Annotated in this window: 37 protein-coding genes and 1 tRNA gene (1 of these 38 only partly in view); 23 read left to right on the forward strand and 15 right to left on the reverse strand. The window is 65.1% G+C overall.

What is annotated here, in order from left to right; genetic code table 11:
• Window positions 1-761, reverse strand: partial view of a cytochrome d ubiquinol oxidase subunit II gene (gene cydB, locus CLG96_RS16235; RefSeq protein WP_107969474.1) — the 5' portion only. 385 nt of this gene lie to the left of the window's left edge; the window shows 761 of its 1,146 coding nt (coding positions 1-761); its start codon is at window positions 759-761; the stop codon falls past the left edge of the window.
• 18 nt (window positions 762-779) lie between these two features.
• Window positions 780-2,342, reverse strand: coding sequence for a cytochrome ubiquinol oxidase subunit I (locus CLG96_RS16240; RefSeq protein ID WP_107969476.1), 1,563 nt, complete (start codon window positions 2,340-2,342; stop codon window positions 780-782).
• A 119-nt stretch (window positions 2,343-2,461) separates the two neighbouring features.
• On the opposite strand from CLG96_RS16240, the gene cydD reads away from it, so the two are divergent.
• Complete coding sequence (cydD, locus tag CLG96_RS16245; protein WP_107969579.1) at window positions 2,462-4,132, forward strand: thiol reductant ABC exporter subunit CydD; 1,671 nt, start codon at window positions 2,462-2,464, stop codon at window positions 4,130-4,132.
• Window positions 4,129-5,763 carry an amino acid ABC transporter ATP-binding/permease protein gene (locus tag CLG96_RS16250; protein ID WP_107969478.1) on the forward strand — a complete coding sequence of 545 codons (1,635 nt, stop codon included), beginning with the start codon at window positions 4,129-4,131 and terminating at the stop codon, window positions 5,761-5,763. Before cydD ends, CLG96_RS16250 begins: the two co-directional genes overlap by 4 nt.
• A 106-nt stretch (window positions 5,764-5,869) precedes the next feature.
• Here CLG96_RS16250 and CLG96_RS16255 read toward each other — a convergent pair whose 3' ends face one another.
• Window positions 5,870-8,353 carry a TonB-dependent receptor gene (locus CLG96_RS16255; RefSeq protein ID WP_165799679.1) on the reverse strand — a complete coding sequence of 828 codons (2,484 nt, stop codon included), beginning with the start codon at window positions 8,351-8,353 and terminating at the stop codon, window positions 5,870-5,872.
• A 337-nt stretch (window positions 8,354-8,690) separates the two neighbouring features.
• Here CLG96_RS16255 and CLG96_RS16260 point away from each other — a divergent pair, with 337 nt between their 5' ends.
• Both CLG96_RS16260 and CLG96_RS16265 read left to right on the forward strand, forming a co-directional pair.
• On the forward strand, window positions 8,691-9,137 hold the full coding sequence (locus tag CLG96_RS16260; protein ID WP_279330720.1) for an RNA polymerase sigma factor: 447 nt from the start codon (window positions 8,691-8,693) through the stop codon (window positions 9,135-9,137).
• Complete coding sequence (locus CLG96_RS16265; RefSeq protein WP_107969482.1) at window positions 9,134-10,117, forward strand: FecR family protein; 984 nt, start codon at window positions 9,134-9,136, stop codon at window positions 10,115-10,117. The genes CLG96_RS16260 and CLG96_RS16265 overlap by 4 nt, the downstream gene beginning before the upstream one ends.
• A 48-nt stretch (window positions 10,118-10,165) precedes the next feature.
• Here the strand turns inward: CLG96_RS16265 and CLG96_RS16270 are convergent, their stop codons facing one another.
• From CLG96_RS16270 to CLG96_RS16295, 6 genes are all read right to left on the reverse strand, one after another.
• Window positions 10,166-11,626, reverse strand: coding sequence for an amidohydrolase (locus tag CLG96_RS16270; RefSeq protein WP_107969583.1), 1,461 nt, complete (start codon window positions 11,624-11,626; stop codon window positions 10,166-10,168).
• Between the two features lie 23 nt (window positions 11,627-11,649).
• Window positions 11,650-14,673: a TonB-dependent receptor domain-containing protein gene (locus CLG96_RS16275; protein ID WP_165799680.1), complete on the reverse strand. Its 3,024-nt coding sequence runs from the start codon at window positions 14,671-14,673 to the stop codon at window positions 11,650-11,652.
• Between the two features lie 148 nt (window positions 14,674-14,821).
• Window positions 14,822-17,638, reverse strand: coding sequence for a M14 family metallopeptidase (locus CLG96_RS16280; RefSeq protein ID WP_207796722.1), 2,817 nt, complete (start codon window positions 17,636-17,638; stop codon window positions 14,822-14,824).
• A gap of 112 nt (window positions 17,639-17,750) precedes the next feature.
• The gene (locus CLG96_RS16285) at window positions 17,751-19,133 is read right to left on the reverse strand and encodes a putative 2OG-Fe(II) oxygenase (RefSeq protein ID WP_165799681.1); all 1,383 of its coding nucleotides are present in this window, start codon (window positions 19,131-19,133) and stop codon (window positions 17,751-17,753) included.
• Between the two features lie 392 nt (window positions 19,134-19,525).
• A tRNA-Gln gene (locus CLG96_RS16290) sits at window positions 19,526-19,600 on the reverse strand.
• A gap of 127 nt (window positions 19,601-19,727) precedes the next feature.
• Window positions 19,728-20,609, reverse strand: coding sequence for a branched-chain amino acid aminotransferase (locus CLG96_RS16295; protein WP_107969488.1), 882 nt, complete (start codon window positions 20,607-20,609; stop codon window positions 19,728-19,730).
• A gap of 99 nt (window positions 20,610-20,708) precedes the next feature.
• Here CLG96_RS16295 and CLG96_RS16300 point away from each other — a divergent pair, with 99 nt between their 5' ends.
• Window positions 20,709-21,197 (forward strand): MarR family winged helix-turn-helix transcriptional regulator, encoded by a 489-nt coding sequence (locus tag CLG96_RS16300; protein ID WP_107969490.1) that lies wholly within the window; start codon window positions 20,709-20,711, stop codon window positions 21,195-21,197.
• A 189-nt stretch (window positions 21,198-21,386) separates the two neighbouring features.
• Window positions 21,387-21,965 (forward strand): CC0125/CC1285 family lipoprotein, encoded by a 579-nt coding sequence (locus CLG96_RS16305; protein WP_107969492.1) that lies wholly within the window; start codon window positions 21,387-21,389, stop codon window positions 21,963-21,965.
• A 227-nt stretch (window positions 21,966-22,192) separates the two neighbouring features.
• Here the strand turns inward: CLG96_RS16305 and CLG96_RS16310 are convergent, their stop codons facing one another.
• Window positions 22,193-23,194, reverse strand: a complete 1,002-nt coding sequence (locus CLG96_RS16310; RefSeq protein WP_107969494.1) for a LacI family DNA-binding transcriptional regulator — start codon at window positions 23,192-23,194, stop codon at window positions 22,193-22,195.
• A 293-nt stretch (window positions 23,195-23,487) separates the two neighbouring features.
• Here CLG96_RS16310 and CLG96_RS16315 point away from each other — a divergent pair, with 293 nt between their 5' ends.
• The 9 genes from CLG96_RS16315 (at window position 23,488) to CLG96_RS16355 (ending at window position 33,605) form a co-directional block, all read left to right on the forward strand.
• Window positions 23,488-24,834, forward strand: coding sequence for an amidohydrolase family protein (locus tag CLG96_RS16315; RefSeq protein WP_107969496.1), 1,347 nt, complete (start codon window positions 23,488-23,490; stop codon window positions 24,832-24,834).
• Window positions 24,835-24,836: 2 nt separating this feature from the next.
• Window positions 24,837-25,940, forward strand: coding sequence for an aldo/keto reductase (locus tag CLG96_RS16320; RefSeq protein WP_107969498.1), 1,104 nt, complete (start codon window positions 24,837-24,839; stop codon window positions 25,938-25,940).
• Window positions 25,941-25,947: 7 nt separating this feature from the next.
• Window positions 25,948-27,150, forward strand: coding sequence for an MFS transporter (locus CLG96_RS16325; RefSeq protein ID WP_107969501.1), 1,203 nt, complete (start codon window positions 25,948-25,950; stop codon window positions 27,148-27,150).
• Window positions 27,151-27,262: 112 nt separating this feature from the next.
• Window positions 27,263-28,300: a D-alanine--D-alanine ligase family protein gene (locus CLG96_RS16330; RefSeq protein WP_107969503.1), complete on the forward strand. Its 1,038-nt coding sequence runs from the start codon at window positions 27,263-27,265 to the stop codon at window positions 28,298-28,300.
• Entirely contained in the window at window positions 28,297-29,121 is an 825-nt protein-coding gene (locus CLG96_RS16335) for an NTP transferase domain-containing protein (RefSeq protein WP_107969505.1), read from the forward strand. Before CLG96_RS16330 ends, CLG96_RS16335 begins: the two co-directional genes overlap by 4 nt.
• 11 nt (window positions 29,122-29,132) lie before the next feature.
• Window positions 29,133-30,335 (forward strand): sugar-transfer associated ATP-grasp domain-containing protein, encoded by a 1,203-nt coding sequence (locus CLG96_RS16340; RefSeq protein ID WP_107969507.1) that lies wholly within the window; start codon window positions 29,133-29,135, stop codon window positions 30,333-30,335.
• Window positions 30,325-31,668, forward strand: a complete 1,344-nt coding sequence (locus CLG96_RS16345) for a lipopolysaccharide biosynthesis protein (RefSeq protein ID WP_107969509.1) — start codon at window positions 30,325-30,327, stop codon at window positions 31,666-31,668. Before CLG96_RS16340 ends, CLG96_RS16345 begins: the two co-directional genes overlap by 11 nt.
• Before the next feature lie 175 nt (window positions 31,669-31,843).
• The gene (locus CLG96_RS16350; protein ID WP_207796723.1) at window positions 31,844-32,608 is read left to right on the forward strand and encodes an alpha/beta hydrolase; all 765 of its coding nucleotides are present in this window, start codon (window positions 31,844-31,846) and stop codon (window positions 32,606-32,608) included.
• A gap of 100 nt (window positions 32,609-32,708) precedes the next feature.
• Window positions 32,709-33,605: a helix-turn-helix domain-containing protein gene (locus CLG96_RS16355; RefSeq protein ID WP_107969513.1), complete on the forward strand. Its 897-nt coding sequence runs from the start codon at window positions 32,709-32,711 to the stop codon at window positions 33,603-33,605.
• A gap of 127 nt (window positions 33,606-33,732) precedes the next feature.
• Here CLG96_RS16355 and CLG96_RS16360 read toward each other — a convergent pair whose 3' ends face one another.
• Window positions 33,733-34,710 (reverse strand): GlxA family transcriptional regulator, encoded by a 978-nt coding sequence (locus CLG96_RS16360; protein ID WP_243395832.1) that lies wholly within the window; start codon window positions 34,708-34,710, stop codon window positions 33,733-33,735.
• A 151-nt stretch (window positions 34,711-34,861) separates the two neighbouring features.
• On the opposite strand from CLG96_RS16360, the gene CLG96_RS16365 reads away from it, so the two are divergent.
• Window positions 34,862-35,428: a cysteine hydrolase family protein gene (locus CLG96_RS16365; protein ID WP_107969517.1), complete on the forward strand. Its 567-nt coding sequence runs from the start codon at window positions 34,862-34,864 to the stop codon at window positions 35,426-35,428.
• Between the two features lie 410 nt (window positions 35,429-35,838).
• Window positions 35,839-36,972, forward strand: coding sequence for an acyltransferase family protein (locus CLG96_RS16370; protein ID WP_107969587.1), 1,134 nt, complete (start codon window positions 35,839-35,841; stop codon window positions 36,970-36,972).
• Between the two features lie 313 nt (window positions 36,973-37,285).
• Here CLG96_RS16370 and CLG96_RS16380 read toward each other — a convergent pair whose 3' ends face one another.
• The 3 genes from CLG96_RS16380 to CLG96_RS16390 form a co-directional block, all read right to left on the reverse strand.
• Entirely contained in the window at window positions 37,286-38,119 is an 834-nt protein-coding gene (locus CLG96_RS16380) for a TIGR00266 family protein (protein ID WP_107969521.1), read from the reverse strand.
• Window positions 38,120-38,376: 257 nt separating this feature from the next.
• Window positions 38,377-39,036, reverse strand: coding sequence for a methyltransferase family protein (locus CLG96_RS16385; RefSeq protein ID WP_107969524.1), 660 nt, complete (start codon window positions 39,034-39,036; stop codon window positions 38,377-38,379).
• Between the two features lie 212 nt (window positions 39,037-39,248).
• Window positions 39,249-39,716, reverse strand: a complete 468-nt coding sequence (locus CLG96_RS16390; protein WP_107969526.1) for a GNAT family N-acetyltransferase — start codon at window positions 39,714-39,716, stop codon at window positions 39,249-39,251.
• Window positions 39,717-39,940: 224 nt separating this feature from the next.
• Here CLG96_RS16390 and CLG96_RS16395 point away from each other — a divergent pair, with 224 nt between their 5' ends.
• The 4 genes from CLG96_RS16395 to CLG96_RS16410 all read left to right on the forward strand — a co-directional run bounded on the left by CLG96_RS16395 (window position 39,941) and on the right by CLG96_RS16410 (window position 42,987).
• Window positions 39,941-40,717, forward strand: coding sequence for a LuxR family transcriptional regulator (locus CLG96_RS16395; RefSeq protein ID WP_165799682.1), 777 nt, complete (start codon window positions 39,941-39,943; stop codon window positions 40,715-40,717).
• A gap of 82 nt (window positions 40,718-40,799) precedes the next feature.
• Window positions 40,800-41,429 carry an acyl-homoserine-lactone synthase gene (locus CLG96_RS16400; RefSeq protein WP_107969530.1) on the forward strand — a complete coding sequence of 210 codons (630 nt, stop codon included), beginning with the start codon at window positions 40,800-40,802 and terminating at the stop codon, window positions 41,427-41,429.
• A gap of 32 nt (window positions 41,430-41,461) precedes the next feature.
• Window positions 41,462-42,370 (forward strand): phytanoyl-CoA dioxygenase family protein, encoded by a 909-nt coding sequence (locus tag CLG96_RS16405; protein WP_107969532.1) that lies wholly within the window; start codon window positions 41,462-41,464, stop codon window positions 42,368-42,370.
• Window positions 42,371-42,639: 269 nt separating this feature from the next.
• Window positions 42,640-42,987, forward strand: a complete 348-nt coding sequence (locus tag CLG96_RS16410; RefSeq protein ID WP_107969534.1) for a helix-turn-helix domain-containing protein — start codon at window positions 42,640-42,642, stop codon at window positions 42,985-42,987.
• A gap of 383 nt (window positions 42,988-43,370) precedes the next feature.
• Here the strand turns inward: CLG96_RS16410 and CLG96_RS16415 are convergent, their stop codons facing one another.
• The gene (locus CLG96_RS16415) at window positions 43,371-43,742 is read right to left on the reverse strand and encodes a c-type cytochrome (protein WP_207796724.1); all 372 of its coding nucleotides are present in this window, start codon (window positions 43,740-43,742) and stop codon (window positions 43,371-43,373) included.
• Between the two features lie 869 nt (window positions 43,743-44,611).
• Between CLG96_RS16415 and CLG96_RS16420 the strand changes: the two genes are divergently transcribed.
• Both CLG96_RS16420 and CLG96_RS16425 read left to right on the forward strand, forming a co-directional pair.
• Window positions 44,612-47,089 carry a TonB-dependent receptor plug domain-containing protein gene (locus tag CLG96_RS16420; RefSeq protein WP_107969538.1) on the forward strand — a complete coding sequence of 826 codons (2,478 nt, stop codon included), beginning with the start codon at window positions 44,612-44,614 and terminating at the stop codon, window positions 47,087-47,089.
• A 96-nt stretch (window positions 47,090-47,185) separates the two neighbouring features.
• On the forward strand, window positions 47,186-47,677 hold the full coding sequence (locus CLG96_RS16425; protein WP_107969540.1) for a RidA family protein: 492 nt from the start codon (window positions 47,186-47,188) through the stop codon (window positions 47,675-47,677).
• Window positions 47,678-47,818: the final 141 nt, after the last annotated feature.

Raw genomic sequence — 47,818 nt, forward strand, 5'->3', positions numbered from 1 at the left:
GCGGCGACGCTCGTCGTGCGGAGCGGATTGGACGGCCCGAACGGATCGACCGCGCCGACGATGCGGAAGCCGATCGTCCCGAAGGCGACATAGGCCCAGCCGAGCGCGAACAGCAGGATCGAGGCGAGCGCCGCGACGGTGCCATAGGCGCGTGCCCGATCATGCACCGGCCCATGCTCCACCTTGAGCGCGAGCCAGGCCGATCCGTGCAGCACGAGCATCGCCACCGAAAGCAGTCCGCACAGCAGCGTGAACGGCGTGAACAGGCCGAGGAAGCTGCCCTCGTAGAAAGCGCGCATGTCGCTGTCGATGCGGAAGGGCGCACCCTCGAGCACATTGCCTACCGCCACGCCGAAGACGAGCGCCGGTACGAGACCGCCGACGAACAGCGCCCAGTCCCATCGCGTCCGCCATGCCGGATCGGGCCGCTTGGAGCGATATTTGAAGCCTACCGGCCGCAGGATCAGCGCCGCCAGCACCACGAACATGGCAAGATAGAAGCCAGAGAAGCTGACCGCATAGACATGGGGCCAGGCCGCGAAGATCGCCCCGCCGCCAAGGATGAACCACACCTGGTTGCCCTCCCAGGTGGGGCCGACCGAGTTGATCACCATCCGCCGCTCGGCATCCGTCCGGGCGACGAAGGGCAGCAGCGCAGCGACGCCCAGGTCGAAGCCGTCGGTGAGCGCGAAGCCGATGAGCAGCACACCCATCAGGCCCCACCAGATGAGGCGCAGCATCTCATAGTCGAAGAAGGACATGATCTTGTCTCCGGGAAATCAGGCGGCGACGGCGGGGATCGGCGCGGCGGCCGGCTGATCCTCCTTCTGCTCGTCCGGCCCGTGGCGGATGGTGGCGAGGATCAGGCGGATCTCGATCACGGCCAGCGTGCCGTAGAGCACGGTGAAACCGAGGATCGTCGTCCACAGCGCCCCCCGGCCGAGCGACGAGCTTGCCAGGAAGGTCGGCAGCACGCCTTCGATCGCCCAGGGCTGGCGCCCCATCTCGGCAACGATCCAGCCAAGCTCGGCCGCGATCCAGGGCAGCGGGATCGCAGCCACCGCAAGCTTCAGGAACCAGCGCGTCCGGAGATGGAGCCGGAGCGAACAGAGCAGGAAGGCGGTCGCGAACAGCGCGATCATCGCAAAGCCGATCAAGGCCATGGCGCGGAAGCTCCAGAACATCAGCGGCACGTTGGGCACGCTGTCCCAGGCGGTCGATGCGATCAGCGCCGGGCTCGCCGTCCGCGGATCGGCGACATGGCGCTTGAGCAGCAGCGCATAACCCAGGTCGCGCTTATGCGCCTCGAACCGCGCCCGCTCCGCGGCATTGGCGGGATCGATCTTCAGTCTCTCGACCGCGTCATAGGCGATGACGCCCGAGGCGATCCGCTCCTCGGCCCTCAGCACCAGTTCCGACATGCCGGCGACCTCATGGTCCAGGCTGCGGGTGGCGATCAGGCCCAGTAGCCAGGGAACCTCGACCGAATAGCGCGTCGTGCGCGCCGCCATATCGGGCATGCCGAAGAGGGTGAGGCCGGCCGGCGCGGGCGCGGTGTGCCAGGCTGCCTCGATCGCGGCGAGCTTCATCTTCTGATTGTCGGTCAGCGCATAGCCGCTCTCGTCGCCCAGCACGACGGCGGACAGCGAGGAGGCGAGGCCGAACGCCGCCGCCACCGTCATCGAACGCCGCGCGACCGCGATCCATTTGCCCTTGAGCAGCCAATAGGCCGAAACGCCGAGCACGAGGACGGAAGCGATGACATAGCCCGCGCTCACCGTATGGACGAATTTCGCCTGCGCGATCGGATTGAACAGCACCGCGCCGAAATCGGTGACCTCCATGCGCATCGTGTCCGGGTTGAACTCGGCACCGACCGGATTCTGCATCCAGCCATTGGCGATCAGGATCCACAGCGCGGAAAGATTGGTGCCGAGCGCCACCATGAAGGTGACGATGAGGTGGCCGAGCTTCGACAGCCGATCCCAGCCGAAGAACATCAGCCCGACGAAGGTCGCCTCCAGAAAGAAGGCCATAAGCCCCTCGATCGCGAGCGGCGCGCCGAAAATATCGCCGACATAATGCGAGAAATAGGACCAGTTGGTCCCGAACTGGAATTCCATGGTGAGGCCGGTGGCGACGCCCAGCACGAAGTTGATGCCGAAAATCTTGCCCCAGAAGCGCGTCACCTGCCGCCAGACCGGCCGGCCCGTCATCACATAGATGGATTCCATGATGACGAGGATGAAGGACAGGCCGAGCGTCAGCGGCACGAACAGGAAATGGTAGAGCGCGGTCAGTGCGAATTGCAGCCGCGACAGATCGATGACCCCGAGGTCCATGCGCAATCTCCTCGCAGGCCGATTCTCCGGCCTCGCGCCGCCGGCTAGGCGCAAAGGCCGAAGCCGACATTGACTCCGGTCAAAGACATGCACGTGGCCTCCGGGCGATGACGGGGCGCATGAACGCGATCGCGACGAACAAGGAGATGGCGCAGGCGCGCCGGCGCTATCTCAAGGCGGCCGTGGCCGATGGCGGCCGCACCCGCCAGTCGACCGCGCTGCTGCTGCTCGACAGCATCGCCGCGATCGGCTTCGCGGGTGGCCTCGCCGGGGCAGTCGTCGCGCTGCCGTCGGGCGTGGCGGCGATGCTGCCTTATGCCGCGCTCGCCGCGCTGTCGGGCGGCGTGCGAGGCCTGTTCGCGATGCTGTCCGCGCGCATGGGCGCGGAGGGCGCGCATCAGGCGAAGCTCAGATTGCGTCACCGGATCGTCGATGCCGCGCTCCACCGCGCGGTAGGCGGGACGGGCACCAGCGGCACGCTGATGAGCGCCGTCGTCGACGAGGTCGATGCGATCGACGGCCATGTCGCGCGCTTCCTGCCCGCACGGCAGGCTGCCGCGCTCGCGCCCCTGATCGTGCTCGCCGCGACTGCGTTCGCGAGTCCCGTCGCGGCCGGCATATTGGCCGCGACGCTGCTTCCCTTCATCCTCGCGCTGGCGCTCGCAGGCGGAGCCGCAGCCGATGAATCGCGGCGGCAGTTCATCGCGCTCGCCCGCCTCTCCGGTCTTTTCGCCGATCGGCTGCGCGCGCTCCCCATCGTCCTCGCCTTCCGCGCCGAGGAGCGCGAGGCGCAGGCGCTGGGCACGGCCGCCGACGAGCTTGCCCGCCGGACGATACGCGTGCTGCGCATGGCCTTTCTCTCCTCGGGCGCGCTCGAATTTTTCGCGGCGCTGTCGGTGGCGCTGGTCGCGGTCTATGCCGGCTTCAACCTGCTCGGCCTCCTGCCCTTCCCGGTACCGGAGCGGCTGAGCCTCGGCCAGGCATTCTTCGTGCTGGCGCTGGCGCCGGAATTTTATGGCCCGATGCGCCGCCTCGCCGCCGCCTATCATGACAGGCAGGCAGCCGAGACCGCAGCCGAGCGGCTGTCGGCGATCGAGGCGGCGCGCGCGCCGGCCGCCCCGCCAACGCCCGCTCTCTCCGAACGCCTGCCCGGCATCCGCTTCGAGCATGTCACGATCCGCTATCCGGGCGAGGATCGCGCGGCACTTTCCGACGTCTCGCTCGATGTCGCGCCGGGAAAGATTGTGGCGCTCATCGGTCCGTCGGGCAGCGGCAAGAGCAGCCTGCTCCACCTCCTCCTCGGCCTCGCCCCGCTGAGCGGCGGGCGCGTCCGGATCGGAGATATGGATCTTGGCGAACTCGGCAGCATCGCGCCCTTCGCCGCCTGGGCCGGGCAGGCGCCGCTGATCATCGCCGGCACGATCCGGGACAATCTCCTCCTCGCACGCCCCGATGCCTCCCCCCAAGAGATTGCCGAGGCCGTGCGCGCCGCCGGGCTCGGCCCGCTGCTGCTCAAGCGGCGGTGCGGGATCGACAGCCCGATCGATGCGCGTGGCGGCGGGCTCTCGGGCGGCGAGCGGCGGCGCATCGCGCTTGCCCGCGCGCTGCTCAAGCCGGCGCCCTTCCTGCTTCTCGACGAGCCCACCGCGCATCTCGACGCCGCCTCCGAAGCGGATCTGATCGCGACCATCACCCACGCCTGCGCCGGCCGCACCACCCTCATCGCCACGCACAGCGCGCGGCTCGCGGCCATCGCCGATATCGTCGTCCGGCTGGGAGAGGCGGAATGACCCCTTTCCTCGCCTCCCTGCTCGCCGCCGAGCGCGCCCGCCAGCGCCGCCGGCTTGTCCGCGCCGCGCTGTTCGCGGCGCTCGTCGCGGCCGCCTCGGTACTGCTGCTCGGCCTGTCGGGCTGGTTCATCACCGCGGCGGCAGCGGCAGGCGCGGGCGGGCCGATCGTGGCCCGCGCATTCAACTATATGCTGCCGAGCGCCACCATCCGCCTGCTCGCGATCGTCCGCACGGGCGCGCGCTATGGCGAGCGGCTGGCGAGCCATGACGCCGCGCTCGGCGCGCTCGCCCGGATTCGGCCGGCGCTGTTCCGCGCGATCGCCGCGGCGCCGGTCACGCGCGCCTTGTCGTTCGCCACCGGCGAGGCGACCGCGCGCATGGTGCAGGATGTCGATACCATCGAGACGCGTTTCGTCCGTCTCTCCGCGCCGTGGAGCGCGGTCGCGGCGCTCGGCTCGGGGGTCGGGCTGACCCTACTCGGCGGCGGGGCGGCAGCGCTCGCCACTGCGCTCTGCCTCGGCCTGCTGCTGGTCGCGGCCGGCCTGCTCGCCCGCCGGCTCGAAGCGCCCGGCCGCGCCGTGCAGCGCGCGACCGGAGCGCTGAAGGAGGAATTCGCCGCTCTGGCAGAGGCTATGGCGGAGCTGCGCTGCTTCGGCCTCGAAGGCTGGGCAGCCGATCGGATCGAGACACGCAGCCGCGCGCTGGCAGATGCGCAACGGGCGCAGGCCCGGGCGCATGGCTGGTTCGAGCTGCTGCACGCGCTCGCCCTCGGCATTGCTGCTACCGCGGCACTGCTGCTCTCCGCCCAGGCCGGCGCCGCGATCGCCGCACTGGCCGCGCTCGCTGCCGCCATGACCGTGGACGGCGCAGCCCCCCTCCTCCGCAGTCTCGCCCAGCGCGGCAGCCTGCGGGAAGCGGAAGCCCGGCTGGAGGCACTGCTCGACACGGCCTTACCCGCAGAACGGCGCGCGACGCCGATGTCCGACGCCCCCACGATCGAACTGCTCCATCCGCTGTCCTGTCATCTCGCGCCAGGCATGCGCGTCGCGCTCGTCGGGCCGTCGGGCATCGGCAAGACGACGCTGGTCGAGACGCTGCTCGGGCTGCGCGAGGCCAGACCGGGCCAGATCCGCCTCGACGGGGTGGATGTCGCAACGCTACCCGCCGAAACGCTCCGGCGCTGCTTCGCCTGGCTGCCGCAGGATGCGATGCTGCTGTCCGGCACGGTCCGCGACAACCTCCTGCTGTCGCGGCCCGATGCCGATGATACGGCGCTCTGGCATGCGCTCCACGATGCCGTGCTCGACGAACGGGTCCGCGCGCTGCCGCAAGGGCTCGACAGCTGGATCGGCGAGAACGGCGCGCGACTGTCCGGCGGCGAACGCCGCCGCCTCGCGCTTGCCCGCGCCTATCTGGCCGAGGCACCCTGGCTGCTGCTCGACGAGCCGACCGAAGGGCTGGACCGGGCGACCGAGGACCATGTGATCAATCGGATGACATCCCGTCTCGCGGCAACAGGCCAAGGTCTGCTCCTCGTCAGCCACCGCCCTCGCCCGACCGCGACCTGCGAACGCCTGCTTCGTCTAGACCTTGCGCGCGGCCCGACGGCTCAGCCGGGCGTCGCGGCATAGCATATCGGGCAGCGGTCATATCCGGGCTGCTCCACCTACGGACAGCGGCCTCCGCTCCGGCGCGACGCCGCTGTTGCGCCGTGCCAGGATTGTTTCAGCCGTCACGTCATCGGAAACGGCGGAAGATTTTCAGGCTCAGCGTTCGTGGGGAGCTGCTATACACGCGCTCGGAACCGAATGCGCTCGACATGATCCGTCGAGCCGCGATCGCATCGAAAAGGTTGCGGATGGCGAGCGTCGCCTGCCATTCCTGCCAGATGACTGCTGCCTCGACATTGACGAACGTGCGCGCAGGCGTGCGCTGATAATAGGCGATCTCGCGATTGAATTGAGAGGCGGAGGCGCCGACATGGCTGATATCGCCCCGTAGCGATGCGGCAATGTTCGGCGCGAGCCTGATCCGATGAACGCCCCCGAGCACCATCGAGAGGTGCGGGACGTAGGGAAGTCGATCGCCGCTGCGCCCTGCACCCGCGGCGGATGGCACCGCCTGATCCTCCGCCAATCGGGCATCGACATAGCCGAGCTTGGCGGAAAGCTCCGCCGCCGGCAGCCGAGCGGCGATCTGGATCTCGGCGCCGCCAATATCGGCGGATCCGATATTGGCATTGTAGACGAACGCGCCGCTCGCGCTCGAGAAAGCGGAAATCATGTCTACCCAATCAATATGATAGAGCGCCGCATCCAGGGCGATGGCGCCCCCGTTCAAGCGTATCTTCGAGCCCAGCTCATAGCTCCACAGGCGATCCGCGCGGTAACGGCGCTCCGCATCCGACAAGGCCGGCGTGATGTTGACGCCCCCGGGCCGGAAACCCTCAGCAGCCTGCAAATAAGCGAGGACATCGCTCGAGGGACGATAAGCGAGTTGAACCTTCAGATTGGCCCCACCCTCTTTCGTCGCATAGGCGGCGTCGCTGAGCGCGCCCGTGCCGGTGATCGCATTGGCGATCGGCACCGCCCCGCTCGCGCTGCGGCGATAGCGGAAGTAGCGCGCGCCCACCGTCGCGGTCATGCCGGGGACGATCGATCCTGTGATTTCTCCGAACAGCGCACGCTGGCCGAGCCGCGTGCGGATCGTTCGCAGCCCGATGATATCGAACGGCCGGACGATCTCTCCGTCCGATGCATCGGCACGCAACGCATAGCTCTCGGTCCTATCCTTGCGCTGCTCCAGGAAAGCCCCGACCGTCCAGCTGAAAGATCCATCGCCGTTCGACGCGAGGCGAAACTCGGCGGTGTCGCTGGTGATGCGCATCGGCTGGTAGAGGATGGCAGGCAGGTGACTGTCGACATAGGCCGCATATTCGGCGCGCTGTTCGGCGGTACAGTCGATATTCGCCGCCAGCCCCGCGAAACGGGCGCAACCGGCAAGGCTGGTTCGCTGCTGCGCGAGCACGGCCGTATAATCCATCTGCCGGATCATATCCCATGCATAGGTCGATCCCGTCGCCGTCAGCGTCGTCGGCCCGATATTCCAGCGGAGGGTAAGATTATAGATGCCCAGATCGCTGCCATAGGGCGTCCGCGTCGGCTGGTTGCTGCGATATCGTGGCCCGCCCAAATTCCAGAAGCCCGCATCATCGGCATGCAGCCGCTGCCACATCGCGGAGGCCATGATCCGCACGTCGGGATGCGGCGTCCACCCGGCCGCGATCCGCTCGCCTTCCCGGATGACCTGGCCCACATCACGGAGGCCGAACCGCGGATTATCGATATATCCGGCGGTCCGGCGTCGATAGATCGAGCCCCTGACCGCCAGCACGTCCGCCGCGATCGGCGCGTTGACGACACCCGAGACGATGCCGCCCGCTCTACCATGGCTGACGAGATCGAGCCCCGCCGCGGCTTCGCCACCCCAGCCGCCGGGGTCCGGCTGATTGAAGAGCACACGCAGGGTGCCGCCCATCGAGCTCGCGCCATATAAGCTTCCCTGCGGACCGCGGAGCAGTTCCACGCGATCGACGTCCACCAGATCGATGTCGGGCGCGACACTGCCCGGATCGAATGTCGTCCCGGCGGGCCCGTTCACCGGCGTCTCGTCATAATAGACGCCGACCGTCGCCTCGCCCGTCCCATAGACTCCGCGCATGGCGAGCCTCTGCTGGCTCGTCCCGGAAATAGAGGATAGCAGTTCCGGCATGGTGCGGCTGAGCCCTTCGAGGTCAAGGGTTCCCCGCGGCGAGAGCGATGTGCCGCGCTCGGCGCTCATGCTGACGGCGGTCAGCCGGAGCAGTGACTCGCGCTTTAGCGCCGTGACGACGATATCGTCAGCCGTTCGCGCGCCTCCAGGCGACGGGACGATCGAAGGATGCGCGGGCACCGCCGCTTCCGTCTCGATCAGAAAGAGCCCGCCGCGCCCGCGACGCGCGACGAGGCCGCTGCCCGCCAGCAGGCGATCCAGCGCGCGATCCGGATCCAGAGGACCCGCAATTCCCGGCACCCGCCGTCCGGCGACCAGTTCGGGCGAGAATAGAAGCTGGCGATCGGCCTGCAGCGCGAAGCGGGTCAGCGCGCGCGCGAGTGACCCAGCCGGGATATAGAAGTTGACGAGAGGTGCCGCCTCGGCATTGCCGGTCGACAGGAATATCAATGTCGCGAGCGCGATCGGATGTCCTGCCAGGAACCGGCGTCTCCGCCGGCCTGAACATGATCTTCGACGAGCCTGGCAGTCGCACTGGTCGGCCATGTCCCCCCGGGCGTGGCAACAGGCATTCTCCCCCTTCCGCTCATGCGGCGGACTATCGGCGCAGCTTCTATGCTTGACGGGCTTTCGGCAACATGGTCCGTTACCGGAATAAGACAAAAAGTCGGGGAGGGCGCGGTCGATTTCAGGGGGACGCCGCACCGGCATGTTCATTCTTGGCCAACGTCGCAACGAAAGCGTGGAATGTAGCGCCGGGAGCGAGATAGCGCCCTATCTGGGGATCATGCGCTCCTTCTTTGCCAAGCGTGTTTGCTCTCATGACGTGGAGGACATGGTACAGGAGGTTGCGCTGCGGATGCAGGTGCGTCGGGCGCGCGGTGCCATCGAGAATGTCGAGGCCTATCTGTTCCAGGTGGCGCAGAGCGTGCTGACCGATCGTGGCCGGCGCGATCAGGTGCGGCACCGGTCCCGGCATGAACCGCTGGAGGAAGCGCATCATCCGCATGAGGAAATCTCGCCCGCACGCGTCCTTGAAGGCAGGGAGCAACTGGCAATCGTCATAGCGGCGTTGGAGGAATTGCCCGATCGAACCCGACAGGCGTTCGTCCTTCATCGCTTCCAAGAGATGAGCTACGCGGGGATTGCCCGTCACATGGGCGTCTCCGTCAGCGCGGTAGAGAAGCATATCATGAAGGCCATCAAGCACCTCGCGGCCCGGCTGAGCGAATGAACGACAATCCGAAGTCCGGGGCAAACGGCGACGCCGCAGCCTGGTACGCCCGGCTGCAAGCCGATGACGCGACACTGCAGGATCGTCGCGCCTTCGCTCAGTGGCACGACGCCGATCCGGAGCATCAGCGCGCCTGGGCGGCGGTGCGGCACGCCGACACCAATATCGGCCATGTGGCCCATGACCCCGCAATCCAGGCCATGCTGTCGGACGCGCTGGCAATCCCGTCCCGACGTGGATCGCTGTGGAAGGGCTTGGCGGCGGCCGCTGCCATGGTTGCGACGGTCGGCGGCGCTTCCATCCTCCTGTGGCAGCGACTGGACGTCCCGCCATCCCCGCAAATGGCCTCGATACGCGAGTTTCGGACGGAAACGGGCGGACGATCGACGGTTCGGCTGCCCGATGGGTCCGTCGTCACGCTCGACACTGAATCGGTGGTACGGGTTCCTGACTGGGGCGCCGAACGCCGGGTGACGCTCGTCGGCGGGCGCGCCTTCTTCAAGGTTGCCAAGGACGCAGCCCACCCCTTCGTCGTGACCGCGGGCGGGAACAGCGTCACCGCGCTGGGCACGGCGTTCGATGTCCGCGTCGAGCCCGGCCGCTTCGGTGTCGCGCTCGTGGAGGGTCGGGTCCGGGTCGAGACTCCCGCGGCGAAACGCACGACGATCCTCGATCCGGGCGGCACGCTGATCGCCGAGGGTCGCGCGATCCGGCTGGCTCAGGGTGAAGCCGATCAGGCGACGGGCTGGCTCGCGCATCGCCTGACCTTCGACGAGGCGCCGCTCGATCATGTCGTCGCCGAGATGAACCGTTATTCGGAGCGCAAGCTCATCCTGAACGACACCGCGCTTCGTTCACGCAAGATCAGCGGCGTCTTCCACACCGGCGAGCCGACCACATTGGCCGCTGCGCTCGAAAGGTCCCGGATCGCGCGGATCGTGCAAGACGACGATCAGCGGATCGTGCTGACGCGATACTGATCAGCCGATCGCCTCCCGGCCCCAGCCGGGAGGCGTGCCTGCCTGCCGCTATTCCGGCTTGCTGGAAGCGCGATAGTCCAGCGGCGGCTTGCGGTCGCCGACCAGAGCCTTGTAGCGGAACTGAGGTCCGCGCCGCTTCTCGAACTCGGCCTTGGCAGCGGCTATTTCGTCCGGGCTGCGAAAGAGCTCGGCCGCGGCGAGTGCGAGCGTCTTGGCGGCCACCACGGCACCCTTCACCCCGATGCTGCTGCCCGCCGCCGCAACATTCTGCCAGCTATGGCCGGCTGATCCGGGAACGAAGGTCGCGGTCGACAGGCCGACGGTGGGCGTGACCCAGCTGATATCGGCAACGTCGGTCGACGCGAAACCATCGGTGCCGATCACCGCCGGCTGAATCTCGCCGACCGTCGACAAGGCCGGGGCACCTGGCGGGAGGGTCTTCTGGATCGCGGCACCAAAGGCTTGTTCCTGCGCGGTCCATTGTATCCCGCCCACCCGGCGCAGATTGCGATCCATTACCGCCATCAACGCGGCATTCGGCAGGAGGCTGTAGACGCCGCCGGTCTGCTCGAACTCCATCCTGGTGTCTGTGCCGAGCGCCGCGCCCTCGGCGGCCTTCTTTACCCGATCCATGACGGTCACGACGATATTCGGATCGGTATGGCGGACATAATAATAGACTTCGGCGAAGTCAGGGACGACGTTCGGGGCCTTGCCTCCATCGGTGATGACATAGTGGATGCGGGTGCGATCGGGCACATGCTCGCGCATCAGATTGACCATGGCATTCATCGCCTCGACCGCGTCGAGCGCGGAGCGGCCTTTGTCCGGCGCGGCGGCGGCATGGGAGGATGCCCCGCGGAACCGGAACTTGCCGCTGATATTGGCCATGGACGGGCCCTGCGCCGCCGAATTGGCGTTGCCGGGATGCCAATGCAACGTCACGTCGACATCGCCGAACAGGCCGTCGCGGACCTGATAGACCTTGCCCGATCCACCCTCTTCCGCCGGCGTGCCATAGACGCGCAATTCGCCTGCCACCTTGTTGCGGATCATCCACTCCTTCGTGGCGATCGCCGCGGCGGACGAAGCCGCCCCGAACAGATTATGGCCGCAGCCATGCCCCGCCGCCTGCCCGAATGGCTGCCGTTCCGCCGCAGCCGCCTGCGACAGACCGGGCAGAGCATCATATTCCGCCAATATGGCGATCACCGGCCCGGCACCATTGCGATAGCTTGCCACAAATGCGGTCGGCTCGCCCGCGACGCCCGACTTCACGGTGAAGCCGGCGGCCTGCAGTTGCTGTTGCAGCAGAGCCGAACTGCGTGTTTCCTGATAGCCGACTTCGGCGAAGTTCCAGATCTTCAGCGCGGTGTCGCCGAGCTGCTCGGCATCGCGGTCGACCGCGGCGACGAGCTGGGTCTGGTCGCTTGCCTCCAGGCCTTGCGCCTGCACCGGCAGCGCCGCGGCGGCCATTGCCAGGACGGCGGCCTTCATGATTGAGGTCATGGTCTTTCCTTCCGTCCCGTCCATCAGAACGACTTGGTGATGCCGACGAAGAAATAGCGTCCGATCACGTCATAATTCTGCGCGTCGAAATTGCCCTGCTCGTCGCCGACCTGGGGCGGTTCGCGGTTGAACAGGTTGGTCACCCCGACACGCAGCTCGGTTTCCGCCGGCAGATCCACCCGCGCATTGAGATCGAAGACATTATATGCCTTCACGCCGCGGGTCGTGCTGGTCGGCGTCACCACACGGGCGGATGCGATCATCTTGTCGATATAACGCCAGCGCAGCCCGATGCTGGCAGGACCGAAGCTATAGGTGGCCGATGTGATCGCCTTCCAGCGGGGATGCGCGGTGCCGGCCGTGCTCTCCACCCCGGTGCCGATGCTGCCAGCATAGTCATATATCGGCGCGCCCGGCAGCGACTGGATCTTGAAGCTGTCGAGATAGCTGACTGCGGTGTTGAGGGCGAGCGTTCCGCTGTCGGAGCCGATCCCGATATCCGCCAAGTCGAAGCGCCAGTCGAACTGCATGTCGATACCGGATACGTCGAACCGTCCCAGGTTGAGCAGCGGCTGTACGGGGTTGACCGGCACACCGTTGGACGTGTTGCGGGTCAGCAAGGAGCAGTAATAATTGTTAGGGTCATATGTCGGGTTGTTGTCGCCCGAGTTGAAGCAGAATTGGATTCCACGGGCGATCGACAGCGGGCCGACCGCATCGGCCACCTTGATCTTGTAGAAATCGACCGACAGCGACATGCGCCGGAAGACGGGGTTCTGCAGCGGAGACTGAATGACGGCCCCGACCGAATAGGTATCGGCCTTCTCCTCCTCCAGATCGGGATTGCCCCCGGTCAAGGCAAAGACCTGCGCGGTGCCCAGCTGATAGCTGTCGATGATCGCAGTCGGAATACCCTGCGCCAGGCAGAGCGCACGCACCTGGGCGGCGTTCGCACCGCGACGATAGGAGGAGCGTACGTCGCACGGATCGCCATTGGTGGTCGTCGCCGACGGATTGCCGATCGCGACGCTGCCGGTGGAAACCGGCGCATAGAGCTCACCGACGCTGGGGGCCCGGATCGCGCGATTATAACCGCCGCGCAGCCGCAGCGGCTCGAACACGCGCCAGTCGAAGTCGGCCTTGTAGGTGTGCACGCCCCCGATCGAGCTGTAATCGGAATAGCGATAGCCCAGATCGAGGTTGAACTCCTGCACGAGCGGCAGATCCTTCAGCACCGGCACCAGCAACTCGGCATAAAGTTCGGAGGTATCGACCGACCCGTTCGCGGCGCGCAGCACGCTATATCCCAATATGTCGCTGGTGCCGTCCGGCTGCGATAATTGCGTGTCCGGCGTGAAGCCGTAGTTGTTGTAGCGATAGTCGGCGCCCGCCGCGAAGCGCACCTCGCCTGCCGGCAGCTCGAACAGGCCGCCCTGGATGCCGCCCTCAACCGTACGCTGCTTCAGTTCGTTGGTGTTGAGCGTACGACGCGAGATGTAGTTGATGCAGTCCTGCGATGGAGTGAGGTTTCCGAACGGATTGAACCCGCCTGCGCAATATTCGGTGCCGCCGGTCGGACTGTTGAGCAGCCGGGCGACCGCGGAGGCGCTGGCACCGCCGGTCTGCTCGTTCGCGAACTTGGCACGGCTGATGCTGCCGTAAAGATCCCACGTCCAGTCGTGGATCCCGAGCTTTCCGGACGCGCCGGCGGTCAGCTGATAGACATCATATTCATAGCGCTGGAAGCGCGGGCCGAGAATGTTGAACGCCTTGTAGAAGGTGACGGGCGCACCCGGATTCGGCCGTGACGCCAGGATCGACTGAAAGGCTGGCGAGATATACGGATTGGTGACGGGAACGCTCAGTCCATAGACATTCGACGCCAAGGTCGGGTTCGAGATACCGAGCGAATCGTAGCTGGTGTAGCTGAACTGCGCGAACGTCTTGATGGCATCGGTCACGTCATAATCGACCTTGCCGAAGACCGAATAGCGGTTCAGGTCCGACTGTAGCGAGCTTCCGGTATAGCCGAAGTTCACCTGCTGGCTGTTGGTGCCGCTATTGACGATATAGGCATCGTCGGTCTCGGGATCGCGGAAGTTCAGGACAGGTACGCCTGCGGTGCTGAACAGGGTCTGGTCGCTATTGAATCCGATCTGCCCCGTATAGCGGCCGGCAGCATTGCCGGTAAGCGGCCGCGTACCATAGCTTCCCACGAACACATTGTTGACGGCCGCCAGCGTCGGCAGGTTGGCGCCGAACAACGCCGTTCCCTGCGGGATGGTGCTCAGCCCCGGTGTGGTGCTGCGGAAGACATAATAATCGCGCTCATTCTGCAGCGCGCGATCGCGCTTGGTATAGTCGAGCGACAGCACTGCGCTGCCCCGGCCGTCCGCGAATTCGCCGCCGACCGTTCCGGTAATGCGCGTGGAATCGCCGTCGCCATAGTCGCTGAGACCATATTGGCCGCTCAGCTCGACGCCCTCGAAGCTGCGCTTCAACCGGAAGTTGACCACGCCCGCGGTCGCGTCGGATCCATAAGTGGTGGATGCCCCGCCGGTGATGACTTCGATATTTTCTATCAGCGCTTCGGGAATGATGTTGAGATCGACCGAGCCATCCGGATTGGACGGCTGCAACCGGCGCCCGTCGAGCAGGAGCAGCGTACGCTTGGATCCCAGGCCGCGCAGGCTCGCATAGGCCTGCCCACCGTTCAAGCCAGTGCTCGTGCTACCGCCATTTCCCTGGCCGAACGAGCCGGTAAATTGCGGCAGCTCGGACAGCGCCTTCTCCATCGTCACCCGGCCGCTATTCTGGAAAGCGTCCTGCGACAGCGACACGATCGGGCTGTTGGCGACATAATCGGGCCGGGCGATGCGCGATCCGGTGATGACGATCTCGCCCGATGGCTCGGCTGCCGGCTCAGCGGCGGTCGCCGACGGATTGGCTTCGGCCGGAACGGTCTGGGCGCTCGCCAGGGTGGCCGTCAACGCACCATAGGCACAGCTACCGGCCAGCAGCCAGCGAAAAGCAGGTCGCGATGTCATGTTCAAATCCCCCGATATGGCCGCATTGCTGCGGGCTCCCATCCGAAAGACGCAGCCTTTCCGGCTGCCCTCACCTCTTCGACACGAAAAAAGAAAGGGGCCGGAACCTTTCGGCTCCGACCCCATCATCCGGATCGAGAAACAGCGGTCAGCGGGTGGCGGCCACCGCCGGCCCGTAAAGCAGGCCGTTGAAGAGGAATTTGAACGTCGCATAGGGCTGTGCCCGCTGCACGACCTCCGGCCCCATCACGAACAGCTTGCCGCGGCCGATGTCGACATCGGCAACCGCCGTCGTGCCCTGCAACTTCTCCTGGCCCAGCGCCCATCCGCTGCGCAGCGGCCTGGGCTGATCGAACCAAGATATGCGCGCCACGCCCGCCGCGTCGCCGACCGTGCGGAAGGATTGGCTGCGATCGAAGAACAGGTCGACTTCCGCCGGCATTCCATAAGCGAGCGGCTGGGCGGAATCGACCTTCGCACGAAGCAGCGCCCCGGGAATGAAGAACTCCTTGGTATCGAGCTTCTCGACCTTTCCAGCGGTCTCCTTGACGAGAGCGGGCTGCAGCGGCGCTTTCAACAGCGGCGCCAGGCGGGTCGCGCCGCCGATCGTCACGACGGTCCCTCCAGCACGGGCAAATGCATCGATCTGCGGCACGGTCCGATCGTCGCTCACCTTGCCCAGCCAGGGGCGATAGGCCGCCGGAATATCCTCCGGCTTCGGCATCGAGCTCTCCCGGCCCGCGCGGTACGGACCGTTGGCCGGCGCAGGCACGGTGCCGTCGGAAAAGAGCAGCACGTCGAACTTGGCGTTCAAATTCCCGGCATCGAGCTCCTGCGGATAGACGACTTGGAACGGGAACTCGAACTGTTCGAGCAGCCAGCGCGTCCAGCCGGACGGCATCACTCCGCCATATTGATCGACCAGCCCGACCCGCACCGGCTTCAGCGCCAATGTCCTGCCCGCTGGCGCGCGCGCCACCGCGATCGCATCGATGCCCAGTTGCCGGACGGAAGCCGCGATGATCGGCTTGGCCGCAGCGGAGGCCGGAACCCAGATCGTGCCCGGTCCGAAGCTTTCGCCTGCCACGCGGGTCGGGCCTTCCAACCAGAATAGTGGCACGCCTGCCTTCAGCAGGCGATTGCTCAGGATGAAGCTGTTATTTGCGCGATGATCGATCAGCCAGCCGGCGCCGCCCTTGCCCTTGATGGCGCCGGGCGTGACCGCCAGCAGGTCCGGCACCCGCTCGAACGGGCCGTCGAAGCCATCCAGTATTCGGTCGAAGCCGATCCCCATCTGATAGGCGAGAGTATAGCCGGTCACATCATAGGGGGCCTTGGGCGGACCACCCGGATATTCGACATCGTGCGGATGGTCTTGCGGCTCGAACATGTCGAGCACATGGGGACGATAGGCCTGCGCGGTCTTCACCACGAACGATCCCGCGGGATAGCGCTTGCCCGCGATCGTGAAGTCGGCGGTCGCACGCTCGACATCGACGCCCGTCTTGAACAGCGCGTTGAGAAACGTGACCACGGCAGGCATGTCTGCCTGGCCGGCGGGGATGATGTAGCCGCGCGGATCGCGCTTGGCGGGATCGCGCAATATCTTGTCGTAGAGCGCCGGATCCACCGAACCGCGCGCCCGCGCGGGCTCGACCGGGGTTGCCGGCGCAGTCGCGCCCGCGGACGATGTCTTGGAGGCGCCGGCAGTCTTCACCGCATCCACATCGGCGGGAGTCACGGTCCAGCTGTCGCGATTGCCGCGCGCGATGCCGTTCGCACCCATCCTGTAGATGTTGAACAACAGCCGCTCGCGGTTGCGAGACGCATAATCCAGCACGGCGCGATCGAGCGACCACTGATATTCCAGGCTGTCGCGAAGATGCCATTCGCCCGGCGCAACCGGCAACGGTTCGTCATTGCGGGCGAGCTGCGTGTCGGGGATCAGCGGGATATTCTCGGGCGTCGGGCCGCCGATGATCTCCGTCAGCAGTCCGATCGAATTGTGGAAATAGGCGACCGATCGCTCCATGCCGTTATGCCAGGTCGAATAGGGCGCGGCGCTGCGCATGCCGGATCCGGGCTTATTCTCCGCAAGCAACCGGCTGTGCATCGCCGATCCGACTTCGCTCAGCTCGGTCATCACGATCGGGTCATAATTGAAGTTGAACGGATCGCGGAACGGAGGCACGAACACGATCATTCCCGCAGGTCCGGTCTGGTGCTGGTTGAAGACGATCTGTGGAAACCATTCGCGAAACAGCACGCGATTGATGTTGGTCGTCTCCGGCATCTGCGACATGTAGGAATCGCGGTTGTTATCGTGCCCGATATATTTCTGGTACAGCCGCGGTATGGAGCGGAACTCGCGCTTCTTCGGATCGGCCTCGCGCATATACCAGTCGGCGACGAGCTCGAGCCCATCGGGATTGGCTTGCGCGAAGAGGATGATGGTGTCATCCAGGATGCGCCGGGTTTCGGCATCGTCCATCGTCAGCATGCGATAAAGCACCTGAATCTGGCTCTGCGTCGTGACGGTTTCCGTCGCGTGCATCCCCGCATCGATCCAGACGACCGCCTTGCCTTCCTTCGCTAGGGCCTGCGCCTGCTCCGATGTCAGGCCTTCGGCCTTGGCCAGCCGGCGCGCAATGTCGCGATAATGATCGAGCCTGGCAAGGTTCGCGGGCGACGACACGATCGCCATCCATTGGGAGCGGCCCTCCGCCGACTTCCCGATGTCGACGAGCTTCATGCGGGTCGATTGCTGCGCGAGTTGCTTCAGATAGGCTTCATATTGGGTATAATTGGCCAGGAAATAATCGCTGCCCGGATCCTGCGGAAAGGCCTTGGCCGGAGGGGTGATTGCCGCAAGTTCCGCCTGGGCCTGCGCATGAGCAGGCATTTGCTGTCCCGCCATCAGCGCCATCGCCGCCGCGCCGAGCAGCATCCCTCGCGTCATCATCATCCAACCCCCTCATCTGCAATGCGCCATCCGCGCCCGAACGATCGTCGCTCATGACGTGAGACGCAGCGCCCCCCACCCCCCTCAGCATCATCCTCGAGATGGCACGATTTTTTCAGCAGGGAAGAATATCGAAAGCCACCGTCAAGCGCGGCGCATCGCCGCCGAACTGCTCGGTCCCATGCCAGAAATAGGATGGAAACAGCACCAGATGGCCAGGCTCCGGGCGGACATGATGCGTAGGCGGCAATATTGGGCGCGTCGGCACGCCAGGCCGACCGAAGGCAAGCCAGCCCTCATGCCCGCAGCCGATGGCCGGTGGCAACTCGACATGGAAGGCAGAGGATATCCATCCCTGCGGATGCACATGATCGACATGCCGTCCCCCGGGCTGCAGCAGAACCGACCATGCGCCGATAATCCGATATCCATTCCCGCGCCGGGCCCGCACCGGATCTCGCCCTTCGCCAAGCGCGTCGATATGGCGCCGGATCGGCGCATCGAGTGCCCGGAACAATGCCTGGATGACAGGCGCTTCCGAACGGGTCAGATCCTGCTGCGTCTGGCTTCCGTGGCGAACCGACTGATCGAGCGGATGCGTTCGCCAGACATGGAGCTCGCGCAAGGCTGCCGACAGGGCGACGAGGAACGCCTCGCGCGTTGCCCAACCGGTCGGCGCATCGATAGGAGTCGAGGATATGAGGAGATCGGTATTGCAAAGCTCCTCGTAACGCGGGTCGCCCAGCAGGCGCCACGCGGTTGCGAGCAGGGCGAGCACGCCTTGATCGGCGGGTGCTGTCGCGAGCAGCCGCAGCGCGAGCTGCTCCGCCTCCCTCGCACGCCCGAGATGCAGCAGCGCCTCGATCGCGGCCCTGGCGGCATCCGGGGAATGCGGGGCCGTCCGTAACGCCGCGGTCGCATGCGCCAACTGCGTTTCGGACTCGCCGGTCGTGGCCGCGACCTGCGCCGCCGCGATAGAGAGCATCGGCATGTCCGGCCATGATGCCAGCCCTGCGGCCAGCACTGCGGCCGCGCCGATATCGTTCCCTGCGCAGCGCAGGATCCGCGCTTTCACAAGCGTCAGTTCCGGCGTCGGCGAACGCGCCAGCACGTCATCGAGCGCCGAAGTCGCGGCGGCCATCTCGCCGGTTCGCATCCATCGCAGCTGCGCAAGATCGCGATGCGCGTCGACATAGCCGGGCCGCCTTGCCAGCGCCGCCCGGAATGCCCCGTCGGCTTCGTCGAGCCGCCCCACGCCCTGCAACGCGCGCGCAAGCACGAGCCATGTCTCGGGGGCATCCAGCCCCTTGGCAATCGCCCGTGACGCCGCCTCCACCGCTTCCGCGAAGCGCGACAGATCGCCCAGGGTCGCCGCAAGATTATGCTCCGCGACGCCATTGTCCGGCTCCATGCGCACCGCCTGCAGATTGAGGGCGAGCGCGTCATCGAGCCGCCCCGCGGCTTTCAACGCCTTCGCCTCCCGGAGGAGCGCCGTCACCTGAGACGGTGCTTTGCGAAGCTGCGATCCGAACGGAATTCCCTTACGTCGATCCATCATGCGGCATCATGCATGGTTCAGCATGGGCTGTCATTGGCTTGTGAGATCGGATGGAGTCGCGGCATGAGCCTCCAGCACATCCAGACTTAGTTCCCCAGCCGCCGTTGGTCCGGCCATGTCCGGGATCGAGCGTCGGTGCGATGGTCTCGTCAGCGAACAGCTTCGGCGAACGTTTCAGATGGCCGAGCAGATGATCGCGCAGCAGCGTCAGCCACCATGGTAATCTAGCATTGTGAGCAGTCGGCCCCATCCGTTCCACGGCTAGCCAAGATCGGGCGCCGACAAGACTCTCATGGACGACCGGAGCCTCGCCATCGTTGTCGATGAGAAACTGGCTGGGGCGGCAGGATTCGAACCTGCGAATGCCGGTACCAAAAACCGGTGCCTTACCGCTTGGCGACGCCCCAGCATGGGCGATGGGCGGCCCTTATAGTCAGGAAGGGCGCGGTGGGAAGCCTTGTCGAAACGGAGAATGAAACAACCGGCCCGCGAGGCTATCCCGACTGGGCCGGCTTCCGCCGCGACGACGCCGCCTCAGGCGAGGCGGCCCCGCACATGATCGGCATAATCCTTCTGGAGCTGGCGCGTCAGATCGCCGATCTCGAAGCTCCACGGCCCCGCCTCGCGCACCGGCGTCACTTCCGCCGCCGATCCGGTGACGAAGAACTGTTCGAAGCTTTCCAGCTCCTCCGGCCAGATCGCGCGCTCGATCACCTCGATGCCGCGACGCTTGGCGAGGCCGATCACGGTGCGCCGCGTGATGCCGTCCAGGAAGCAATCAGGCGTCGGCGTATGGAGCACGCCATCCTTCACGAAGAAGGCGTTGGCGCCGGTCGCCTCGGCCACCTGCCCGCGCCAGTCGAACATCAGCGCGTCATTATAGCCGCGCGCCTCCGCCGCATGCTTGGACATTGTGGCGATCATATAGAGGCCGGCGGCCTTGGCCTGGACCGGCGCGGTATAAGGCGCAGGCCGGCGCCAGGGCGCGATATCGAGCCGCAATCCCTTTTCCGCCGCCGCACCGAAATAGGCGCCCCAGTCCCAGGCGGCGATCGCCATGTGCGGCCGGGTCCGCTGCGCGGAAACGCCCATCTGCTCGGATCCGCGCCATGCCACCGGGCGGACATAGGCATCGGACAGATTGTTCGCCGCCAGCGTGTCGCGGCAGGCCTGATTGATCTCCTCGACCGACCAGGGTAGCTCGAAACCAAGGATCTCCGCCGATTTCACGAGCCGTCGGCTATGCTGGTCGAGCGCGAAAATCTCGCCGCCATAAGCGCGCTGCCCCTCGAATACGGAGGAGGCATAATGGAGCGCATGGGTGAGGATATGGACGTTCGCCTCGCGCCACGGCACGAGCTTGCCGTCCAGCCAGATAAATCCGTCGCGATCGTCGTAGGTCCGTTCGTCCAGCATCGTTCCTCGCCTGCAATCCAGGGCCAGCCTCGTTGTGCCACGGAATCATGGCCCATCAGCGGTTGCGTCCGCCTAATGTGGCTGGCACAATAGGTCAACATGCCTGTCCAGTCTGCTTCCCCGCTTTTCCTGCGCGAACCCGAGATACGCCGCGGCGTCGAACTGCTCTATTTCGGCTACAGCCATCTCTATCGCGGCATAGACCAGGGGCTGGCGCAAAAGGGGCTGGGCCGGGCGCATCATCGCGCGCTCTATTTCATCGCCCGCCAGCCCGATCTTACCGTCAGCGAGTTGTTGAAGCTGCTGGGTATCACCAAGCAGTCGCTCGGCCGGGTGCTGGCCGAACTGGGCGAGCGCGGCCTGGTCGAGACGCGCACCGGCCGCGAGGATCGGCGCCAGCGGCTGCTGCGGCTGACCCCGGACGGCGCAGCGCTCGAGGCCGAGCTGTTCGAGGCGCTGCGCGAGCGGCTGTCGGCCGCCTATGCACAGGCTGGACAAGGATCGGTGGCGGGTTTCTGGACGGTGCTGGAAGGGCTGATCCCGCCCGACGAAAGGCCCCGCATCGCGGGCCTGCAACGCCGCGGCTGAAGGCTTTCCGCCAAATCCCGCCCCCCCGTGTCGAAGGGTGGCCGAGACTTTCGTCCCCGACAGGCTCGAAACAGGCTCCGACAAGCTCAGCCTGAGCACGATGATTCGTCTCGATCCGGCACGCCAATTCCATATGGAACCGGACATGACGGCACAGGTTATGGCCGAAAACCAACCCTGGTAAGAGCGATGTCAAGGCCGATTACGAAGGCGCCCGGAAGACATCGGGCGCTCACTATCCTGCTGGCGGCGCTGGCGGTCACCGCCTGCGGCACGGCAACCCCCTACCGGCCGGAAACGCCCGGCCAATCCTCACGCGGCGGCTATAGCGATCAGCAGATCGAGGCGAACCGCTACCGCGTCACCTTCCGCGGCAACAGCCTCACCGCGCGCGAGACGGTGGAGACCTATCTCCTCTATCGCGCGGCGCAGTTGACGGTCGAGCGCGGCTATGACTGGTTCATCATGGCGGACCGCCAGACCGACAAGCGGACCAGAACCTATATCGACCGGCCGTTCGGCCCGGGGCCATACGGCTTCTGGGGTCCCTATTGGCGCTATCATGGCCGGGGTTTCGGCTGGCACCATTGGGATCCCTTCTGGGGCGATCCCTTCTGGGACCGGACGGTCGACGTCCGGACAGTCGACCGCTACGAGGCCAGTGCGGAGATCGTTCTCGGTCGCGGGCGCAAGCCCGACGATCCGCGCGCCTTCGATGCCCGCCAGGTCATGACCAATCTTGGGCCCCGCATCGTGCTGCCGCGCTGAAGCCTGGACCGGCGACAGAGAATGCGCCATTCTGGCGTAAGTTTCTCCTTCTCCGGGCCGAGCGGCGCATCGCCAAAAGCAAAAGCCCCGCCGTGGGGGGCGGGGCAGGTACGCAAACTCGCAGTGCCGCCGCAGCGGGGGAGCAGCCGCAGCTGGCGCATGACAGCAATACAAAGGTTAAGAAAAAGTTAATTTCTGCCGGCATCCTCCCCGCCCCTGAGGTCGCGCTACGCACGTTGCGTGGTCGATCGCTCGACAAGCATAGGCTGGACGATGTCGCAGCTTGCGGTACCGGCTAGATCCGCATCGATCATGTCGATCGCGCGCGCCACCATCTCTTCGACATTCTGGTCGAAGGTCGTGAGCTGATAGGCCGGCCAGGCCGCCGCAGCGATATTGTCATAGCCGACGACCAGCACGTCCGTCGGACATTGCAGGCCGAACTCGATCCGCAAGGCATCGATCGCGCCCAGCGCCGTCAGGTCGTTGACGCAGAACAGCGCGTCGGGCGGCGCGTCGCCCGCGAACATCTCCCTGATCGCCGCATAGCCGCCGCCATGGTCGTAATTGCCACAGGAAGAGGCGCATTGGCCGACGCCGAGCCTGGCCAGGCCGCGACGGAATCCGGCCTCCCGCCGGGTCTGCGCGATGCTGTCCTGCGGACCGGCAATATAGCCGAACCGCCGCCCGCCCCGTTCGTACAGCAGGGCCGCCGCCGCCTCGCCCGCCCCCTCATTGTCGGACGAGACGGTGCGGATCCACTCGGTGGTGATCGCGGAATTGAGCGTGACGATCGGGATGCGGAAGGCGGAGAGCGCATCGGCCACATCCTGCGCGTGGATCGAGAGCGCGCTCACCACCGCATCGACGCGATAGGCGGAGAGCTCACCCACCACCTCGTCCAGCGCGCGGTCGCTTTCCACCTGCACGAGCATCACCTGCTTGCCCGCCGCCCGAAGCGCCCGCGCGAAAGCCTCGAGCGTCATGGCATGGAAGGGATTGTAGAAGCCGCCGACCACGACCGCCACGATCCCCGAACGGTCGGTCAGCATGATGCGCGGGATCAGATTGGGGCGATAGCCGAGCGCATCGGCCGCGGCCTTGACCTTGGCGCGCGTCTCGGCCGAAACGCTCGCGCCCGGCGTGAAGGTGCGCGACACGGCGGATTGCGAGACGCCGGCGACGCGCGCCACTTCGATCGATGATGGGGGGCGGCACCGTCCGGTCAAATGCCTGCCTCCCTATTGCTGCAAAGCTCGCCGTTCACCCTGCCCGGCTCCTTCCAACCTATTCTCGATATCATCCCTCGCCTGCTCCGCCCCGTACATAAGAGGGTGCTCCCGACGGGCGGTCTCAGCATTTGACCTTCTGGGCTTTTTTGCATAGCTATGCAAACGATGCTGCGGCGCAATGCGCCCTTGGCAGCTCCAGGAGGCATGTCTTCGTGGTCATGGCAGCTCGACCATCCGGGAGGCGAGACGCTCCCGCACGAGCCGGCGGCATTGGGCGCGCCGGCTCGCGGATGTACGCCCTTTTCCTGCCGCTCCTTCTGCTCGGCGCAGCGCCGGCCGTTGCCGAAACGGTCGCGATCACCAGGGTCCGACTGATCGATGGCAAGAGGAGCGCGCCGCTCGACGATGCGACGATCCTCGTCACCGACGGCCGAATCACGGCAGCCGGGCGTGACGTCGCGGTGCCAAAGGGCGCGCGACGGATCGATCATCGCGGCCGCACGGTCATTCCCGGCCTCGTCAGCGATCACAGCCATGTCGGCCAGGTCGGCGGGACGGGAACGGGCGCGCAAAATTATACGCGCGCGACCATCACCGCAGAGCTCGCCCAATATCGCCGCTACGGGGTGACGACCGTCACCGCGCTCGGCAATAATGGTCCGCTGTTCGATACGCTGAGGGCCGAGGCGCATGCCGGCCGCATCGACGGCGCGGACCTGTTCGGCGTAGACCAGGGCATTGGCGTGCCCAATGGCGCGCCGCCGCAGACGATGCTGAATGTCGGCCCCGACCAGCTCTTCCGCCCCACCACGCCGGACGAGGCGCGGGAGGATGTGCGCCGGATGGCGGCCGCAAAGACCGATCTGGTCAAGATCTGGCTCGACGATTTCGGCGGCAGCCTGGCGGTCAAGATGGATCCGGCAATCTATCGCGCGGTAATCGACGAGGCGCACCGGCTCGGGCTGCGCGTGGCGGCGCATGTCCATGATCTCGCCGATGCCGAGGCGGTCGTGGATGCCGGCGCCGACATCATCGCGCATGGCGTGCGCGACAAGCCGGTGACGCCCGCCTTCATCGCCAGGCTCAAGGCGAAGGGCATCTGGTATATCCCTACCCTCCAGCTCGACGAGGCCAGCGTCGCCTGGGCCGACCGCGCGCCCTGGACGCGCGCACCCTTTACGCGCGCGGCGCTATCGCCCGAACTCGCCCGGCAGGTCGACGATCCGGCTTGGCGCGCGAAGATAGTTGCCAATCCAAGGACGGCAGCCGCGCGACAGTCGCTCGCGATGAACCTCCGCAATCTGAAGACGCTGCACGATGCCGGGGTGAAGATCGGTTTCGGCACGGACAGCGGCGCCACCCCGCTGCGCATCGCGGGCATCGCCGAGCATCGCGAGCTGGCGCTGATGGTCGAGGCGGGGCTCACGCCGATGCAGGCGCTGGCCATCGCCACGGCAGATGCGGCCCGGCTGCTGAACCTGAACGATCGCGGCACGATCGAGCCGGGCAAGCGCGCCGATCTGATCGTGCTCGCCGCCAATCCTGCCGCCGATATCACCGCCATCGATCGCATCGTCGAAGTCTGGGAAGCCGGGCGTCCCGTGCCGGGTCCCGACCGCTTGCCCGAAAGGAGATAGCGATGACCACGCGCCGTACCCTCCTCACCGCCGCCATGGCCGGCGTCGCCGCGCTCGCCGCCGGCCCGATCGCGGCCCGGATCGATGCCCCGCTTCCCGCCAACCGCACGGGCGGCGGTCGCTATCGGCCGCCCGGCCGCCTCGGCATGGGCGGTGTCGCGCTCGGCAATGGCTTCGCGCCCGCGACGGACGAGGAAACGTTCGGCGCGGTGCAGGCGGCCTGGGATGCGGGCGTGCGCTATTTCGACACCTCGCCCTGGTATGGCCTGGGCCTCAGCGAGCGCCGCTTCGGCGCGGTGCTGCATGACAAGCCGCGCGACCAGTTCGTACTGTCCACCAAGGTGGGCCGGCTGCTGCGGCCCGATCCGGTCGCGGCCGGCCGCGACCTGGCGACCTGGCGCAAGATCCCGCCCTTCCGTCATGAATATGATTATAGCGCCGCCGGCATCCGCCGCTCGATCGAGGACAGCCTGCAACGGCTCGGCATGGCGCAGCTCGATATCGTCTTCATCCACGATATCTCGCCCGACAATGGCGATATGGGCCCACGCTGGACCGAATATTTCGCGCAGGCCCGCGAGGGCGCGATGCTGGAACTCACCCGGATGCGCGAGGAAGGGCTGATCAAGGCATGGGGCCTCGGCGTCAACACGCTCGAGCCCGCGCTCGCGGCCTTCGAGGCGGCCGATCCGGACATCATCCTGTCCGCCACCCAATATTCGCTCATCAAGCATGAGGATGCGCTCAACCGCTTGTTCCCCGTGGCGCGGCGTCGCGGCGCGTCTATCATCGTCGGCGCGCCGCTCAACGCGGGCTTCCTCGCCGGCCGGGACCGCTACGACTATCGTGGCCAGATGCCCGCCGGCGCGCTGGAAAAGCGCGCGCGCATGGCCGCCATCGCCGAACGGCACGGCACCGACCTCAGAACCGCCGCACTCCATTTCGCCAACGCCAACCCCACGGTCGCGGCGATCATTCCCGGCGCGCGCAACGCCCGCCAGGCCACCGAAAACGCCGCCTCGATGCGGACGGCGATCGCACCCGCTTTCTGGGCGGAACTGAAAAGCGAGCGGCTGATCGCCGCCGACGCGCCCGTCCCGGCATAGGATCAAAATGATGACGACGAACCACCCTGCCCCCGGGGCGCATCACCCCGCGCTCCTGCTGTTCGCGCTCGCCATGGGCGGGTTCGCGATCGGCACGACCGAATTCGCGTCGATGAGCCTGCTGCCCTATTTCGCACCCGACCTCGGCATTGACGAACCGACCGCCGGCCATGTCATCAGCGCCTATGCGCTCGGCGTGGTGGTCGGCGCGCCCATAATCGCGGTGCTCGCGGCGAAGATCGCGCGGCGCACCCTGCTGATCGGGCTGATGACCTTGTTCATGGTCGGCAATGGCCTCAGCGCGCTCGCGCCCTCTTATGGCTGGATGCTCGTCTTCCGCTTTCTGAGCGGGCTGCCGCACGGCGCCTATTTCGGCGTCGCGGCACTCGTCGCCGCGGCATTGGTACCGCCCAACCGCCGCGCGCAGGCATTTGCGCGGGTCATGCTGGGGCTGACCATCGCAACCATCATCGGCGTCCCTCTCGCCAATGGCATCGGCCAGCTTGTCGGCTGGCGCTGGGGCTTTGCGATCGTCGCTTTTCTCGCGCTGCTGACCGCGGCGCTGATCTTCGCCTTCGCGCCGAAGGACAAGGTTCAGCCGGGCGCGAGCCCGCTCCGCGAGCTCGGCGCGCTCCGCCGGCGGCAGATCTGGCTGACGCTCGGCATCGGCGCGATCGGCTTCGCCGGCATGTTCACCGTCTATACCTATCTCGCCTCGACGCTGATGGAAGTGACACATGTCGCGCCGGAGGTGGTGCCGCTGGTGCTCAGCGTGTTCGGACTGGGCATGACGGCAGGCAATCTCGGCTGCGCATGGGCAGCGGACCGGGCGCTGATGCCATCGATCGCGGGCATGCTCCTGTGGAGCGCCATCTCGCTCGCTTTCTATCCTTATGCAGTGGGTAATATCTGGCTGGTGACGCCGGTCGTGTTCCTGATCGGCTGCGGCGGCGGGCTCGCCGCCGCGCTCCAGACACGGCTCATGGATGTGGCGGAAGATGCGCAGACGCTCGCGGCCGCGCTCAACCATAGCGCCTTCAACATCGCCAACGCACTGGGCCCCTGGCTGGGCGGCCTTGCTATCGCCGCCGGTCATGGCTGGGCCTCGACCGGCTGGGTGGGTTGCGGGATGGCACTGGGCGGCCTCGCTATCTGGTTCCTCGCCCTCATCGACGAGCGAGCGGGCAGCCGGCCCGCCCTGGCTGCCTAGAACAACGGAATATCGCAGGTCGGCAACGGGCTTCGCCGCAATGCGGGGCCTGTCGCCGAACCTCAACCTATCTGTCGCAAAGCAGACCCGATCGGGGCCTAGCATCCCCCGGATGAGCAAGCCCCGACACCCGAACTGCGCAGTCATTCCGGCCTGCGCGAAGAGCAAGCTGCATATCCTGTTTCTCGCCAAGCATGCGCTGAGCGACGGCAGGCCGGACACCGTCGACGGCAATCATGCGCTCTATCATCATGAGCTGCGCACCACGCTGGAGCAGATCGGGCTCCGGGTGACGGCGGCGAACAGCTTCGCCGCGATCGAAGGGCAGCCCGATGCCGATTTCGTGATTCCGCTGCTCAACCGGGCAGGCTTTCAGAATAGCGAGATGCTGGCGCCCCTGCTGCTGACGCGCCAGAACATGCCCTTTCTCGGCGCCAGCCCGATCCTGCGGGGCTTTTCGGACGACAAGCATCTGACGAAGATGGCGGCGCGCCACCGGGGCGTGCCGACGATGGACTGGCAAATCTATCGGCGCGGCGCAGGCCCCATCGATCAGCCCCATTTCGCCGCCGGCCAACTGGTGGTGAAGCCGAACGCCTCCTCCGCCTCATGGGGTCTCAGTGTCGTGGCGAGCTGGCAGGAAGCGCGACATCATATCGAGGCCCTGCAGGCTGCCGGCCATGACGTGATCGTCGAGCCCTATGTACCGCTCATCGACATCGCCGTGCCCGTGATCGGCGGCGCTGCCCGGGAGCCCTGGCTGCTCCCGCCCATGGCCTATATGCCCGACGATCCCCGCCGGCCGCGATCCTATGAGGAAAAGCGCGCGCTCATCGCGACCGCCGACGATCCGCTGGTGCCGGTCGAGGATCCGTGGCTCATGTCGCGGCTGGAACGCCACACGCGCGCGCTCGTCCAGGAATTCTGGCCCTTCGACTATGGCCGGTTCGAATATCGCTATGATCCGGTTTCGGACGATCTTCAGTTCATGGAGGTCAACCTCTCCTGCAATCTCTGGTCGCGCAAGACCATCTCCCGCTCCGCCGCGACGCTCGGCATCGATCATGCCACTCTGGTCGAATCGATCGTTGCGCACAGCCTGCAGCGTCAGGGGCTCATCGCCGCAGACGTCGTGGAGCTTGCCGCATGAGCCATCTCCCCACGACGTCGATGACGGCGCTGGTGCTCGCCGGCCAGCGTGAAGGAAGGATCGATCCGCTGGCCGACGCGGCCGGAATAAGCCTCAAATGCCTGGTGCCCGTGGCGGGCCGGCCGATGATCCTGCACGTGCTGGATGCGCTCGCCGCCTCCCCCGACATCGGCCGCATCATCGTCTCGGTCAATGACAGCGCGGCGCTGGAGGTGCTGGAGCCGATCCGCGCGCTGGTGCAGGCCGGGCGGCTGCGGATCGTGCCCGCCCGGCACAATCTGGTCGATAGCGTGATGGACGCGCTGGCCGATGCATCCTTCCCCGCACTCGTCACCACCGCCGACAATGTCCTGCTCGCCCCCGATGCGATCGCGGAGATCGGCACGGGCGCGGACGTGGCGAACGCCGACATCGCCGTCGCCTTCGCCCGGGCCTCATCGGTGCTCGCGGCGCATCCCGATGGCCAGCGACGCTTCTATCGCTTCTCCGACGACAGCTATTCCAACTGCAACAGCTATTGGCTGCGCAGCCGGACGGCGCTCGGCCCGATCGAGGTCTTCCGGTCCGGCGGACAATTCGCCAAGCATCCGCTGCGGATCGTCCAGGCCTTCGGCTTCCTCAACCTGATCCGCTTCCGCTTCGGCATCGGCACGTTGGAAGGCGCGTTCCGCCGCTTCTCCCGCCGCTTCCGCTGCAGCATCCGGCCGGTCATCCTCACCGACGGCGCGGTCGCGATCGATGTCGACAATGCCCGCACGCTCGGCGTCGCGGAGGATCTGCTGCACGCACGCGCCGCCACCATGCCGATCGCCGCCGAATAGCCATATCGCCAATGCTGACGCTGCGCGTGATCCCGCCGCGCCTGATGCCGCCCGGCAACGAAGGGCGGCATCAGGCGAACGACATCGCCGCGCTCTATTTCGGGCGGCTCTGGCTGCACTGGCGCTGGCGCGACCGGCTGATCGCGCTCCTGCTCGCAACGGGTGGCATGGCACGGGGCCTGCGCGGCATGGCGACCGCAAATCCCGGCTGGCGCAACGGCTGGAACATGGCAGAACAGGCGCTCCTCGCCCCTGCAGGCGACGGCGCCGCGCATCTCGGCATGGCCGCGCGCAAGGGCGTCCATCGCCTGCTCAACCCCGGCGCCTTCCCGTTCGCGGCCAATCCACTCAAGAACAAGCGGCTGTTCGCGCTGCGCTGCCGTCAATCGACCCTGCCCGTCCCGGACACGTTCGACGGGTCCGAGGAGCAGCTCGTCCGCTGGGCGCTGGCGCGGAATGCGCTGATCGTAAAGCCCAACTATAGCTCCAAGGGGCATGGCATCGTCCGCTATATTCGCGTGCCGGGCGGCTGGCAGACATGCTCCTCCGGGCAGATCTCAGACTCTCGGCTGGCGGACCGGCTCGTTCGGGCGCATCGCGCGGGCGCCGTCATCCAGCAGGCAATGGCGACGCATCCGGATCTCGCCACCCTGTCGCCGGGCGCGCTGCCCTCGCTCCGGATCATGACCTGCCTCGACGAAGCGGGCGCGATCGAGGTTTGCGGCCTGGTCCTTCGCCTGTGCGCGGGCGGCGCGCGGCCGGTCGATAATTTCAACGCCGGCAATCTCGTCGCAGCGGTGGATGATGCCGGCAGATGTGGGCCGGCCATTTGGCGCCAGGACGGCCGCATCGTCTCGACCGACCGTCATCCGGCGACGCATGCGGTCATACGGGGCAAGCTCCTGCCGGACATCGCGTCCGCCACGGCGCTGGCGATCGCCGCGCATCAGGCCTTCCGCGAAGGATTCACCGTCATCGGCTGGGATATCGGCCTGACGGCGGACGGGCCGATCCTGATCGAGGGCAATTGGAATCCGGGCACGGACATTCTTCAGCTCGTCTCCGGCACCGGCCTCGGCGAGACGCGCCTTGGCGCGCTCTACCATCATCATCTCGCCACTCTGCCAAGGTCCCGCTGGCGAAACGCGCGGCCGATCCAGGCCGAGCCGCGACACGCCCCAAGGCTACGGCGCGAACCGGCTCATGGCCGCTAGCCTTCGCCGGATCGCCGCCAATACGGGCTGGCTGCTCGGCGGCAAGGCGGTGGGCGCGCTGCTCAGCCTCTTCTATCTGGCGCTCGCCACGCAGACGCTCGGCATCGAAGGCTTCGGCCATTTCGCGCTCATCCTCGGCATCGGCCAGACGGTGACGGGCTTCGTCACCTTCCAGACCTGGCAGCTCGTGGTGCGCTACGGCATGCCGCTGCTGGAAAGAAATGATGGCCCCGCGCTCGATCGGCTGATCGGCTTCGCGATGATGCTCGATATGATGAGCGCGCTTGCCGGCAGCCTGATCGCGGTCGGCGCGGTAAGCCTGTTCGCGCCGCATTTCGGCTGGTCGGCACGGCTTCAGGCGGAAGCCTGCCTCTTCTGCCTCGCCCTCCTGCTGTCGATCCGCTCCACGCCGATCGGGATATTGCGCCTGCATGATCGCTATGCCCGCGCGGCCATGGCCGATGCGGTGACGCCGATCGTCCGGCTGCTGGGCGCGCTGCTCGCCACGACTGTCTTTCCGAGCGTCACCGGCTTCCTTGCCGCCTGGGCGGTGGCGGAAGTCGCGACGGCGGCCGCCTATTGGCGCGCGGCGGCGCGGGTCCAGCCGATCCCGATGCCGGGCACGGCTCTGCCTCGCAGCGGCGCTCCGCTCGCCGAGCTGTGGCGCTTCGCTTGGACGAGCAACGCATCGGCAACGCTCGCTTTGTCGACGCGCCAGGTGACGCTGCTGATCACCGGCCTGATCGGCGGGCCCGCGGTCGCCGGCGGCTATCGGCTTGCCGCCCAGCTTGCGCAGGCGCTCGCCAAATTCACCGCATCGCTGTCACGCGCGATATTTCCGGAGCTGATACGAGGCCATGGCACCGGGCCCGGCGAGTTTCGTCGCCTCGCCGGCCGCATCACCGCATGGGCCATGCTGTCCGGCGCGGCGATCGTCGCGCTGACGGCGCTGGCGGGCAGGCCGATACTACATGCGATCGCCGGCCCTGAATTCGACAGTGCTGCGCGGCCGATCCTGCTGCTGGCGATCGCGGCAGCGGTCGACCTCGCCGGCGTGGCCTATGAGCCCATGCTGACGACGCATGGCCGGCTCGGCCTGGCACTCAGCCTGCGCACGGTGAGCACCATGGCACAGCTCGGCGCACTCCTCCTTCTCCTGCCCATGCTCGGCGCGCTCGGCGCGGCATGGGCAACGCTCATCGGCAGCATCCTGACGGTCGGGCTCGGCGGCGTGGCAGCATGGCGGCTGGTGCGGGACGCACAGCCCGCGAACGGGCACCGTCCGCCGTCTCGATCCAATGCCGATAGCCCCGATCCGGCGAACCGAGCGTAGCGCGAACGAACGCTCGCGGCTGCATGCTTTGGGCTCAGTACGGCCCGCTGCGAACCGGACGTGGTTCATGCTCAATTGCGGCGTTTCTCCAAGCATTTAAGGCGCCTGCCATTCTCGGCACTGCAGGAATGTTCAATCCCTGATTCGCTGCTGTCTCTATCCCCGACGAACATGGGTGGCGCCCCGGCGGGCAATCTGCACCGGCTGCACGCCCACCTCACTTGTTGAAGGAGATAGCATGTCCAATTCAAAGACGATCATTCTCGTGCATGGCGGCTTTGTCGACGGCTCCGGCTGGGAGGGGGTCTATAACGCCCTCAAGAAAAACGGATTTGACGTCATTATCGTCCAGAATCCAACGCATTCACTGGCGGATGACGTCGCCGTCACAAAGCGGGCAATCGCTACGGCCAAGGGAGAGGTGATCCTCGTCGGCCATTCCTATGGCGGCGTTGTCGTGTCGGAGGCCGGCAACGATCCCAAGGTGACCGGGCTGGTCTATATCGCGGCCTTTGCACCGGACCGCGGAGAATCGGTCTCGTCACTGATCGCCAACCCGGCTCCCGGCGCTCCTGTTCCTCCGATCCTGCCTCCGGTTGATGGCTATCTCTTCCTGGATCGCGATAAGTTCCCCGCCTCCTTCGCCGCAGATGTCCGCCCGAGCCTTGCTTCCTTCATGGCCGATTCGCAGGTGCCCTGGGGCGTCGAGGCGTTGCAGGGAGCCGTCAACGAGCCGGCATGGCGCTCGAAACCGAGCTGGTATCTCGTCGCGACCGATGACAAGATGATCCCGCCCGACGCCCAGCGCATGATGGCAGCACGGGCCGGAATGCACGTGATCGAGGCGCCGGGGAGCCACGCCATCTATGTCTCGAATCCCGAGGCAGTCGCCTCGGTGATCGAGCAGGCGGCCGAGGGCGTAGCCCCTCCGGTTCGATAAAACAGATTTCACCCAAGCTGCGCCGCATGGTTGGTCGTCAGAGCCCCGATGCGGCGCATGGCAATCGAGGCAATGAGGGGCAAAGCTTGAGGAGAAGGAGATGGCCGTGAACGCTGGGAGGGCCGATGTCGGCGGCGTCCCGGTTCGGCTGCAGGCCAAGGAGAGTCCGAGGCTGATCCTCCGGGCGATCTCCCAGTCGCATCTCAAGCTGACCGAGATACGCTACGGGCAATCGCCCGCCGAGGCGAACTCCGACATTCCCCAATGGGGCGATGTCTTTACGGTTGGCGTCCGCCTCAAGGATGAAACGAGTGAGATCTCCGTCGCCGGAAAGGTCTATCGCATGTCGGCCACCGTCGGCGAGGCCCGTCTCCTGTACCTTCCCGACATTGATTATGTCGATTTCGGTTCTCCCCGACATTCCCTGGAAATGCTGCTCTCGCGGAGTTTCTTGGACGAACTCGCAGAGGATCTCGAAGCGCCCCGGATCACGCGTGTCGGCGAAGACCCCGGCATCACCCGAGACCCGTTTCTGTTCAGATTTGCCCATCTCGTTTTGCCCTACCTCGAGATGCCCTCCGCGATCGATCCGTTATGGGCCGACCAGTTCATGTGGGCCTTTGGCACCTATGTCTGCACGAGGCATGGCGATCTCGTCACCACGCGGCCGGTGATCGGTGGTTTGAGCCGATGGCAGGAACGCCTGACTAAGGACATGATCGATACGACGATCGGTGAAGCTATCCGCTTGACCGAACTTGCCGCGATGTGCGGCCTGCGCACGAGCCAGTTTGCGCATGCATTCCGGCGTTCAGCCGGAATCTCGCCCTATCAATGGCTCGTTCGACGACGCGTTGAGCGAGTGAAAGAGCATCTGAAAAGCGGCCTCCCCTTGGCCGACATTGCATCTGCCTGCGGCTTTGCCGACCAGAGCCATATGACGAGGACGTTCAAGCGTATCGTTGGTATCACGCCCGCGGCTTGGCGACAGCTGTAAAACAGCGATGGCAGCCGCGAATGGCCGGGCGCCGCGCACAGCGAATCCGCCTGGGCCGCGCGCGTCGACGTGCCGCTATATTCCTGCTCGGAAGGGAACGTCGGTAAAGATTGGCCGGGAGCGACCATTACTCATCCGACCGGGGACTGCGAGAAACGGACATGCGCGTGGCGCCAAAACGTCGCCGATAGTCGCCGGGCGACAGTCCCGTGAGCTTGAGGAACAGCTTCCTGAAGGAGGCCGGGTCCTCGTAACCGACATCCCAACCAATCTGATCGATCGGCTTGTTCGTGCCTTCCAGCATCGCGCGGGCCTTGCCGACGCGCAGATGCTGGCAATATTCGATCGGCCTCAGCCCCGTGGCAGCGCTGAACCGGCGCAGGAAGGTGCGCTCTTCCAGCCCGGCCTGCACTGCCATCGCGCCAACCGTCATACCGCGCGTGCCGTTCGCCTGCAGCCAATGCTGCACCTTCAGCACCGCCGCATCACCATGCGTCAAACGCGGCGAGAAGGCACTGTAATAACGCTGCTCGCGCCCGGGCGGATCGACGAGCAGGAACCGCGCGGTCTCGATCATCGCCGTCGGCCCGAGCAGCCGGTCGACGAGCTTCAGACCAAGATCCGTCCAGGCCATCAGTCCGCCGGCCGTGATGATGTCACCATCGTCGATCAGCAGCTTGTCGGCATCGACGCGGATCTGCGGGAAGCGGTCGGCCAATGCCTCGGCATAGATCCAATGGGTGGTCGCCGTACGCCCCGACAGCAAACCGGTCTCGGCCAGCAGGAATGCGCCCGCGCAGACCGATGCGAGGGCGGTGCCGCCCGCATGGCGCGCGCGCAGCCACGCGACGAGCGGAGCGATCGCGTCTCCACCGGGCGGATCGCCGAGGCTCGGCGGCAGGATGACGATGTCGGGTTCGCCTTCCCTACCCGCCTGTGTGTCGAACAGGCAGGAGATTTCGTCGCCTGCCATATCATGCCCAAGATGGCTGACCCTCAGCACGCTGTCTTCGGTTCGCAGCCGCTCGCGCGTCAGGCGGGCGGCGACACCGAACAGGTCGGTGAGGCCATGGACCGCGGCAAGCTGCGCATGGGGGTAGATCAACAGACCGATATGCGGTGCGTGCCTTAACCTCGCCATTTGTCGATTTTGCCTCGCTCTTTGTCAGTTCCGCCAATCCGCACCGTGGCGTTCGCAACCTATCCAGACAAGCAGAAGGCAACAGGGCCTTGCTGAAATCTCGGAGGAAGCTGACATGACCAACCGCGCGCTCATCATCGTCGATCTTCAGAACGACTATTTTCCCGGCGGAAAATTTGCGCTGGTCGGCATCGATGCCGCCGCCGCCAACGCCGCCCGCCTGCTCGAAGCAGCGCGCGCCAATGGCGATCTGGTGGTGCATATCCGCCACGAGTTCCTTGGCGAGAACGCGCCCTTCTTCGCGGCCGGATCGGACGGCGCCGCGATCAACAAGGCGGTCATCAATCAGGATGGCGAGGCCATCGTCCTCAAAAACTTCATCAACTCGTTCCGCGAAACCGATCTCAAGAATATTCTTGATCGCAATGGCATCACCGATGTCACGATCGCCGGCGCGATGAGCCATATGTGCGTCGATGGCATCACCCGCGCCGCGGTCGATTTCGGCTACAAGGCCACTGTCGTGCACGACGCGGTCGCCACCCGCGATCTGGCCTTCAACGGCGTCACCGTACCAGCGGCGCAGGTGCATGCCGCCTTCATGGCGGCGCTTGGCTTTGCCTACGCCACGATGCTGTCGACCGACGAATATCTCGTCGCGAGCGCTCCCGCCGCTGCCTGAAGCATAAGCCGCTTATCCTCATGGAAGGACATAGCACGGAGATCTTCTACAAGGACTGGGGCAAGGGCCAGCCCGTTGTTGCGAAAACGGACATAGCCGCTGTGGCCGGAATATCTCCGCGCAACGTCCGGCAATCAGCGTGAACCGCCGCTGCAGCGACACTCAAGGCACGGTGGGAGCAGCTAAAACCGCAGGGTAGATTCAAGCCAAGAGATCGGATTGATCGCGGATATAAAGCCGCATTACAAAATCCCTTCAAACGCGAGCATTTGCCTTAAGCGACATCGAAACATCGGAATAGATAAATCCTTCGGTGATCAGCACAGTGCCGGGAAAAGATGAGGACGCGATGCTCGCTTTGAAATGAAGCGACATCTGAAGCGTCTCACATGCAAGGGGAGGCATATAAGATGGTATCAGCCATAACTGGTGCGGACGCGCCTCTGGTCACCGAGATGGACCGGACGAGCAGCGGGAAGATCCACTTCGAGGTGCTCGATGGCCTGAGGGGCACCGCAGCGTTTCTCGTCGTCCTCTTCCACATCATGGAGATGGCATATATCGCCGATCCTGCTCGCAACCTGCTGCGCCACGCCTATCTGGCCGTAGACTTTTTCTTCGGCCTTTCGGGATTCGTCGTCGGCTACGCCTATGACGATCGCTGGAAGCGCATGACATTAGGCGAGTTCTTCAAGCTGCGCCTCGTCCGGTTGCACCCGCTCGTCGTGCTTGGGGTGTTCATCGGCTTGCTGTGCTATCTCGCCAATCCCTTCTTTCGGGGCGTCGACCAGACGAGCCCGCAGGCGATCCTCGTCACGGTCGTCGCCGGGCTGCTGTTGCTGCCTTCGCCGGTGCTGCCGGGCCGCTTCACCGACACGCACTCGATGAACGGTCCCCACTGGACGCTTCTCCAGGAATATGTTGCCAACATCGCATATGCGCTCGTCCTGCGTCGGCTCGCGACCAGCGTCCTTGCGGTGCTCACGGTCGTCGCGGCCGTGATCCTCTTCGCCTCTTCTGTCCGGATGAGCGGCATCGCGAGCGGATATGGCTGGGACACATTCTGGATGGCGCCGGTGCGGCTCGCCTTCCCCTTCCTGAGCGGACTGTGGCTCTACCGGATGCGGGACCGCCTGCGCATGCCGAGGCTTGGCATGCTTCCCCTGTCGATCATCCTCCTGGCCGCCTTCGCGGTCCCGGCGCTGCCGAAACATGGCGGCATAGACCTCAACGGCATCTACGACGCGCTATGCGTCATCATATTGTTTCCGATCGTCATCCTCTCCGGCGCGCATTCGGAAATCGGGCGCGGGATGGTCGCGATCTGCAAGGGGGCGGGCCGCCTCTCTTACCCCATATACGTCACCCACTACCCGTTCCTGTACGTCTATCTGGACTTCGTCCTCCACGGGAACCCGTCGGCCGAGGCGGTCGCCGTGTCGGGCCTCCTGCTTGTGCCCTTCATCCTTCTCCTCGGCTGGATAGCCGCGAGATACTGGGACGAGCCCATCCGCGCCTATCTGCGCCGGCGTCCTCGCCAATGAGCCCGGTCCGCTCGATACACCTGTCTTCGATCCCATATGCATTCCGGCACGACGGCATGCGAAGCTCGTCCGGCGCTGGGATCCTGTCCACGGATGACGGGGAACTTGAAGCCCTCGACAAGCCTAGCCAACTCACGCCGGAATATCCGGCCTGGCAGATGCAGCTCCAGCGGCAGGGCCGCCGCGCGCAGCTCGCCGAAGCCCCAATTCCCTGAAACCCGCATATCCCCCGGGCTTGCCCTGGGGATGCACTTGCGGGACCAGGTCTCCGACGATCGAGCGGACTGAGCGATTGAGCCCGATTGCGCCGGGCTCAGTCGTTCCCACCGATGAGGTCACCCAACCCGCCGAGCACCGAGCCCTCACCCCGATTCTGGCCGCCACGGCTGCCCGCCGCAGCCAGCATTCGCCCGGCCAGTCGCGAGAAGGGCAGCGACTGGATCCAGACCTTGCCTGGGCCCGTCAGTCGCGCGAAGAACAGCCCCTCGCCGCCGAAGAATGCGGTTTTGACTCCGCCCGCCATCACCAGGTCGAACTCGATGCTGGGGGTGTAGGCGGCAAGGCAGCCCGTATCGACGTGGAGCTGCTCGCCCGGCGCGAGCTCGCGCTCGACCACCGTTCCACCCATCTGCACGAACACCCAGCCATCGCCCTCCAGCTTCTGCATGATGAAGCCTTCGCCGCCGAACAGGCCCGTCATCACGCGGCGCTGGAAATGTACGCCGATCGACACGCCCTTGGCGGCCGCGAGGAAGCTGTCCTTCTGGCAGATCAGTTGCCCGCCATGCTCGGCCAGGCGCAAGGGCAGGATCGCGCCGGGCGTCGGCGAGGCGAAGGCGACGCGGGCCTTGCCCTGGCCGTTGTGCGTGAAGACCGTGGTGAACAGGCTCTCGCCTGTCACCAGCCGCTTGCCGGCTCCCAAGAGCTTGCCCATGAACCCGCCATTGCCACCGCTGCCGTCGCCGAACACGGTTGTCATGCCGACGCCCGCATCCTTCCAGACGAGGGCACCCGCTTCAGCGATCGCGCTCTCGCCGGGATCGAGCTCGATCTCGACGAACTGGAGCTCCTGCCCCTTGATCTCGAAATCGATGTCGTCGGCGACGCCGGCGCTGCGGTGATGCTGCCAGGGGCTGGGGGAAGGCATGGGTCGAAGCTCCTGCTGTGGTCGCTGCGCTCTACCCCAGGCGAGACCGAATTGGCTACCGATGCGTGGTGAAGCAGCTGGTGGATGCTGATGCGCGCCTAATCCGGCGAGGCGAATATCGCATTCCCATCTCCATCCGATCGTTCCAGCGGCTGACGCGGAGAACAGTCAACAATCCGAGAAGCTGGCCGGAATGCGATATTGGCCGATCAAATCGGCAGGAGGGGAGGAGGTCGTTCGCGGGGATGGCTCCGGCATCAGTAGAGCCCCGGGACGAGCCGCCAGGTGCGGGCGCGATAGGCGGCATAGTCGCTGCCGAACTGAGCGAGCAACAAGGCCTCCTCTGCCCGGACGCGCGCGAGCAGAGGGGGAATGGTGAGTGCCGTGAGCAGCACGCCGACCCCTGACCGGAAAGCGAGCGCCCAACCCAGCGAGCCGATCAGCAAGCCGAGATAGCTGGGGTGACGAATGGTGCCATAGATGCCGCTGGTCACCAATTTGTGACCTGGCTGGATCGCCACCAGTCCGCTGAATCGGTGGCCGAGGACGAAGACCGGCCATAAGCGCAGCGTGCCGCCCGCCACGAAGAGGACAACGCCGGACCAGCGCACAGCCTCGCCGTCGAGCGTCCAGAATTCGGTCCGATCGGTATAGGCGGGCAACCAGGCGGATAGCAGCCCGATGAGCGCGAAGATAGCGAGGACCCAGCGGTTGGAGCGATCCTCGCGCTCGCCCGGACTGAGATTTCCACCGCTGAAGAGCGCTGCGCCCGCCATGATGAAAAGCGCGATGGTGAGCGCGATCAGCGGCGGATGGGCGAAGAAGGCGGCGAACCCGCCCCACCCCAGGACGGCGAGCCCGAGATAGGCAAGCGTCCCCAGCAGGATGAAGGGAGCCAGCTTGAGTGCAGGTTTCATGGCGGCCTCGCTATCGCTGCGCTGCCCCGCTCATTTCCGAGCCTATCCTGCCCCGTGATCGCGTTCCAGCCTGCCTTCACTCCACAGACCTCAGACTGGCGAGGCTGGCCGTACGCGGGCCTTTGTCGCAAGCGGGTCAGACCGGGAAAGCGGCCATTGGCAAGCATCGAGCATGAGGCGGTGAAATCCGACTCTTAGGTGAAATCCGACTCTTAACTGCTCTTCCAAGCATAGTTCTGATAGGGGTAGCCGAGGCGAGGATGTATGCCCTCCCCTACGACATGCAGCCCATGCTTCTCGTAGAACGCACGCGCGCCGACGTTCGCCGTAGCGGCCCGAAGCGTGAAACCGGACGGCATAGTCTTTTGAGCTTCGGCCAGGAGGGCAGAACCTACACCCATCCGCTGATAGTCTATGTGTATGAAGAGCTGGTCCAGCAAAGCGGCATCTGGTTTCGATGCGACGAAACCGACGACTTTCCCCTGATGCTCGGCGACGGTAAGTGCCCAGCCCTCTATAATCTCGACATCAACTCTATGCCGAAGTCCCATCAGCGTCGGCTCTTCCGACAGGACCACACCCGTCGATTGCCAGCTTGTTAGCCAGATGGAAGCGACAGCATCGAAATCTGCCGCTATCGCCGGTCTGATGCTGATGGTTGCGTCGATCGGTAAGGCCATCGGCTCACCTACAGCCCTGCCGGTTGTGGACGCAACGTCCGCCCCCTCTCGGTCGTCCCCGTCAAACGGCGCGGCAGGCGACGCCTAAGCCGAAGGCCTGTGCACCGCTGCCTCAAAAGCTGGCGGCATATTCACAGCTTGGCAGGTATGGCGCTGAAGCTGGCCTGCAGTTAACCATGATAGTCAAAGAAAGGCTTTCAATCACGCTTTGCCGGGGGGCGGAGATGTCGCAGTTGGAGGATGTTGACAAATTCATAGAATTGTCACGCCAGATCAGAGAACCAAAGGAACTGGAGAGGCTCGTCGCCGGCATTACGACGGAGATGGGCTTCGATCATTATGCGCTCATCCATCATGTCGATCTGTCGCCGATGGACGCCGAGCGCAGCCACATGAAGAACGGGACGCTCGTCGCGCTGACGGATTATCCTGAAGCCTGGGTCGAGACCTATATCAAGCGCAACATCGTGGCGAATGACCCGGTGCTGATCGCCAGCCAGCGCAGCACGGTCGGCTTCCGCTGGGAGGATGTGCCCAATCTCGTCAAGCTTACCTCCGCCCATCGCGCGATCACGGCGGATACGCGCCAGGCAGGGCTGGAAAACGGATTCACCGTTCCGGCGCACGTTCCCGGCGAGGCGAACGGCTCGTGCAACTTCGCCGTCAGGACCGGCCACCCCTTGCCCGAGCGCAATTTGCGTATGGCGCAACTTATCGGCGCTTTCGCGTTCCAGGCGGCGCGCGCGATGGTGATGAATGCGCGCGACATGTCGACCTATGTCCGGCGCGTGAATCTCACTCCGCGTCAGCTCGAATGCGTGGCACTCGCCGCGCAAGGCAAGAGCGACTGGGAAATAGCCCGGATCCTCGGCATCGGGGAGGAATCGGTCAAGCATCATTTCAAGATGGCGCGGCAGCAATATGATGTGCCGACCCGCATCCAGGCCGCCTTCCGGGCGGTCTTCGATGGCCAGTTGAGCCTGAACGAAATCGTGAGATAGCCGCCTGTCACTCCCCCGACCGGGGGAGTGTCGCAATCCCCGGAATAGATCAGATCCTCCTCAGAACATCGAGGAGAGCGTCATGATCCGCTTGATAACGAGCGACAATCGGAGTGCTTACCCCAGTTTGGTTCAGGCGATGCACGCTGATCGCAAGCGTGTGTTCGTCGATATGCTTCGGTGGAATATCGCTCATGATGAATGTCAGGAGCGAGATGAGTTCGACGATGAGTTCGCCGAATATCTGATCCTGCATGATCCTTCGACCGGAGAACATCTGGCATCGATGCGGCTGCTGCGTACCGACCGGCCGCATCTTCTGAGCAGTGCCTTCGCGCATCTGTGCGACAAAGGCGTGCCGTCCTCATGCGACATATTCGAGATTACGCGCTTCTGCGTCGCGCCAAGAGGACGGGCAGCCGATCGGCGCGCGGCGCGCAACAGGCTGGTGCGTGCCATGGTCGAATATGCGCTGCTGACCGACATCCGCGCTTTCACCGCCGTCTGCAATATGCGCTTCCTGTCCGAAGTGCTTTCGGCCGGCTGGCGCTGCCGGCCGCTCGGACTGCCCATGGTCGAGCAGGGTGAGCTTGTCGGCGCGCTCATGATCGAGATCGACACGGCCACGCTCGGTTCGCTCATTGGCCCATGGCGCTGCGATCCGGTCGATCTGCGGCTTGTCGGGCGCATGCACCGCGCGCTCGCGGCCTGACCCTCCTTCGGCACGACGAAAGGATTTTAGGCATGTTCGCCACTGCTACTGCCGCCCGCGCGTCCGGTCTCGCGGATGAGGTTGAATATTGGGCCAGCACCCTGCTGGCCAACGGCTATGCAATGATCCCGCACGCGATCGACCGCTCGATCCTGGATGGCTTTCATGATGACCTGCACCCGCATTTCGAAGCTGCGCCCTTCTGCCAAGGGCCCTTCTATGGCGAGACGACCAAGCGCTTCGGTCGGGTACTGATCCGATCGCCCCATGCGGCCGCCTTTGCGCAGCATGAGCTCATTCTCGGCATCGCCAGGCGCGTGTTGCTGCATGAAATGTGCAACACCATTCTTCTCAACCTGACGCAGGCGATCGAAATCCACCCCGGTGCGCCGCTCCAGTTCCCGCATCGCGACCAGGACATGTTCGGCGGCCCCAAGGGCGGGCGCGATTATATGATGAACGTGATGTGGGCGCTCGACGACTTTACCGACGAGAATGGCGCGACACGGGTCTGGCCCGGAAGCAACCATAGCGATCCCCACGGCATGTTGCCCGAGGCTGACGCTATCAGTGCGGTGATGCCGCGCGGATCCGCCTTCCTGTTTCTCGGATCGGCACTGCATTCGGGCGGCGAGAACCGGTCGGACCGGCCGCGTCGCGGGGTGATCTTCAGCTATTGCCAGGGTTGGCTGCGCCCATGGGAAAATCCATGGCTGGCCTATCCGCCGGATATTGCCAGGCACTTCAACGACGAGCTCGCCGCGCTCGCCGGCTACCGCCAGCATCTGCCGAGCCTCGGTAATTTCGAAGGGCAGTGCCCCTCCGTGCTGCTGCACGGCGAAGTGCCACGGCACCTGCGTTTCACAGACGCCTTACGCGCCGACCAGATGGACATGGTTCGCCAATATCAGCGCGAGCACGGATCGCTGGCCGTTGCCTGAAGATTGGGATGTGGCGGGGAGCGCCGGGATGATCATGGGCCCGGCACATGGAAATGGCGCGCTGCGTCATTCTGGCCGGCGCTTCCCGTGGAGCGTGGGAAGCGCGCCACAGAAAGATGGGAGGAAGAATGACCCGAACAGCAACCTGCCTTGCATCAGCGCCGGAGGATTGTCTGACTGCCCGGGTTCCGCGGCCCGAGGTTGGTTATCCGGCCGATCCCCGTCGCGACGAAAGACCGTCTTCGCTGACGTCCGTGGTTGCCGCGCCGATGGCTGATCGCGACGGCGGATTTGCGAAGCGGCTGATACGCTGGCGCAGGAAGCGGGATGAACTGCTCGGGGAGGCGCTGTTCGGCGACCCCGCCTGGGACATGATGCTCGATCTTTTCGCGGCGCAGGAAGAGGGGAAGCAAGTCTCCGTCTCAAGCCTGTGCATCGCGGCTGCCGTACCGGCTACCACCGGCCTGCGCTGGATCAACATATTGGTGGATCGAGGCATTCTTCTCAAGAAGGATGACGAACGTGACCGGCGGCGCATCTGGGTCGAGCTTACTCCCGACTATGTTCAGCGCATGCGAACGTTGCTCCGTGCCGGCCGTCAGGAGCTGATCGGGTGAACTGCTCATGTTCAGCCAATTTAGGGCATCGACACGAAACCATGCACCGATTCAGCCAAACGGGTCGATCTTCTCGATGAAGCCACTCTGCTGGGGCTTTCGCGGCCGCGATCGATAGGCCGGTCGACTGCAGCCCCGGCTCCCGAGAGCCTTGCCCGCCTCATCCTCCGATCATGCCTTCCGCGCCCGACATTTATCGCTTTCGGCGGAGCAGGACTCCTGCTCCTGCCGTCGGCAAATACTCCAGACGGTTATTCTGCCGACGCCCTGTGGCGACGGGCAATCCCGCTCCGATGTCTCCCAGCGGACCGCCGGGAGGCGCCTTGAAGCGCCTCGTCCGGCATCAAGAGTCGATCGCGCTTCAAACCGCCATTCGCAGCCGCTTATTTGAGCGATATCAGATAATCGGCGATCTCCGCAGCGGCCTTCGGGTTCTTCTGCCCGGCGAACGGCATTTTGTTGCCCGGCACCACCGTGCGTGGATTGATGATAAACGCAGTCAGCTTCTCCCGATCCCAGGCAATGCCGGATGACTTCATCGCCGGCGAGTAGGCAAAGCTGCCGGCGCCGGCCTTACGACCGCTGATCCCGTAGAGGTTCGGCCCAATTCCCTTCCTCGCATCGGGCGTCGTTGCGTGACATGCGGCACAGACCGCGAAGGCGGGCGGCTTGGCCATCGGGGCCGCGGCCAGCGGAGCAGACATCGCCATTCCGGCTACAACGCAAAAGAATCGAAGGAAATAGCCTTCCCGCATCGACTGCCTCATCGTGAAAGTGGGAAATTCGGGCGCTTCCAGCCCGCTCCCTATTCATTGATCAGGAGGCACGCATTGTGCAACCTCGTTCTTCTACAAGAAAAGAATGTCGGCGATGGGCGATTGCAACGGAACCCCGGCTGCTGCCTCTCTGCCCAGCAAGCTCGACCGATCAGAAAACCGCTTGCGTCAAGCTATTCTTCATCCATTATGGACTGAGATCGCCCAAAGATTGAACATCCTGTCTCAACAACACATGACCGATTTAGAACAGCATTGATCACAGGGATTTTTCCATCTTTTCAAAGATGTTCGGGCCAGGGGAAGCTCGAACGCGTAATGCCGGATCGGGATAGGCTGAGCGCATCCTTCTACGATGCCTCCGTCTTCGCGGGCCGGCGGGGGCCAAGGGGATAAACCTGCAGGGCGAACCAAGAAGGTTGGCCATGAGCAGACTGCAATTCATTCGTTCGATCCGCTCGCGGAGAGCGCCCCTCCATGCGGCTGCATGCCGGCCGATCTCGGCGATCTCCATCGCCGCGGATCGCTCCTCATGCGGGAAGGCCAAGCCATGAGCGCAATCGAACTCACCCTTTCTCGGCGCAACGTCGCTCAGACGCGGGACGCGACCGCGTCTGGATGCGGTTTTTGCAATTCGTTCATCCGCCCGGGTCAGCAATGTGCGATTTTTGCACTTGCATGACAGGAAAAATAAAAGAGCTTAGGTAAAATAAACATAATCCTATTGGGGCAAGGACAAGCAGCTAAAAATCAACTGCCACGCCGCGCGTGGCAGATAGGGGCCTTATGTGCGTTTTTAGTAACAAAAATGGAGAGGTTAGAAAGATTTTCTAGAAGGGGGCAGGCTAGTGACCTATCGATCGAAATTCTTTGCGTCTCTTCTTCTTGCATCGTCTTGGCCCGCCTGCGCACTCGCCCAGGCTGCCGCGCCCGATGTCGAAGGCGGCGACATCATTGTCACCGGCACGCGCACTACCGGCCTGCAGGCCGCGGAGAGCGCGGCCCCCATTCAGCTTCTCAATGAAGAGGCGATCTCGCATGTGGGCCAGCCGAACCTGAACCAGGTCCTGACGCAGATCGTTCCCTCCTTCACTGCCCAGACCCAGGGCACGGACATGTCCAACTTCTCCCTGAGCGCACGTCTGCGCGGCCTCAGCCCGAACCACACGCTCGTGATGGTCAACGGCAAGCGCCGCCATGGCTCCGCGATCCTCCAGGTGATCGCCGGACCGTTCCAGGGTTCCGCCGCGCCCAGCATCGATCTCATCCCGCCGGACGCCGTCGAGCGCATCGAAATCCTCCAGGAAGGCGCTGCCGCGCAATATGGCTCCGACGCGATCGCAGGCGTCCTCAACATCATGCTGAAGGATGATGCGGAAGGCGGCACGGCGAAGCTTACGGCCGGCCAATATTTCGACGGCGACGGCGATACCTACAGCGCCAGCGGCAATGTCGGCGTGAAGATCGGCGAGCGCGGCTTCCTCAACCTGACCGGGTTCCACCGTCGGAACGACTATACTTTCGTAGGCTACGCACATGCCCAGGTGACCGACAAGAGCGGCAAACTGCTGCCCGGGCGTCCTGCTGAATGGGCCAATATCGAAAACTTCCCACGGGTCTTCAAGGGCGGCGGCCAGGCGAAGTCCAAGCTCACGATCGGCATGTACAATGCCGGCTATGACTTCGGGGGCGTTGAATTCTACAGTTTCGGCGACATCAGCCGTCGCATCGGCTACGCCTATCAGGGCTATCGTCTGCCGAACCGCGTGTCGCGCACGGTCAACGGCGTAACCCAATATTTCCCGCCCTATGCCGTGAACGGCATGAACCCGCAGCAGAATGTCGAGCAGGACGAATATTCGCTGACCGGCGGCTTCAAGGGCAGCATCTCCGAGTGGGATTGGGACCTGAGCGCCACTTATGGTTCCGACAAGAACGATATCTATACGATCGAGTCCGCCAACGTCTCGCTCTACCAGGACACCGGTTTCACGCCGACGAGCTTCTACGACGGCTCGTTCAAGGCGACGCAATTCACCGGCACGCTGGACGTGCGTCGCGAGTTCGACGCCGGTCTCGCCAAGCCGCTGACCTTCGCCTTCGGCGGCGAATATCGCCGCGACACCTATGCCATCGGGCCGGGCGACGAGGCCTCGCGATACAAGGAGGGCGGGCAATCCTTCCCCGGCTATTCGCTCAGCGATGCCGGCAGCTACAATCGTCACGCCAAGAGCGCCTATGTCGACGTCACCCTCTTCCCGGTCGAGCAGTGGACGATCGATCTGGCCGGACGCTACGAGGATTATAGCGATTTCGGCGACACCACGATCGGCAAGGTGACGACGCGCTACGACTTCTCGGACGCGTTCGCGATCCGCGGCACCGCGAGCACGGGCTTCCGCGCGCCGACTCTGGCGGAGTCCTTCTACTCCGCGACCAACGTCGCCCCGACCAGCGCCAGCGTTCAGTTGCCGCCCAACTCCGCCGCCGCGGCGCTGCTCGGCTTCACCCCGCTCAAGCCTGAAAAATCGACCAACTTCTCGGGCGGCGTCGTCCTGCGTCCTGTCCCCCGCTTGGTGGTCACGCTGGATGGCTATTATATCAAGGTGAAGGACCGCATCGCCGGCACGTCGAGCATCCGGGGCATCGTGAACGGCACGCTCGTCAATCAGGCCGTGCTCGACGCCATCGCGCTGCGCGGCACCGTGCTTGATAATGTGCCCAATGTCAGTGTCGCCACCTTCACCAACGGCATCGACACCCGCACCTGGGGTCTGGACCTGTCGGCGCGCTATCCGGTCCCGCTCGACTTCGGCAATCTCGATCTGTCGGTCAGCGGCAATTACAATAATACCAAGGTCACCAAGAACCGACTGCAGAACGTCAATGGGCTCAACCTGTTCGACGCACGGGCGGAAAGCTATCTTGAGACTGCGACGCCCAAGTATAAAGCCGTGCTTGGCGCGCTGTTCACGAGCGGCCCCTTCAGCGCCAATCTGCGCCAGACCTTCTATGGGAAATCCACGATCCTCGTGGTCCCGAACCTGACCGGCTACGGGCCCTATAACGGGACCGTGAAGGCGACGCCGATCACCGATCTGGAGTTCGGATACGACATCACCTCGTGGATGAGCTTCGCCATCGGCGCGAACAATCTGTTCGACAAGGTACCGGAAACCCCGGCCTTCATCGAAGGCGTCGCCGCAACGCGCACAATGGGTGAGCAGCTCGAGAATGGCAGCACCACCTATGGCGCGCCATATAATCACGGGCCTTATGGTGCAGCCGGCGGATATTATTATGCCCGCCTGTCCTTCAAATTCTGATGTCGAAAGTGCCGGCCGCAGTCACGCTGCGGCCGGCTTATTTTGTTTGTGGTCGATACTAAGCCCGTTATTTCCGTCTGGGATGGGAGAGAAAGAATGAAGTGCTCGCATATCATGGCCCTGCTCGCGACCGCGCTCACGGCAGCAGCGGGCCATGCGGCCGACGTGGAGCGCCGGCAGAGCTCGCCAACCGCGGTGATCGCCAGTTCCGCATCGCTGCCGGCCGGCAGCAAGATCTATTTCCTGTCGGGAAGCACCGCATCGCCGATCAATCCGGCTGACACCGAGAGCGCCGACGCATTCGGCGACACCAAGACGCAGACGCTCAGCATCCTGACCAAGATGAAGGCGCAGCTCGCATCGCTGGGTCTCGCCATGGGCGATGTCGTCAAGCTCACCGTGTTTCTGGTCGGCGATCCCAAGCTCGGCGGCAAGATGGACCGTGATGGCATGACCGCGGCGTACAAGATGTTCTTTGGCACGCCCGATCAGCCGAACCTCCCCACCCGCTCGACGATCCAGGTCGCAGCACTTGGCCGGCCGCAGACGCTTGTCGAGATCGAGGCGATAGCGGCCAAGGCGCCATAGACCGTTATACCGGTAAGTACCGCGTTCAGATTTTTGGGGGGCGAGTGATGATCGATTTGAATCCGCCGACACGGCGTGAGCTTTTGTCCGCCATCGGCAAGGCAGGTGGGGCGGCAGCACTTTACCAGGCGATGACGGCGC

The organism is Sphingomonas oleivorans, assembly GCF_003050615.1.
Taxonomy (GTDB): Bacteria; Pseudomonadota; Alphaproteobacteria; order Sphingomonadales; family Sphingomonadaceae; genus Sphingomonas_H; species Sphingomonas_H oleivorans.

What these genes read in the sequence shown, in the direction of transcription:
- CLG96_RS16260 (WP_279330720.1), top strand. Translation starts at nt 8,691, where the DNA reads ATGCGCTCCTTCTTTGCCAAGCGTGTTTGCTCTCATGACGTGGAGGAC.
- CLG96_RS16280 (WP_207796722.1), bottom strand. Translation starts at nt 17,638, where the DNA reads ATGATGATGACGCGAGGGATGCTGCTCGGCGCGGCGGCGATGGCGCTG.
- CLG96_RS16370 (WP_107969587.1), top strand. Translation starts at nt 35,839, where the DNA reads ATGGTATCAGCCATAACTGGTGCGGACGCGCCTCTGGTCACCGAGATG.
- CLG96_RS16345 (WP_107969509.1), top strand. Translation starts at nt 30,325, where the DNA reads ATGGCCGCTAGCCTTCGCCGGATCGCCGCCAATACGGGCTGGCTGCTC.
- CLG96_RS16410 (WP_107969534.1), top strand. Translation starts at nt 42,640, where the DNA reads ATGGCTGATCGCGACGGCGGATTTGCGAAGCGGCTGATACGCTGGCGC.
- CLG96_RS16300 (WP_107969490.1), top strand. Translation starts at nt 20,709, where the DNA reads ATGCCTGTCCAGTCTGCTTCCCCGCTTTTCCTGCGCGAACCCGAGATA.
- CLG96_RS16395 (WP_165799682.1), top strand. Translation starts at nt 39,941, where the DNA reads ATGTCGCAGTTGGAGGATGTTGACAAATTCATAGAATTGTCACGCCAG.
- CLG96_RS16405 (WP_107969532.1), top strand. Translation starts at nt 41,462, where the DNA reads ATGTTCGCCACTGCTACTGCCGCCCGCGCGTCCGGTCTCGCGGATGAG.
- CLG96_RS16330 (WP_107969503.1), top strand. Translation starts at nt 27,263, where the DNA reads ATGAGCAAGCCCCGACACCCGAACTGCGCAGTCATTCCGGCCTGCGCG.
- CLG96_RS16355 (WP_107969513.1), top strand. Translation starts at nt 32,709, where the DNA reads ATGGCCGTGAACGCTGGGAGGGCCGATGTCGGCGGCGTCCCGGTTCGG.
- CLG96_RS16325 (WP_107969501.1), top strand. Translation starts at nt 25,948, where the DNA reads ATGATGACGACGAACCACCCTGCCCCCGGGGCGCATCACCCCGCGCTC.
- CLG96_RS16295 (WP_107969488.1), bottom strand. Translation starts at nt 20,609, where the DNA reads ATGCTGGACGAACGGACCTACGACGATCGCGACGGATTTATCTGGCTG.
- CLG96_RS16270 (WP_107969583.1), bottom strand. Translation starts at nt 11,626, where the DNA reads ATGACCTCAATCATGAAGGCCGCCGTCCTGGCAATGGCCGCCGCGGCG.
- CLG96_RS16425 (WP_107969540.1), top strand. Translation starts at nt 47,186, where the DNA reads ATGAAGTGCTCGCATATCATGGCCCTGCTCGCGACCGCGCTCACGGCA.
- cydD (WP_107969579.1), top strand. Translation starts at nt 2,462, where the DNA reads ATGAACGCGATCGCGACGAACAAGGAGATGGCGCAGGCGCGCCGGCGC.
- CLG96_RS16390 (WP_107969526.1), bottom strand. Translation starts at nt 39,716, where the DNA reads ATGGCCTTACCGATCGACGCAACCATCAGCATCAGACCGGCGATAGCG.
- CLG96_RS16265 (WP_107969482.1), top strand. Translation starts at nt 9,134, where the DNA reads ATGAACGACAATCCGAAGTCCGGGGCAAACGGCGACGCCGCAGCCTGG.
- CLG96_RS16415 (WP_207796724.1), bottom strand. Translation starts at nt 43,742, where the DNA reads ATGCGGGAAGGCTATTTCCTTCGATTCTTTTGCGTTGTAGCCGGAATG.
- CLG96_RS16240 (WP_107969476.1), bottom strand. Translation starts at nt 2,342, where the DNA reads ATGGACCTCGGGGTCATCGATCTGTCGCGGCTGCAATTCGCACTGACC.
- CLG96_RS16385 (WP_107969524.1), bottom strand. Translation starts at nt 39,036, where the DNA reads ATGAAACCTGCACTCAAGCTGGCTCCCTTCATCCTGCTGGGGACGCTT.
- CLG96_RS16340 (WP_107969507.1), top strand. Translation starts at nt 29,133, where the DNA reads ATGCTGACGCTGCGCGTGATCCCGCCGCGCCTGATGCCGCCCGGCAAC.
- CLG96_RS16380 (WP_107969521.1), bottom strand. Translation starts at nt 38,119, where the DNA reads ATGCCTTCCCCCAGCCCCTGGCAGCATCACCGCAGCGCCGGCGTCGCC.
- CLG96_RS16320 (WP_107969498.1), top strand. Translation starts at nt 24,837, where the DNA reads ATGACCACGCGCCGTACCCTCCTCACCGCCGCCATGGCCGGCGTCGCC.
- CLG96_RS16305 (WP_107969492.1), top strand. Translation starts at nt 21,387, where the DNA reads ATGTCAAGGCCGATTACGAAGGCGCCCGGAAGACATCGGGCGCTCACT.
- CLG96_RS16250 (WP_107969478.1), top strand. Translation starts at nt 4,129, where the DNA reads ATGACCCCTTTCCTCGCCTCCCTGCTCGCCGCCGAGCGCGCCCGCCAG.
- CLG96_RS16275 (WP_165799680.1), bottom strand. Translation starts at nt 14,673, where the DNA reads ATGACATCGCGACCTGCTTTTCGCTGGCTGCTGGCCGGTAGCTGTGCC.
- CLG96_RS16400 (WP_107969530.1), top strand. Translation starts at nt 40,800, where the DNA reads ATGATCCGCTTGATAACGAGCGACAATCGGAGTGCTTACCCCAGTTTG.
- CLG96_RS16315 (WP_107969496.1), top strand. Translation starts at nt 23,488, where the DNA reads ATGTACGCCCTTTTCCTGCCGCTCCTTCTGCTCGGCGCAGCGCCGGCC.
- CLG96_RS16335 (WP_107969505.1), top strand. Translation starts at nt 28,297, where the DNA reads ATGAGCCATCTCCCCACGACGTCGATGACGGCGCTGGTGCTCGCCGGC.
- CLG96_RS16365 (WP_107969517.1), top strand. Translation starts at nt 34,862, where the DNA reads ATGACCAACCGCGCGCTCATCATCGTCGATCTTCAGAACGACTATTTT.